This window comes from Thioalkalivibrio sp. AKL12 (genome assembly GCF_000377925.1).
Taxonomy (GTDB): Bacteria; Pseudomonadota; Gammaproteobacteria; order Ectothiorhodospirales; family Ectothiorhodospiraceae; genus Thioalkalivibrio; species Thioalkalivibrio versutus.
Map to the genome: position 1 here is coordinate 57441 of NZ_KB898897.1, position 57671 is coordinate 115111.

A 57671-nucleotide genomic window follows, 5' to 3' on the forward strand; every position below is an offset into this window, starting at 1 on the left:
CGGCACTCACCCGCTGCCGGAATCCCAGCTCGACCGGTTCCTGATGCGCATCCAGCTTGGCTACCCGGACGCCGGTGCCGAACGGGCCCTGCTGGAACGCAGCGGTCCCGCCCCCGCGGCCGCACCGGTGGCGGAAAGCCACCCCACCCCGCCCCGCCTGGTGGCCCCGCACCAGTTGCGGGAGTGGCAGGACCGGGTGGCCGAGGTCCATGCCGGGGCTGAGGTCCTCGACTATCTCCAGGGCCTGATCAGTGCCAGCCGCGACCGAGCGCGCTTCGCCCACGGCCTGTCACCGCGTGCCGGGCTGGGGCTACTGCGTGCGGCCCGGGCCCACGCCTTCCTGGAGGGCCGTGACTACACGACACCCGACGATATCGCCCACGTATTGCCAGCCGTTGCCGGGCATCGGGTGCGCGCACGCGAGCCGGAGGCCCCCGAACGCACGGTCGCGCGCCTGATGGAATGCGTCCCGACTCCATGACCGGCCCCGCTCGCTCGCGCGGCCGCATGGCCCGCCTGCGCGACGATGCCATCCGCTGGATCACCCGGCGCCACGCACACGATGGCGACCAGGCGCACCTCGGGCGCGACCGCATCTACATCCTGCCCACGCGTGCCGGGTACACCCTGTTCGGCATCATCCTGGTGATGCTCCTGGGATCGATCAACTACTCCAACAACATGGCGTTCCTGCTGACCTTCCTGCTGGTGGGCATCGGCCATAACGCCATGTGGTACACCCATCGCAACCTGCTGGGTCTGCAGGTCTCCACCCTGCCCGTCCCTGCGGTATTTGCCGGTCAACCGCTGACCCTCCCGCTACGCCTGAGCGAGACCGCTGGACGGGCCCGCGAGGCCCTGGTCCTGCGCATCGGGACGCACACCAGCGCCCCCTTCCCGGTCCCGGCACAGGGGACCCATACCGCACAGCTGGAGCTGCCCGGACTCGCACGCGGCGTCTACCGCCTGCCACGCCAGCGGCTGGACACACGCTACCCGCTGGGCATCCTGGAGGTCTGGAGCTGGCTGACCCTGGCGCCGGAGATCGTGGTCTACCCGGCGCCGATCGATCCGGGACACACCGCCGGGGACGATGGCGAAGAAGCCGCAGGGGCGCACGACCGGCGCGAGGGCGATGCGCCCGACCAGATCCGCCCCTACCGCACAGGCGATCCACCCGGTCGCATCGTCTGGAAGGCCTTCGCCCGCAGCGGCAAGCTGCATGTCCGTGAATTCGCCAGCGGCCAGGGTGATCGCCTGTGGCTGGAATGGGGGGCCATGCCCGCCTCCGATACCGAGACCCGCCTGTCCATGCTGTGCCATCAGGTACTCGCGGCCCACGCGGAGGGCCGCGTCTTCGGCCTGCGCCTGCCCGACCAGACCCTGGAGCCGGCCCAGGGGGTCATTCACCGCGATCACTGCCTGCATGCCCTTGCGCGGTTCCGCAGCACCCCGGTCGAAATGAACCCGGAGCCGGGCCCATGAGAGACAAGACCGCCAGGCCTGCAGACCACACGGATCTGCGCGGATTGGAGCTGGCCCTGGTCGCCCTGCCGGTCGCCGCCCTGCCACACGTCTGGCATCAGCCACCGTGGATCACCGCGCTGGTTGTGCTAGCGATCGCCGCGCGGGCGTGGCTGCTGGGCACGGGCCGCCCCGCCCCTTCGCTGGGCGTGATGAGCGTGCTGGCCGTGATCGCCGGTGGCCTGACCTTCGCGCAGTTTGGCACCGTATTCGGCCAGGAGGCCGGCACCGCGCTGCTGCTGGTGATGATCGCCTTCAAGTTGCTGGAGACCCGCAACCGCCGCGACATCGTGATCGCACTGTTCCTCGGCTACTTCGTGGTGGTCACCACCTATTTCTTCGACCAATCCATCCTGATCGCGGCTTATTCGCTCCTGGCCACCTGGCTGCTCACCGCCGCGCTGATCCAGGTGCATGCCGGACGCGTGATCCCCCGCCCGCGCCTCGCGCGGCAGGCGGGCGCCATGCTGCTGCATGCCCTGCCCTTCATGCTGATCCTGTTCTTCGTCTTTCCGCGCGTCGAGGGTCCGCTGTGGGGCGACCCACAACGCGAGCAGACCGCGCGCACCGGGTTGTCCGGCGAGCTCAATCCCGGCGATATCGCCAACCTTCTGCAGGACGAATCGACCGCGCTGCGGGTCGAATTCGACCGCCAAGTGCCGCCCCTGCGGGCGCAATACTGGCGCGCCCTGGTCATGACGGACTTCGATGGCCGGCGCTGGTCCGCGGACGAAAATCGCTCGGTGATCCAGCCCACGGCCGCCGACACCGACAACGTCATCCGCTACACCGCCACCCTGGAGCCCACGCGGGCGCGCTATCTGCCGATGCTGGATTACCCAAGCGCCCTGCCCGAGGATGCCGAGCTGCGCGCGAACTACCAGGTCCTGCGCGATCGCCCCGTGACCAGCCGCATCCAGTACAGCGCCGAGGCCGCCCTGACCACCCCACCCGGAGCGGGCGAACCCACACTGGACCCACAGGAGCGCACCCGCGCACTGCACCTGCCGCCTTCCGCCGCCCCCCGGTCGCGGGCCGAGGTCGCCCTGTGGCGCGCCACCCACGGAGACGACGATCGCGCCATCATCCAGGCGGCGCTGCAACGGTTCAGCGCCGAGCCATACCGCTACACCCTCCAGCCCCCACGACTCGAAGACGACACCACCGACACCTTCCTGTTCGAGACCCAGGCCGGTTACTGCGAGCACTATGCCTCCGCGTTTGCAGTGCTGATGCGCGCGGCCGATATCCCGACCCGCGTCGTCACCGGCTACCAGGGCGGAGCATGGCAGGCCCGTGGCGAATACCTGCGCCTGCGCAACGCCGATGCCCACGCCTGGAACGAGGTCTGGCTGGATGGCGAAGGCTGGATCCGGGTCGACCCCACCGCCGCCATCGCACCCGAACGCATCGAACAGGGGCTGCCCGGGCTGGCCAGCGACACCGGCGAGGAGATACCCGGCTTTCTTCGCCGCGGGGAGGGGCTCTCCTGGCTGCAGCGGGCGCGCTTCGGGATGGACGACTGGGGCGACTTCGTACGCTTTCGCTGGGAAAGCTGGGTGCTGGCCTTCGACCCCGAACGCCAGCGCGAGCTGTTCGCTCGCCTCGGGCTGGATTCGCAGGACTGGCGCTCGGTCCTGATCGCGCTGGGGGCTGGGTTCGGCAGCCTGGCACTGATCGCCCTGACCTGGGTAGGGCTGCGCCGGCCACGCCAGCGGCACGCGCCCGCCGATCGCGTACTGCAACAACTATCGCGCCGCATCGCGCGCCACGACCGCCGCCTGGCGCGCCAGGCGCACGAGCCTGTGGATGCCTGGTCCCGCCGCGTCGCACGGGCGCGCCCGGATCTGAGGGAATCCTTGAAGGCCTTCGCAGAGGCATACAACCGCCAGCGTTTCGCCCCGTTGACGCCCGAACAACGCCGGGAGGATTTGCGTCACCTGCGCAGCCTGCTGTATGCGGTACCGCGCGGGAAGCCACCCGCGCCCCGACCGGACCCTGCCCACGCGTAGTGCGCGCCCGTGTTTCCGGCGCCCCAAAACGACTCGGGGCCGCCCGGTCTGTCTGACCCGGACGGCCCCGTTTTCTGTCCACGATCCGCGTGAGCGAATCGCCCCGAATAACGCCTTATGCCGCGTCGTTACGGAAGATGAAGTGGTGCCGGGCACCACGCCGCTCGTCCTGACGCCGCGCGACCTTCTGCACCTCGGGACGGTTGGCAAACTGCGCCAGGGTAATCCCGTCGAGGAAGTCGTAGAGCTGCTGGCTCAGGTCGTCCCACAGCTCGTGGGTCAGGCAGCGATCGCCGTCCTGGCAGTCCTTGTGGCCCTTGCAGCGCGTCACGTCGACTGTTTCATCGACCGCCGTAATGATGTTGGCAATGCTGATCTGGTCCGCACGCTTGGCCAGGCGATAACCGCCACCCGGGCCCCGCACGCCTTCCACCAGATCGGCCTTGCGCAGCTTGGCAAACAGCTGCTCGAGGTAGGACAGCGAAATGCCCTGGCACTGCGAGATGTCGGCAAGCGTCACGGGCCCGATCCGGTCGTGAATCGCGAGATCCATCATGGCCGTCACTGCATAGCGGCCCTTGGTTGAGAGTTTCATGCTTGTTGCCTCCGAATAACCTTGAGTATGTGTCCTGCTCGACATCCGTTCGCAGGCTGGCATCCATTCTTAATTCCTGACAACGCCTGTCAAGAATAATTCCTTATTTACCTGACAATGGTAGTCGGGAATAATTCCCTCATTCTAGCAGGCGAATGAAGAAAGATCACGGAATGCTAACGTAGGTATTCAGAACCGTTCCATGCAACGGAGTTCCCCGGCACAAGAGCCAATCGGCAACGGGCCAGCCTTGGCAGAAGGCAGGGGGGAGGAAGGACGAAGAGACGATATGCCCGAGCGGAGACGCGCTTTTCCGATGGGTACCGGAGATGACGGACGTGCCCGTCCGGGCACTTGGCTTGTCAGCCGGGCGGCCGACTGAGCTCCGGCACGGCCGGACCCTCGAGGATCATCACCAGCGTCCCGACCGGCAGGCGCGGGAACAGCTCGATCACTTCATCGTTGCGCATGCGCACACAGCCCTCCGAGGCCGGTTCGCCAATGCGTCCCTCCTCGTCGGTCCCGTGAATGTAGATGTACCGGCGCAGCGAATCCACATTGCCGCCCCGATTGATGCCCGGCTCCAGCCCTTCCAGCCAGAGGATCCGCGAGGTGATGTTGTCGCGCGGGCTTTGCGCGCCCGGCTCGGTCAGGATTTCCGCGATCTGGCCGGTGTTGCCACGGGCACGGAAGATCGTGCCCCGCGGCGCGCTGTCACCGAAGCGCTCGGCAATCCGATGCAGGCCCAGCGGTGTCTTGAAGGTGCCCTCCTCGAAACCTACCCCGCGCGCCGAGGTCGATACATCGAAGATCTCCGTCACCCGCCCGGCCTCCCAGACGTACAGCCGCTGCTGGTCCACCCGGACCACCACCACCGGGACATCATCCGCATTGGGGGCTCGTTCGCGGGCATCCCTGACGACGGGTTCGATCCATTGGAGACTGGGCAAGAGCACCTCGCGTCTACTTCTTGTTGGCAAGATCCAGCACCTCGCCGGCGACCGGCGTGTTCACCAGCCCGTCGCCGCGCAGCGCCGCGAGGTGTTCCAGATAGTCCGGAGGCAGTCCAGTCACGTACTCCCCGGTGAAGACCGAGCAGTCGAACTCCTGAATGTTCCGGTTGCCGCGGCGCACGGCCTTTTGCAGGTCTTCAAGGTCCTGGTAGATCAAGCGGTCGGCGGCAATCGCCTCACACACCTGGGCCTCGTCCCGACCGTGGGCAATCAGCTCGTCGGCGGCCGGCATGTCGATCCCGTACACGTTGGGATAACGCACCGGCGGCGCGGCCGAGGCGAAATAGACCTTCTTCGCCCCGGCCTCGCGCGCCATCATCACGATCTCGCGCGAGGTCGTGCCGCGCACGATGGAGTCGTCCACCAGCATCACGTTCTTGCCGCGGAACTCCAGCGAGATCGCGTTGAGCTTCTGGCGCACGGATTTTCGCCGCTTGGTCTGGCCCGGCATGATGAACGTACGCCCGATGTAGCGGTTCTTGATGAACCCCTCGCGGTACTTGATGTTCAGCTCGTGCGCCATCTCCAGCGCTACGGTACGGCCGGTGTCGGGGATCGGCACGATCACGTCGATGTCGTGATCCGGCCAGATGCGCCGGATCTTTTCGCCCAGCGCGGTCCCCATGCGCATGCGGGCGCGGTGCACGAACACGTTGTCGATCACCGAGTCCGGGCGCGCGAAGTAGACGTGCTCGAAGATGCACGGGTTCAGGCGAGTCCCCTCGGCACACACGCGCGTGCTGACCTCGCCGTCCGGCGTGATAAACACCGCCTCGCCCGGCGCCAGGTCCCGCTCCAGATCAAAGCCCTGGGACTCCAGCGCGGCACTTTCGGAGGCGACCATCCATTCGCGCCCGCCCTCTTCGGCCTCGCGCGAGCCGTAAACAATGGGTCGAATGCCGTGTGGATCACGGAACGCCAGCAAACCGCCCCCGGCGATCATCGCGACCACCGCGTAGGCGCCTTCCGCCCGCTGATGCACGCGTTCCACCGCATCGAACACGGAATCCGGCGTCAGCCCGTTGTCGAGGAAGCGCAGCAGCTCCTGGGCGAAGACGTTCAGGAGGATCTCGGAGTCCGAGTCGGTATTGATGTGCCGGCGATCCGTGGCGTACAGCGCCTGCTTGAGCTCGCGCGCGTTGGTCAGGTTGCCGTTGTGCCCCAGCGTAATCCCGAATGGCGAGTTCACGTAGAACGGCTGCGCCTCGGCCGAGCTCGACGAACCGGCCGTCGGGTAGCGCACATGGCCGATACCCATATGGCCCGTCAGGCTCTGCATGTGCTGGTTGTTGAACACATCGCGCACCAGACCATTGTCCTTGCGCAGATGCAGCCGCCCGTCATCGTCACAGGTCACAATGCCTGCGGCATCCTGGCCCCGGTGCTGCAAGACCAGCAGGGCGTCATAAAGGGGCTGGTTCACCGGGCTGCGCCCGACGATTCCGACAACTCCACACATACGGTTTCAGGCTCCAGGGTTTTGCAAACGCTGACCAAAGCCGTTCACGGCCTGTCAGCACACGTTGCGCTGCAAATGCCGTTTGCAGCTCGCTTCTAGGGCGTCGCCGGCTCGTCGGCGTCGGGGATTACTTCTTCGACCGGCTCGTCACTCGCCAGCAGATCATGGATCTGTTCCTGCCAGCCTTCCGGCAATTGGGCAATCAGCCAATCCACCAGGCGCTCGAACTCCGGGATCAGGCGGCTGTTTTCCCACCAGGACTCGTCCGGCATCAAGGTCAGCGAGGCAAGGAAGATCAGTACCGCCACCAGCAGCACACCGCGCAGCAGCCCGAAGATCACGCCCAGCGAGCGGTCGGTACCGGTCAGCCCGGTCCCCTTCACCAGGCGGTTGGCCACTACTCCGAGAATGCCGCCCACAATCAGGACACCAATAAAGATCAGGGCGAAGCCAATGCCCAGGCGCAGGGTGGCATCCGAAACCGCCTGGGGGATTTGTTCCGCCACCTCGGCCGCATAGCGGATACCCAGCCACACGCCCACGATCCACGTGGCGAGCGAAAAGGACTCGCGCACGAAGCCACGGAAAAGGCTGATCAGCCCTGACACAACGATCAGGGCGATGATGATGAGGTCGATCCAGTTCACGGGGCCGGCATCGCGTGCTGAAAGGGCGCGTAGTTTACCCCAGCCATCGGTTCCTCGCAGGGGGCCCCGGTCGTCATGGCCATCAGGGGTGTGCCACCACGATACCGGACAACTCCACCTCGTCCTGCAGGCGTTCGCCCAGCTTCACGGCCTCCTCGCGCTGCGCCAGCGGACCGACCTTCACCCGGTAAATCGGGCGGCCATCGGCCATGGAGTCATCGATGAAGGCCGGCCAGCCCGTGTCGCGCAAGCGGGCCGCCTGCTCGCGCGCGTTGTCCTCGCCGCGGAAGCTCCCGACCTGCACCGCCCACCCGGCCTGCACCGGCTCGTCTGGCTCGACCGAGCGCACCGGCGCATCCTGGCGGGCCGCGGAACCTCCCTGCTCCCCAGCGGCCGCCCGCGCGCCCTCGCCATTCTCCAGGCTGTGCAACTCGGCAACCGGCCCGTCGCGTTCCGCCGCCGGCGCGGCGGGTGCCGTGTCCCGACGTGCAGCCGGGCGCTCCGATGGCAGGGCGATATCGGGCTCGGCAAAGGTGGGCGCCGCGGGCACCGGGTCATCGATCCCGCTCATGTACTCGTAACCTGCCCCGTCGAACAACCAGGGCAAAAAGATGACCGCCAGCACGATCAGGATGACCGCGCCAACCAGGCGAAAGCGGATGGGATTGTCGCTGCTGGTCATGCGTTCATCCGAGGGCGGCGCCAGGGCCAGTTAAGGAAACACTACACGCCTGTGACAGTACGCTCGCTCGCGCCGGCGTCGCAAGCCGTCGGGCATGACGCTCCTGACGCTCAAAGGGCATGCACAACCTCGCCCGCACCACCAAGCGCCTCGGCCTGCCCGGACAGTGCCAGCTCGGCCAGGTCCTGCGACTGCTCCAGTACCGCCGCCACGGTGTAGAACGAACCGAACACCACCACCCGGCCGCAAGGTCCGGCGCAACGCGTTGCTTCTGCGAGGGCCGCCGCGACGTCATCCACGCGGGACACCCGGCGTTGTCCGCTCGCCTCCAACTCGGTGGCCAGCGCCGCGGCGGGCAATGCCCGCGGCAGGTCCAGCGGGACCGGCACCCAGGCATCGACGAGGCCATCCAGACGACTCCACATGGCGGCCCGCTCCTTGTCCGCCATGACGGCGACCAGGGCCACCACCGCACCCGGGGCGGGATGCGCCTCCAGCCAGCGCGCGAGTTCGTTGACCGCATGCACGTTGTGGGCAACATCCAGCAGCCATTCCGGCTCGCCGTGCAGCCGCTGCAGACGCCCCGGCGCCGAGATCGCCAGGGCCCGACTGACGACACCATCGTCGAGCCCCCGGGCCAGTCCCAGTGATTCGACCACAGCGAGGGCCGTAGCCGTGTTCAGGAGCGCCGCACCATCAATCCGGGCGGCTGCGCCCTCGACCCCCCATTCGCGCGCCGTCCCCTGCCACTGCCATCGTAGCGTCGTCGCGTCGCGCGTCAGGGCGAAATCACGCCCACTGCGCAGGACCTGCGCCCCCAGTTGTGCGGCATGCTCCAGCACGCTGGCCGGCGGTTCGGGCTCGCCCAGCACTACCGGGCGATTGGGGCGCATGATACCGGCCTTCTCGCGGCCGATCGCCTCGCGACTGTCGCCCAGCCAGGTCTGATGATCGAGGTCCACCGCGGTGATCGCAGCGACGTCGGCATCCCAGATGTTGACGGCGTCCAGGCGCCCGCCCAGCCCTACCTCCAGCACCTGTACCGCGACTCCCTGCTCGCGGAACAGCCAGACCGCGGCCAGTGCACCGAATTCGAAATAGGTCAGGGAATCCTCGCCGCGAGCCTGGTCGATCGCCTCGAAGGCACGGCACAGGGCGGCATCGGAGACGGGCTCGCCGTCGATGCGGATGCGTTCGTTGTAGCGCAGCAGGTGCGGCGAGGTGAACAGCCCGACCTTCAGCCCCTGCGCCTGCAGCAGGGCCGCGGTGCGCGTCGCCACCGTCCCCTTGCCGTTGGTCCCGGCCACGATCACGGTGGGCGGTCTGCCGGCCCCACGCAGCCCCAGGCGATCGGCCACCAGGGCAATGCGCTCCAGGGTCAGATCCATTCCCACGGGATGCAGTTGCTCCTGGAAGGCGAGCCACTGCGCCAGGGTCGTGAAGCGCACCGGCTGCCTCAGGCGGGGCGCGGCGCGTCGACGCGCTCGCCGTCCGCCCCGTTTTCGGGACTGATAACCTCGACGGACCCCTCGCCCTCCGCCTCATCTGCGGCTGGGTCGGCGCCCGGCGCCGGGGCGTGGGTCAGCATGCCCAGCACCGCAGCCAGACGGCTGCGCATGTCACGGCGATCGACGATCATGTCGATCGCGCCATGCTCGAGCAGAAACTCCGAACGCTGGAAGCCCTCGGGAAGGGTCTCGCGCACCGTCTGCTGGATCACGCGCGGCCCGGCAAAGCCAATCAGGGCATTCGGCTCGGCCACGTTCAGATCACCCAGCATGGCCAGGCTCGCGGACACACCCCCCATGGTCGGATCGGTCATCACCGAGATGAACGGGATGCGTTCTTCCTGCATGCGCGCCAGCACCGCGCTGGTCTTGGCCATCTGCAACAGCGAAAACAACGCCTCCTGCATGCGCGCACCACCGGAGGCACTGAAGCACACCAGCGGGATGCCCTGTTCCAGCGAGCGGTTGGCCCCGCGCACGAAGCGCTCACCCACCGCGGAGCCCATGGAACCGCCCATGAAGCGGAAGTCGAAGGCAGACGCCACCAAGGGGCGCCCCAGAAGCTGGCCCTGCATCACGATCAGAGCATCGCGCTCGCCGGTGGCCCGCTGGGCCGCCACCAGGCGATCCTTGTACTTCTTGGAATCGCGGAATTTCAGGACATCGGAGGATTCGATATCCGCCGCGATCTCCTCGCGGCCCTCGGCATCCAGGAAGGTCTCCAGGCGCCGGCGTGCGCTCATGCGGCGGTGATGACTGCATTTCGGGCAGACATCGAGGTTGCGTTCCACCTCGGGGCGATAAAGCGTCGCGTCACAGCCCTCGCAACGGACCCACAGGCCCTCCGGGACCCCCCGCTTGGTCGCATTGTCGGTGCGGATGCGCGAAGGCATCAACTTCTCGAACCAGCTCATGCCGTCTCCCCGTAATTCGAATCGGCGCCGCGCATTCTACACCGTGGCTGCCGCGCCCAGGGAGCGCGCCGCATCCATGGCATGACGCATCTCACTGACCACCGCCGCCGCCGCACGGGCGAAGCCGTCGGCATCTCCGTCGTGCTCCTCGGCCAGGCGCACGATCGCGCTGCCCACCACCACGGCATCGGCCACCTGCGCCACCCTCCCCGCGGTCTCGGCATCGCGAATGCCGAAGCCCACGCCCAACGGCAGCCCGGTGTGGCGACGCAGACCTTCCAGGCGCGCGGCCAGTGCCGAGGTATCCAGGGTCTGCGAACCGGTCACGCCCTTCAGCGATACGTAGTAAACGAAGCCGCGCGCCGCCCGGGCCACATGATCGATACGCGCCTCCGAGGTCGTGGGCGCGATCAGGAAGATGGGATCGATGCCGGCTTGCTCCAGCAGCCCCACCACGTCCTCGCTCTCCTCCGGCGGCAGGTCCACCGTCAGCAACCCATCCAGCCCGGCCGCCTTCGCGGTCTGGGCAAAGGTCTCGTACCCCATGCGCTCGACCGGATTCAGGTAGCCCATCAGGACCACCGGCGTGGTGGTGTCCTGCTTGCGGAACTCCACCACCATCGCCAGCACGTCGCGCAACCCGGTGCCAAAACGCAGGGCCCGCTCGCAGGCCTTCTGGATCACCGGGCCATCGGCCATCGGGTCGGAAAACGGGACGCCCAGCTCGATCAGGTCGGCCCCGGCCTCCACCAGTGCGTGCATCAGGGGTACGGTGGCCCCCGGCTCCGGGTCGCCCGCCGTCACGTACGGGATCAACGCCGCGCGATTCTGTTCGCGCAGTTCGGAGAAACGCTGCTCGATGCGACTCATAGCGTAATCCCCTCGCGTTCGGCCACGGTGTTCAGGTCCTTGTCGCCGCGCCCGGACAGATTGATGATGATGCTTTGATCGGGACGCATCTGCGGGGCCAGGTCCAGCACATGGGCAATCGCATGACTGGTCTCCAGCGCCGGGATGATGCCCTCGGTGCGGGTCATGCGGTGGAAGCCGGCCAGCGCCTGGTCATCCGTTACCGACACGTAGTTCACCCGGCCGATGTCCTTCAGCCACGCATGCTCCGGCCCGACGCCCGGGTAGTCCAGGCCCGCCGAGACCGAGTGCGTGCCGATGATCTGGCCATTCTCGTCTTCCATCAGGTACGTCCGGTTGCCGTGCAGAACGCCCGGCTGCCCGGCGCACAGCGGCGCAGAGTGGCGCCCGGTCTCGACCCCGTCGCCCCCGGCCTCGACCCCGATCATTTCCACCGACTCGTCGCCAAGGAACGGATGGAACAGCCCGATGGCATTGGACCCGCCGCCAACACAAGCGACCAGGGTATCCGGCAGGCGGCCAGTCATCTCCAGGTGCTGCTCGCGCGCCTCGCGGCCGATCACCGCCTGGAAGTCCCGGACCATCGCCGGATACGGGTGCGGCCCTGCCACGGTCCCAATGATGTAGAAGGTGTCGTCGACGTTGGTCACCCAGTCGCGCATCGCCTCGTTCAACGCGTCCTTCAGGGTGCGGGTCCCGGATTTCACCGCCACCACCTCGGCGCCCAGAAGGCGCATGCGATAGACGTTCTGTGTCTGGCGCCGGGTGTCCTCTTCGCCCATGTAGACCACGCATTCCAGCCCCAGCCGCGCGGCCACGGTGGCCGTCGCGACGCCGTGCTGTCCGGCACCGGTCTCGGCGATGATTCGCTTCTTGCCCAGGCGCTTGGCCAGCAGGGCCTGGCCGATCGTGTTGTTTACCTTGTGCGCGCCGGTGTGATTCAGATCCTCGCGCTTGAGGTAGACCTGCGCCCCACCCAGTTCCCGCGACATGCGCTCGGCGTGGTAGAGCGGGTTCGGCCGCCCAACGAACTGCTTCAGGTCATGATCCAGCTCCGCCAAGAAGTCGGGATCCTGCATGTACTGCTCGTATACCGCCTGCAGCTCGTCCAGCGCCCCCATCAGGGTCTCGGACACGAAGCGCCCGCCATACGGCCCGAAATGCCCACGGGCATCCGGGAAAGCCGCCCAGTCAATCTTGTTCATCAGTCTCTACCTCGCATTGACGCACCGCCTGCACGAAGGCCCGCATGCGTCGTGCATCCTTGATTCCGGGCGCGGATTCCACCCCAGAACTCACATCGACCCCGTACGGACGCAGGTGTTCCAGCGCAGCGCGCACCGAGTCCGAATCCAGTCCCCCGGCCAGCAGCCAGGGCCGTTCCAGTGCGTCGGGGACCCGCTGCCAATCGAAGCGATGCCCCGATCCGCCGCTGCGCCCCCCGCCATGACTGTCCAGGAGAAACCCCTGGGCATCCGGGTGCTGCTCCATCACCGGGCGTGGATCCTGCCCTTCGCCCATGGCGATGGCCTTCAGATAAGGCCGCCCGAAGCGCGCGCAAAACGGCGCCGTCTCGTGCCCGTGAAACTGCAGGCAATCCAGCCCTACCGTCTGCAATACCGTTTCGACGCGTGACGGATCCGGGTCCACAAACAATCCCACCGTGGTCACGAACGGGGGCAGCGCGGCCGCGATGGCCGCGGCCTGCGCCGGCTCTACCGCCCGCCGACTCGCTGCATGAAACACCAGCCCGATGGCATCGGCCCCAGCCGCCGCCGCGGCACGTGCCTGTGCCGGGCTCGTCACTCCGCAGATCTTCACCCGATAACGCATGCGCCCGCCGGCCTCCTCTATCCGGTCGCAAAGCCTACCAGAACCCGGCACGCGATCCGGCTTTCCCGCAATCACCCCGGCGCATTCCCCGGGACGCCATCGAGGACCGGCCCCGCGGTGATCGGCAGCTCGAACTCCACCGGATAATCCACATGCACGAAATAGAGCCCGCCGGCCGGCGCGGTGATCCCCGACGCGCGCCGATCCCGCGCCGCCAGAACCTCCATCGGCCAGCCCACCTCGGCCCGACCATCCCCCACCGCCAGCAGAACGCCGGCGATGTTGCGCACCATGTGGTGCAGAAAGGCATTCGCGTGGATATCCAGAATGACGTAGGAGCCGCGCCGGCGCACCGACAGCGAATGCACCCGGCGCACGGGCGACTTGGCCTGGCACGCCGCCGCTCGCAGGCTGCTGAAATCGTGCTCCCCCACGAAGGCCTGACCGGCCCGATGCATGCGCCGGGCATCCAACGGCCGTCGCCACCACGATACCCGCCCGGCCTCCAGCGCCGGACGGATCTCGCGATTCGCGATCACATAGCGGTAGCGCCTCCCGAACGCGCCGAACCGGGCGTGGAAGGTATCGGGTACCGGCTGCGCCCAGGTCAGCGCAATCGCACCCGGCAGACGACTGTTGCTTCCCAGGATCCAGGCGCGTGGTTCACGTTGTGCCGGGGTGTCAAAGTGCACCACCTGGGCGGTGGCATGGACGCCCGCATCGGTACGCCCGGCACAGTTCAGCTCCACCGGGTGATTCGCCACGAAGCCCAGCGCCGCCTCCAGGTGGCCCTGGACGCTCGGACCATCCTTTTGCCGTTGCCAGCCCAGCAGCCCGCGGCCATCGTATTCGACACCCAGCGCCCAGCGCTGGCGCGTGGCCGGCCCCGTTCCACCCCCGGATGACACCGACATCTGGTCGCTATTCAAAACCCTGCCCCCAGCACCATCCACCAGACCGCCGCCACGCCCGCCCACAGCCAGGCCAGCGCAGCCTTGGGGATTCGCCAGCCCGAGATCATCGCGGATTCCGCCGGGAGCTCTGCCGCGACAGCTCCACCCCCTGCGAGTGCCTGATCCAGGCGCAGGACAAGCCATTCCCGGACCTGTGCCAAGCGCGCACGGCGCACTCCGCGCAAGCCCGCCCGGCGTTGCTCCAGTGCGACCCGTTCACCCTCGAACATGGCCAGTGCCAGAAACAGACGTCGCGCGAAGCGCTCGCCCCAGCCCCCCAGCACCTGGCGTGGGCCGCCCAGAATGCCCCCAAGGGCACGCACCAGGGCCGGCCGCGGGAAGCGTCCGGTCATCCAGACCACGAGCACCACCACGAGCATCAGTGCAGCAATACGCCATCCGGCCACCTGCAGTCCCGTGCCCCAGTCTCCGCCCCCGGTCGGCCACACCCCGTAGAACACCACGAGCGAGAGATAAAACCATTTCAAACGCAGCACCAGCCGGCCCGTACGGCCCCAGTCCAGACCGGTCAAGGCCAGCCCTCCGGCCACTACACCCGCGACGGCCACCACCAGCGGCTCGGCCGGCACTAGCGCCGCAGAAACGCCCAGCACACCCAGCAGCGCCGCTGCCGCGGCTCCGGCATCGCCCTCAGCGGGGGCCGACCTCATCGGCTCTTCCGCGCTCATCGCCACTCAGCGCCCATCCCCATCCTCGAAACCAAAAGGCCCCGCCCGAGAGATCCCCCCGGGCGGGGCCGCACGCTGCACATCGTAGCCATGATCGGTTCACGGCGCCGGCATCACCAGCCCGACACGACCCGGCTCCAGCAATCAGCTTCCCTGAATCTGATCCCGGATCGCCTCGGCCTCGCGCTTCTGTTCGTCGGTACCGGAGGCCAGAACCTCGTCGATGAGCTCCTGGGCACCCTCCGCATCGCCCATGTCCGCATAGGCCTGGGCCAGACTCAGCCGCGTCACGTTCTCGTCATCGCCGGCCCCATCCGTACCTTCCCCGGCATCGGCCGATTCCGGCGCGGCGAATGCCTCGCCCGAGGCTGGCAGATCCTCGTCCATTTCCAGCCCGGTCTCCTGGCCTTCACCACTGTCACCGCCACTGGCGGGCGCATCAAGGTCCGGAAGCTCGTTCTCCTCGAGGTCGAAGGACAGGTTGTTCAGGTCATCGTCTGTCTGGCCTTCTTCCGCAGTCTCTTCGGCCGCACTGGCGAGGTCCTGTTCCAGGTTGTCGTCGATATCAAACGAAAGCCCCTGATCCTCTGCCGTACCCGGCTCTTGCGCATCGGCACGCGGCTCCGCATCGTCGGAATCCGGCAGCTCCAGATCGGAGAAATCGATCTCGTTGCTGTCAGCGTCGCCCCCCGCGGCCCCGGGGTCCACCGAAGCCGGCTCGTCAAGGGAACCGGCGCTGGCCAGGCCGGCCGCCCCGGAGGCACCGCCCAACTTCGACTCCAGCTCCGAAAGGCGATCGCGCAGGGCATCGTCGTCCGCACCCAGGCGATCGCGCAGGGCCATCGCCGCCTCGCGTGCGCCCGCTTCGTCCTCAAGCGCCACATGGGCCTCGACCAGCTTGAGCCGGTACTGATTGTTGTCCGGGTTCTCCTTCAGGGCGGCGTTCAGCGTCTCGACCGCCTGGTCATTCATGCCATAGGCCAGGCAGACATCCACCTCGGCCAGCACGTCGTCCGTGCCCGCCGCACCCTCGCTGGTGCTGGAGACCACCACTTCGCCTACCTCTTCTTCGGGTTGGGCCGGTGGATGCGCGGATTCTTCCTGCGCGGTCTCTGCAGACTCGTCGGAGCGCGAAGCGGCCGTTCCCACAATGGTTCCGGCCGCAGCCGCGGTCGCGGCCCCGGACACCCCGGAACCCGCGCCTCGCTCGCCGCCCTGGACTTCACGCGCCTCGTACCCCGTGGCGCCCACGGTCGACGCCTGCACCCCGCTGTTGTCGGCCCGCGGCTTCAGGCCGGAACCGTGTTCGTCGACCATCACCTCGCGGCGGCCGCCGCGGGCAAAAGCCAGCAACACCAGTAGCAGCAGAATGACCAGCGCAATCGCCATCATCAGCAGCAACGGATCGTTCATAATGCGTTCGTGCAGCGGGGCATTGCGTTCGGCGTCCGCACGATCCAGACGGGTGCGCAGCTGTTCGCGCTCGGCGCGCAGCTGGCTCAGCTGTTCCTCGAGCCCAGCCATGTTCTCGCTGGAGATCTCGGCCAGACGTCCACGCTCGCCCAGCTCCTCGCGCAATTCGGAGAGCTCGTCGCGCATTCCGTCCATTTCGGCGCGCTGGGACAGCAGGGCTTCCTGCAGCAGCTCCTCGGAACCCCCCTGGGTTGCCCCGGCTTCGGCATCTTCCGGCAGCAGATCGGCGACGATCTCCAGACGATCCTCGGCCGCCACCTCCTCGGTCGCGACCTCGTCGCCCACCGCCGTTTCGTCCTCGGTCACAGCCGAGTCCGATTCGGCCAGCGCGGATTCGTCGTCCTCAACCGCCGCGGCAGCGTCCTCTGTAGCAGCCGCTTCTTCGTCCTCGGCCAGCGCCTCGCCCTCGACACCCTCCTCAGCCGCGGCCGGAGCCGGCTCTTCGCGGGCGACGCGAGTGGATTCCTGCCAGGCGCGCGTCTGGTCGGCAACCTCGGCCCGCGCCTCGGCGGTACTACGCGCGTCCAACTGTTCGCGGGACGGCGTACGCAATTCCGCGTCCGCGCGCAGCGAATTGATGTTGTTACCCATGAAGGCCTGCGGATTGGCGTCGAGGAACGCGAGCATGGCCTGCTCGTCGCTGTATCCCGAGACACCGCTGCGGCGCACGACCGCGTAGAGGGTGTCGCCACTACGCACCCGGATGGATTCGCCTTCGCGGGTCGCACGCGGCGCCGCGCCGGGGTCCCCGCTCACGGCCGGCGCAGAAGTTCCGGAAGGCATCGTGCCGGGCGGATCCAGCAACAACGAGACCTCGCGCATGGCGCGCCCGCCATCCCAGCGCGCCTCCAGCAGCAAGCCCACATAGGGCTCGCGCACCGGCCGGCGTGTGGTCAGGATGATGCGGTCACCCTCGACCTGGATGTTCAGGTCCCCCGGAACACCGCCACGGTTCAGACCGGCGCGGCGGTATGCCTCCTCGGAAGCCTGGCGAATTCGCAGGGAGTCGCCGGCAGCTGCCGCTCCCCGCAAGGGAATCTCCGCCCGCAAGGGCTGATTCAGGAAGGATTGAAGATTGATTTCGCCGAAGCCCACGGAACTCGAGGACGCCGGGGCCACCAGCAGCAAGAACAAAAACCCAACCAAAAACTTGCGCACGAATTCCCCCTGAAAATGCCACCTGGCCGTACTGCCTCGGCCGACACGGCCGATGACCCCCTGGCCACGGATGTACCGGGTAGTGTCCCCGGCGTTTTCCCGGATTAAATCACAGGTAATCGCGGATCAAAACCTCCGCGATCTGAATCGTGTTCAGCGCAGCCCCCTTGCGCACGTTGTCCGAGACCACCCAAAGGTCCAGTCCGCGGGGGTGGGAAATGTCCTCGCGGATGCGGCCGACGAACACCGCATCCTTGCCGGAACCCTCGGTCACCGCAGTCGGATAGCCCCCGTCCTCGTGCTTGTCCAGCACCGTGATCCCCGGTGCGCCGGAGAGAATTTCGCGCGCCTTCTCCGCAGTGATCTTCTCGCGCGTCTCGATATGCAGGGCCTCGGAATGCCCGTAGAACACCGGAATGCGCACCGCGGTCGGGTTCACCAGGATGGACTCGTCGCCCATGATCTTCCGGGTCTCCCAGACCATCTTCATCTCTTCCTTGGTGTAGCCATTGTCCTGGAAGACGTCGATGTGCGGCAGGGCGTTGAACGCGATCTGCTTGGGATACACGTTGCACTCCACCGGACGGCCATTCAGCAACGCCGCCGTCTGGTGCGCCAGCTCCTCGATCGCCTCCTTGCCGGTACCGGACACGGCCTGGTAGGTCGCCACGTTGATCCGTTCGATGCCTACCGCATCGTGCAACGGCTTCAGCGCCACCAGCATCTGAATGGTGGAGCAATTCGGATTCGCGATAATCCCGTGTTTCGTGTAATCGCCCACCGCATCCGGGTTCACCTCCGGAATCACGAGCGGGATTTCCGGGTCGTAGCGGAACTGGGAGGTATTGTCGATCACGACGCAGCCGGCCGCCGCCGCCTTGGGCGCATATTCCGCGGACACCGAGGCGCCCGGCGAGAACAGCCCGATCTGCACCGTGGAAAAATCAAAAGTCGCCAGGTCCTCGACCTCCAACTCGCGCCGGCCGTAGTCCACCGTCTTGCCCACCGACCGCGAGCTGGCCAGGGCATGCACGCGCCCGATCGGCAGGTCGCGCTCGGCCAGGATGGACAGCAGGGCCTCGCCAACGGCGCCCGTTGCCCCGACCACGGCCACGTCAAATTTGCGGTCACTCATCGTTAATTCCCGGTTTAATTTTGATCTTCAAGCTATTGATAGTTCTATTGAACCGTAGGATGCGACGAGCGCAGCGAATCGCATCAATCTCTTCCCCAGCGGAGGCAATGATGCGTTTCGCTGCGCTCAACGCATCCTACACTTGCGCGTGATACAAGCCCCGTTCGTGAGGCCGCCTCAATCGTCCAACGCAGCCACCAGGGCATCCCCCATGCCCTGCGTACCGACCAGCTTCATGCCTTCACCGAAGATGTCTGGGGTACGCAAGGCCTGATCCAGTACCCGACCCACAGCCGCCTCGATGCGTTCGGCCAGGTCATTGCGGTTCAGACTATGACGGAGCAGCATCGCGACCGACAGCACCGTCGCCATCGGGTTGGCCTTGCCCTGCCCCGCAATATCCGGTGCCGAACCGTGGATCGGCTCGTACAGGCCCACGCCCTCGCTGTTCAGCGAGGCGGACGGCAGCATGCCGATGGAGCCAGTCAGCATCGCCGCTGCATCGGACAGGATGTCGCCGAACATATTGCCGGTCACCATCACATCGAACTGCTTCGGGTCACGCACCAGCTGCATCGCGGCGTTGTCCACATACATGTGAGACAGCTCGACCTCGGGGAATTCCTTCCCGACACGCTCGACCACCTCGCGCCACAGCTCGGAGACCTCCAGCACGTTGGCCTTGTCCACCGAGCACAGGCGCTTGCCCCGTTTCATCGCCGCCTCGAAGCCGACCCGGGCGATCCGCTCAATCTCCGATTCGCTATAGACCAGCGTATTGAAGCCGACCCGCTCGCCATTGCGCTCCTCGATCCCGCGTGGCTGGCCGAAGTAGATCCCCCCGGTCAGCTCGCGCACGATCAGGATGTCCAGCCCGCTTACGACTTCTGGCTTCAGCGTGGAAGCCGAGGCCAGCTGCGGATACAGGATCGCCGGGCGCAGGTTCGCGAACAGGCCGAGATCCGAGCGGATGCCCAGCAGCCCACGCTCGGGGCGCAGGTCGCGCTCCAGCGACTCGTACTGCGGGCCACCCACCGCCCCCAACAGGATCGCGTCTGCACGACGCGCCGCCTCGCGGGTGGCCTCCGGATAGGGGTGCCCGGCCGCGTCATGCGCCGCGCCCCCGATCAGGCCCTGCTCGATCTCCAGATCCAGACCGCCGATCTCGCCCACGCGCTCCAGCACCTTCAGCGCCTCGGCCACGATCTCGGGCCCAATCCCGTCCCCGGGCAATACCAGAATTCGGCTCACAAACCTCTCCCAAGTAACTATTATTCTTTACCTATACATTCCCAGTGGCAACGTCATTGCGAGGAGCCGCAGGCGACGTGGCAACCTCCCAACGCCCCCCCCGACGCTCGCCGCGGCCGACGCCGGGGCCACCCACAGAGATCGCCACGTCGCTGCGCTCCTCGCGATGACGGTGCTTCCTGCCCCCCCCGTCATTGCGAGGCCCCGCCAGAGGCCGTGGCAATCCCCGGACGCCCCCCGACGTTTGCCGGGACCAGCGTCGGGCCACCCACGGAGATCGCCACGTCGCTTCGCTCCTCGCGATGACGGTGCTCCCTGCCCCCGTCATTGGGAGGCCCCGCCAGGGGCCGTGGCACAAAAGCGCGAAGCGCGTTGAACGGCCGCAGGCCGGCCCGAAGGGCGAGCGCAGCGAGTAACCTCCCAAAGCTGCCAGAGCGCCGGTACGGGGATCCGGTGGTTCCGGACGGAGGTTGCTTCGTCGCTTCGCTCCTCGCAATGACGGTGCCCGGATCCAGGCCGTGCCAGACGCACCGTCTACCGTTGTTGTTCCGCCATCCACGGCCATTCGCGGCGCTGGCGCTCCTCGAAGGCCCGAATATCGTCCGCAAACTGCAGCGTCAGGGCGATATCGTCCAGCCCGTTCAGCAGGCGATGGCGGCGGTCCTCGTCCAGTGTGAAGTCGAATACGGTACCGTCCGGCGCGGTCACGGTCAGCTCTTTCAGATTCACCTCGACCTGGGCACCCGGGTTCGCCTCCACCTGATCAAACAGGCGCTGCACCTCGTCCTCGGCCAGCACCACTGGCAGCAGCCCGTTCTTGCAGCTGTTGGAGAAGAAAATATCCGCGAACGACGGCGCGATCACCGCACGAAAACCGAAATCCGTCAGCGCCCAGACCGCGTGTTCCCTTGAGGAGCCGCAGCCGAAGTTCTTGCGCGCCAGCAGGATGGTCGCCTGGTCAAACGGCGCCTGGTTGAGCACAAAGTCCGGGTTCGGCCGGCGCTTCGAGCCATCCATGCCCGGCTCGCCGGGGTCCAGGTAGCGCCAGTCGTCGAAGGCATTGGGACCGAAGCCCGTACGCTTCACCGACTTCAGGTACTGCTTGGGGATGATCGCGTCGGTATCCACGTTGGAGCGGTCCAGCGGCGCGACGATCCCCTTGTGTACAGTAAAGGCCTGCATCGCTTACGCCTCCTTCAACGCGGACGGTTCAATGAAGTGCCCGGCGACGGCCGCCGCGGCGGCCAGCGACGGGCTGACCAAATGCGTGCGTCCACCCTGCCCCTGACGGCCCTCGAAGTTGCGGTTGGAGGTGGAGGCACAGCGTTCGCCCGGCTCCAGGCGGTCGGCGTTCATCGCCAGGCACATCGAACAGCCCGGCTCGCGCCACTCAAAGCCGGCATCCAGGAAGATGCGGTCCAGCCCCTCCTGCTCCGCCTGCTGCTTCACCAGCCCGGAGCCCGGCACCACCATCGCCAGCTTGATGTTGTCGGCCTTTTTCCGGCCCTTCACCACCTCGGCGGCGGCGCGCAGGTCCTCGATCCGGGAATTCGTGCAGGACCCGATGAACACCTTGTCCGGACGGATCTCCGTCATCGGGGTATTCGCCTTCAGGTCCATGTACTCCAACGCCCGCTGCATGCCCTCGGCGCGCACCGGATCAGATTCGGCCGCCGGGTCCGGCACCCGCCCGTCGATCGGCGCGACCATCTCCGGCGAGGTGCCCCAGCTGACCTGCGGGGCGATCTCGGCGGCGTCCATCTCCACCACCGCATCGAACTCGGCATCCGGGTCGGAGACCAGCGTGCGCCAGTACTCGGCCGCCCGCTCGAACATCTCGCCGGTCGGCGCCTGCGGCTTGCCGCGCACGTATTCGATGGTCTTCTCGTCCACCGCGACCATGCCCGCACGGGCCCCGGCCTCGATCGACATGTTGCAGACGCTCATGCGGCCTTCGATCGACAGGCTGCGGATCGCCGAACCGGCAAACTCGATCGCGTAGCCGGTACCCCCGGCGGTGCCAATGCGGCCGATGATCGCCAGCACCACGTCCTTGGCGGTGACGCCCGGGCGCAGCTCGCCTTCCACACGGATTTGCATGGCCTTGGTCTTCTTTTGCCACAGGCACTGGGTGGCTAGGACATGCTCCACCTCGGAGGTGCCGATGCCGAAGGCCAGCGCGCCCAGCGCGCCATGCGTGGAGGTATGCGAGTCGCCGCAGACCACGGTCATGCCCGGCAGGGTCGCGCCCTGCTCCGGGCCGATCACGTGCACGATGCCCTGGCGCACGTCGGCCATCGGGAAGAACTTCAGCCCCAGGCTCGTGACGTTGCTTTCCAGTGTTTCCACCTGGATGCGCGAGACCGGATCCGCAATCCCCTGGTCGCGATTCTCCGTGGGCACGTTGTGATCCGGCACCGCCAGCACGGAATCGCCGCGCCACGGCTTGCGCCCGGCCAGCCGCAGCCCCTCGAAGGCCTGCGGGCTGGTCACCTCGTGCACCAGGTGGCGATCAATGTAGAGCAGCGTCGAGCCATCCGGCTCCTCGCGCACCCCATGCGCCTCCCACAACTTGTCATACAGGGTCTTGCCAGCCATTACCTACTCCCGCGGCCGTGCCGCGTTCTGTCGTTCTTGCATTCCACCGGCGCTATACAGGCCCGCCCTTGCACGGCATTGCCAAATGCACCGTCATTGCGAGGCCCCGCAGGGGCCGTGGCAACCTCCGTCCGGAACCACCGGATCCCGGTACTGGCGCTCTGCCAGCTTCAGGAGGTTACTCGCTGCGCTCGCCCTTCGGGCCGGCCTGCGGCCGTTCAACGCGCTTAGCGCTTTTGTGCCGCGTCGCCTTCGGCTCCTCGCAATGACTTCATTTCAGGACGACCGTTTAAAGGAGTCTGCGGCCACCCCGGTATTCTTTCAAATCCGATTTCTTATCCGTATCATTCCAGACGGTTATGTAGGTGCCGGGGCATGCCGAGCCCGACCATCGAACGGACCATTATCTCACGCAGGGACTGGAGAGACACGGATGCGCCCAGAACAACTGAGTGTCGAATCCCTGCAAGCCTTCGTCGCGGTCGTCGACACCGGCGCCTTCTCCGCCGCGGCCGAACGGCTGCACCTAACCCAACCCGCGATCAGCAAGCGCATCCAGTCCCTGGAGGCCACGCTGGAGCGCCCGCTGTTCGAGCGCCAGGGCCGCCGCGTTCGGCCGACGGAGGTCGCGGAGCGCCTGCTGCCCGAGGCCCGCGAAATCCTCGCCCGCCTGCGCGCCATCGAGCAGCAGGTCGCCGACCTCGACCAGGTGGTGCGCGGCCGCATCCGCCTGGCCACCTCGCACCACATCGCCCTGCACCGCCTGCCCACGCCACTGTCGGCCCTGCGCGAGCGCTACCCGGAACTGGAACTGGAACTGGCATTCATGGATTCCGAGGCCGGCATCGAGGCCGTCATGCACGGCGACGCCGACCTGGCCCTGGCCACCCTGCCCGAGGATCTGCCGAAGGGCGCCGAGGCGCACACGGTATGGACCGACGACCTCGTCCCCATGGTCGCCCGCAACCGCGCTGACGATACCCCGCTGGATACCCTGCGGCGCCTGCACGACTGGCCGGCCATCCTGCCGCCCGCGGATTCCACCACCCGCCGCCAGATCGACCAGGCCCTGGCCGCACAGGGCCTGCACCCCACCGCCGCACAGGAAAGCCCCTACCTGGAAGTCATCCGCATGATGATCACGGCAGGCCTCGGCATCGGCTTCCTCCCCCGCACCATGGCCACCGACGACCTCGCCGTACTCGACTGGCCCGGCGCGCCCGTCGCCCGCCAGCTCGGCTGGGTCCGCCATGCCGTGCGCTACCGCTCCCGCACCCTGGAGGCCGTCATCGAGGCGTTACAGCGGCCGCAGTAACCCGATGGCCGCCCCCTTCCAGGCCGGCAGCCGCGCGGTCATGCGCGGGCGGCTTCGCGGGGGAGCAGGGACGAGATCATCCAGGTGGCGAAGATGAAGAAGGTGGAGGCAATCAGGGCGCCTTCCAGGCCCCAGACCATGAAGATGGCGCCGGAGGCGACGGTGCCGACCAGGCGGCCGCCGGCGTTCGCCATGTAGTAGAAGCCGACCTTCATCGCGACGCGGTCCGCCTCGGCGTAGTCGAGGATCAGGAAGGAGTGGACGGCCGAGTTGATTGCGAACACCACGCCGAACACGCCCAGCCCGACCATCAATACCCAGGCCGGGTCCAGGCCCACCTCCAGCCCGATCACGATGGCGATCGGCAGCAGCATCAGGATGAAGGCCCACAGCCGCGCGGTGAGCCCGGTCGGATGCACCCCGCCCTTACCCAAGAGGCGCGGCACGGAGGCCTGCACGATGCCGTAGCCGATCACCCACAGCGCGAGGAACGCGCCCACCTGCATATGGTTCCAGTCGAGCGTGGCGCTGAGGAACACCGGCAGCGCGACCACGAACCAGACATCACGCGCGCCGAACAGGAAGAAGCGTGCGGCCGAGAGCACGTTGATCGCGGCGGAGTTGGAAAACATCTGGGTGAACTTCGGCTTGCCGCCGACACGCCCCAGCCCGCGCGGCAGCCCGACCACCGAGAACAGCATCACCACGGCGAGCATCCCAGCCAGGATCACCAGCGCCACCTGGAAGCCCACGCTGTAGAGCAGCGCCCCGCCGACGAAGAAGCCGACCCCCTTCAGCGCATTCTTCGAGCCGGTGAGCACCGCCACCCAGCGAAACAGCCGCCCCTCCCCGTCGCCCGCGACCAGCTTCACGCCGGACTTCGCGCTCATCTTGTTCAGGTCCTTGGCGATCCCGGACAGGGCCTGCGCGAACATCACGTAGGCGACCCCCAGCCAGGCCTCCGGCACCGTGAGCATCAGCAGGGCGGCCACCTGCAACAGCGTCCCGCCGATCATGGTGGTGTTCACCCCCAGCCGCGCGGCCAGCCAGCCGCCGGTCAGGTTGGTAATCACCCCGAACAGCTCGTAGAACAGGAACAGGAAGGCGATCTCCAGCGGGCTGTAGCCCAGCTGGTGGAAGAACAGCACGACCAGCATGCGGATCGCGCCGTCGGTGACGGTGAACGCCCAGTAGTTCGCGGTGATCCGCGCGTAGGCGCCCAGCCCCAGGGCGGGTGGCCCGCCGGGCTCCGGCTGGTCGGCCGCGCCGCTCACGACGGCCTCAAACCCCGAGCTTGGCGACGCGGGCGACCAGCTCGACCAGCCGGTTCGCGTAGCCCCACTCGTTGTCGTACCAGGCCAGCACCTTCACCTGCGTGCCATCGACCACCATGGTCGACTGGGCATCCACGATGGACGAGCGCGGGTCGGTGCGGAAATCGCTGGAGACCAGCGGGCGCTCCTCGTAGCCGAGGATGCCGTTCAGATCACCGTTCGCCGCCTTGCGCAGCAGGCCGTTGACCTCCTCCACCTTGGTCTCGCGCGCGGCCTCGAAAGTGAAATCCGTCAGCGACGCGTTCATCAACGGCACGCGCACCGCATGGCCGTTCAGGCGGCCGTTCAACTCGGGGAAGATGTCGCCGATCGCCTTCGCCGAGCCGGTGGTGGTCGGGATCAGGTTCAGCCCGGCCGCACGGGCCCGGCGCAGGTTGTCGCTCGGCAGATCCACCGGCGACTGGGTGGCCGTCATGTCGTGGACGGTCAGGATGGTGCCGTGGCGGATCGACAGCGCTGGGTGCAGCACCTTGACCAGCGGCGCCAGGCAGTTGGTGGTGCAGGAGGCGGCGGTCACGACGTGGTGCTTCGCGGGATCGTAAGCGGCGTCGTTCACACCCATCACCACGTTCAGCGCGCGCTCGTCCTTCACCGGCGCCGCGACCACCACGCGCTTCGCGCCCCGGGTGAAATGCGGCTCCAGCGTGTCCATGGTGCGGAAGGCGCCAGTGGCGTCGATCACGATGTCCACGTCCGACTCGCCCCACGGCACCTGCCCCGGCTCGGCCAGGCTCGTGTGGCGCAGCTCGCGCCCGTCGATCCGGATCTGGTCCGCTTGGGCCTCGGGCTCGCGGCCCCAACGCCCGTGAACGGAATCAAACTCCAACAGATGCCCGGTAACGGTCCCGTCCGCGGCGACCTCGTTCAGATGCACGACCTCGATGTCGTCCCGGCCCCATGCCGCGCGCAGGGCCAACCGACCGATCCGCCCCATCCCGTTTATACCGACGCGCACCGCCATGGAGCCCCTCCCGCGAAAAATCGCGTCAGCATACCCCGCCCAAATGACAAACGCATGACGCCCGGGCGCCGAAAACCCGGCTCGTCAGTTGAGCCAGACGATCCCCGCGTTGAGGTAGATGGCGAAGGCGACCCACAGCAGGTACGGCACCAGCAGCGCGCCGGCGATACGATCAATGCGCCAGAAGGCGATCAGGGTGGCCAGGATCAGCGGCCACAGGATCAGGATCTCGGCGAGCGCCAGATCCGGGCGTTGCATGCCGAAGAACAGCACCGACCAGCCGAGATTTAGCGCGAGCTGGGCCAGGAACAACCCCAGCGCAATCGGGGCGCCGGTCAGGCCGACGCGCCGCCAGACATGCCAGGCGGCGAGACCCATCAGGCCGAACAGCACGGACCAGACCGGGCCGAATACCGCGTCCGGCGGGTTCAGCGGCGGGCGCGTCAGCGTCGGATACCAGTCGCCCACCGAGAGACTGGTCGCCCAGCCACCCAATCCCGCCACAGCGAAGACCAACACCATCCAGGCCAGCAGGCCCAGCATGTCCATGGCAAAGGAGCGCCGCCGCGGGCGCGGGGGACGGGCCGAATCGGATGTCGTCACGGAATTCTCCTTGTACTCGGGGGTCCTAGTCCGGGCTTCATCGAATCGGCGCCGGATTCCGAACGGAATTCATGCACGATTCAGTCAACCACGCGACACTCTAACCTGACCACCCCGCAAACAAGCGAGTTGCAATGCCCCGCCCCGCCACACTGATCACCGCGCTCCTGTTTCTCCTGGCCGCTGGCATCCTCGCCTGGATGCTGCTGGGCCCGGAAGACGACGCGGCCTCTTCCGGTCGTCCGGGCGGTGGCGAGACCCGCCCGGTCGCGGTCGCCATCGCCGGCATCGAGACCCGCGACCTGGTCGAACGGCGGCGCTTCACCGGCAGCATCGAGGGCGCCGACCGGATCGAGATCACCCCTCGCGTGGGCGGGCGGGTTGCCGAGGTATTCGTCAATCTGGGCGACCGCGTGGAGCCCGGTGATCCGCTGCTGCAACTGGATACCGAGGAATTCGAGCAGGATGTGGCACAAGCCGCGGCGGAGCTGGAAGTCGCCGAGGCCAGCCTGGCCGAGGCCCTGGCCAGCCGTGATGCGACCCGGCGCGAACTGCAGCGCACCCGCGAGCTGCGCGACCAGGGCATCGCCTCGCGCTCGGAGCTGGAGGCCGCGGAAACCGAACTCGCCCTGGCACAGACGCGCGTCACCCTGGCCGAATCGCAGATCCGCCAGCGGCGTTCCGCGCTACGCACCCGCGAGATCCAGTTGAGCTACACCCGCATCGAGGCGGGTACGGCCGACAGTACCCGCTGGGTCGCCGAACGCCACGTGGATCCCGGCACGGTCATCAGCGCCAACGACACCGCACTGGCACTGGTCCGGCTGCAGCCGGTGCGCGCCATCCTGGCCGTGACCGAGGCCGACTACGGCCGGCTGTCGCCGAGCCAGGGGGCACAGGTCTACACCGCCGCCTATCCGGACGCCGGCTTTGCCGGCACCATCGCCCGCATCGCCCCGGAATTCCGGCCCGGGTCGCGTCAGGCGCGGGTCGAGGTGGAGATCCCCAACGAACGCGACCAGCTGCGCCCGGGCATGTTCGTGGAGGCCGCCATTACCCTCGGGGAACGCAACGCCGTCCTGGCGATCCCACGCGACGCGATCATCCAGCGCGAGGTCGGGCCGACCCTGTTCAGCGTGGACCGCAGCGGCGAGCGCCCGCTGGCCCGCCGCCATCAGGCGGTTACCGGCGTGCGTGACGGCGACTGGGTCGAACTGCTGGAACCCGAGCTGCCGGAAGGCACCGAGGTCGTCGTGCTCGGCCAGCACCTGCTCGCGGACGGCACCCCGCTGCGCCTGACCGACCCGCGCAACGTGCCGGGTGGAAACGACACACCCGAGTCGGACACCCCGTGAATCCGGCCCGCGTAACGGTCCACCGCCCCGTGCTGACGAGCATGGTGGCCCTGATCGTGGTGATCCTCGGCCTGACCGCGCTGACCCGCCTGCCGGTGGATCTGCTGCCGAATATCACCTACCCGGTGGTCACGGTGATGACGTCCTACCCCAATGCCGGGGCCGAGGAAGTCGAACAACTCGTCACGCGCCAGGTGGAGCAGGCCGCGGCCGCCATTACCGGTGCCCAGGAGATCCGCTCGACCTCCGCCGAGGGCAACAGCAACGTCCGCATCAACTTTGCCTGGGGCACGGACATCCGCCAGGCGGTGGACGACCTGCGCGATCGCCTGGCGCGCATCGAGGACCGCCTGCCCGATGACGCCGATCGCCCGCTGGTACGCCAGTTCGACACCCAGGACTCGCCCATCATGCGTCTGGGCATCGGCTCGCAACTGGACGCCATCCACCTGCGCACCCTGATCGACAACCGTATCGCCCCGCGTCTGGAACGCATCCCCGGCGTGGCAGCTGTGGATACCTTCGGCGGCCTGGAGCGCGAGGTCCGCGTGGAGGTGGACCCGGAACGCATCGAGGCCATCGACCTCGGCCTGGACGACCTGCGTGATCGCATTCGAAACGCCAACGTGATCACCCCCGGCGGCCCGATCATGGACGGGCGCCGCGAATACCGCCTGCGCACGCCGGCCGAGTTCCGCTCGGTGGACGAGGTCCGCGACACCATCGTGCAGCGCAGCGAGGACGGTGTGACCTACCTGCACCAGGTGGCCGACGTGCGCGACACCCACCAGCGCGTTACCCGCCGGTTTCGGGTCAACCAGGAGGAAGGCGTGCAGCTCGCCGTGCGCAAGCTGGCCGACGCCAACACCGTAGAGGTCTCCGAGGCGGTCCACGCCGAACTGGTGCGCCTGAACCGCGACTTTCCCCAGATCGACATCCGCGCCGTCACCGACGAGGCCGGTTTTATCCGCAACTCCATCACCAACGTCGGTCGTTCGATCCTCTACGGCAGTGCACTGGCCGTGCTGGTGCTGCTCGTGTTCCTGCGCAACATCCGCTACACGCTGGTGGCGGCCACCGCGATCCCGCTGGCGGTGATCGCCACCTTCGGCCTGGTCTACTTCGGCGGCTACTCGCTGAACCTGATGACACTCGGCGGGATCGCGCTGGGCGTGGGGCTGATGGTGGACAACGCCATCGTGGTGATCGAGAGCATCGCCCGACGGCGCGAGGAACATGCCGAGCAGACCGCCGCCGAGGCCGCCATCAGCGGCACCGGGCGCGTCGCGCCCGCCATCGTCGCCAGCACCCTGACCACCGTGGCGATCTTCCTGCCGCTGTTCTTCGCCGAGGAACTGGCCGGCCAGCTGTTCAAGCCGCTGGCGGCGGTGGTCGCCTTTGCCCTGGCAGGCTCGCTGATCGTCGCGCTGACCCTGGTCCCGATGCTGATGGCCCGCGCCCCGATGCCGAAGCGTGACACCAGTGCCCTCGCGCGCATGGAGCAACGCTACCAGGGGGTGCTGCGGCGCACCCTGACCCAGCCATGGATGGTCATCGGCATCAGCCTCCTGCTGCTGATGATCGCCCTGGCGGGGCTGCGCGGCGTGGGCACGGAATTCCTGCCCGCCACCGACGAAGGCGAGTTGCGCGTGCATGTCGCCATGGAGCCCGGCACGCCCCTGGAAGAGCTCTACGCCACCATGTCCGGCCTCGAGGCGATCATCCACGACGAGGTCCCGGAACTGCAAAACCTGGTCTCCAGCTCCGGCGCCTCGGCGTTCCGGGCCTCCTCGCCCGCCTCCGGCAACATGCGCGTGATGGTCGGCTCGCGCGACAGCCGCAGCCGCTCCTCCGAAGAGATCGCCGCGGCCCTGCGCGACGCGCTGGGCAGCCCGCCGGGGGTCGAGATCCGCGTGCGCGCCTCCAGCGGGATCTTCTTCCGCGGCTTCGGGCGCGGCGCCGACGAGGAAAGCCTCTCCATCGAGGTCCGCGGCTTCGAACTGCCCACGATGAACGCCGTCATCGAGCGCTTCGAGACCGCGCTGGCGGACGTCCCCGGCGTCACCGACACCCGCGTCGGCTCCGACGGCGGGCAGCCGGAATTCGCCACCCGCATCCACCGCGACCGCGCCGCCGACCTCGGCGTGGACGTGCGCACCATCGCCCAGACCCTGGAAACCGCCCTGGGCGGCTCCGGCGCCGGCCAGCTGCGCGCGGGCGGCGACGAGACGCGCATCTGGGTCCAACTACGCGACGCCGACCGGAGCTCGCTGGACGACCTCCTCAACCTGACCGTGCGCAGCGAGGACGGCGAACGCGTGGCATTGCGCAGCCTGGTCACGTTCGATACGGCGATCGGCCCGGACAGCATCCAGCGCCGCGAACAGGCGCGCATCAGCACCTTGTTCGTGAACATCGGCGACCGCTCGCTGGGCGAGGTCGCCGCCGACGTGCGTGCGGCGCTGGCCGATATCCCGCTGCCGGAGGAGATCGACTTCTCGGTCACCGGCGACATCGAGGAGCAGGAAGCGGCGTTCTCCGAACTGCTGCTGGGCACCCTGCTCGCGACGTTGCTGGTCTACATGGTCATGGCCAGCCTGTACGAGTCCCTGCGCGATCCGCTGATCGTGATGTTCTCCATCCCGCTGGCGCTCATTGGTGTAACCGGCGCGCTGCTGATCACCGACACCACGCTCAACGTGCAGTCGCTGATCGGGATCCTGCTGCTGGTCGGGATCGTGGTGAACAACGCGATCCTGCTGGTGGACCGCATGGCGCGGCGCCACCGCGAAGACGGCATGGAACTGCAAGCGGCCATCGTGGCCGCTGCCGGCGAGCGCCTGCGCCCGATCCTGATGACCACGCTGACCACCATCCTGGCGCTGTCGCCGCTGGCCATCGGCATGGGCGACGGCGGCGAGGCCCAGGCCCCAATGGCCCGGGTCGTGATCGGCGGGCTGCTCTCGTCTACCCTGATCACCCTGGTGCTGATCCCGACGCTGTACCTGCTGTTTCATCGTCGAAGCCAACAGCACGGCCATGAACCCGTCTACCGGATGCCCGTCGACCATGCGTAGCCTTACCCCTGCCCTTCCGCTCTTCATCCTGGCACTGACCGCAACGGCCAACGGAGAGGACTCGACCGATGACGGCCTGCGTCTGACGCTGTCCGCCGAAGAATTGCTGGAACAACGCCCGTTCGCCCGCAACGAAGTGGCAGAAGAGAGCCTATCTCTTGAAGAAGCGGTAGCGCGCGCCCTGGAAGGCAACCGAGGCCTGCGGGCCGAGCGACTGCAAACTGCAATCGCCGGTACCTTTGAGGTTCAGGAACGTGCGGTTTTCGACCCTGCGCTATTTGCCGACATCGATATCTATCGCGACCGCGAGACTGATGAATCCGAGGGCTTTACACGGGATTCCTTCTTTAGCGAAAGACGGGGCCAAGTCGGATTGCAACAGTCCCTGCCGACTGGCACTAACCTAACCTTGTCCGTTCGCAGCTCTCGTGCCAACAGCTCTTTTCAAGACCAGAGCGAATACACCACCCGCGCCGGCCTGAGCCTGACTCAGGCATTACTGCGCGGGGGGCGGATCGAGTCCAACCTGGTACGCCTGCGGCAGGCCAGCCTGGACGCGGAGGCCTCGGAATACGAGGTGCGCGGGTTCGTCGAACAACTGATCACCGATGTGGAAAGCCGCTACTGGGACCTCGTACTGGCCGACGAACAGATAGCGATCTTCGAAGAGGCCCTGGCCGTCGCGAGCCAGCAGCTTGACGAGACAGAACGCCGTATCCGTGCCGGGGACCGCCCGGAGACCGAGGCCGTCTCGGCCCGCGCCGAGGTGGCACTGCGTCGCCAGGGCCTGATCGATGCCCGTAGCGAACGGGCCCTCGCACAGGATGCGCTGGCGCGCCTGATACAGGGGGACGGCGATCTGTGGGATACCCGCCTGGAGGCCCGCTCTGAGCCGGATCTGCAGCGCTACCACCTCGAGCCGCTGGATACCTATGTCGCTCTCGCCCGCGATCACCGCGCCGACCTCAACGAGACCCGGCTGCGCGTGCAACGCGACGAGCTGGAGGTCATCCGCACCCGTAACGGACTACTGCCACGCCTGGACTTCTTTGTGACCGTTGGTCAGTCCGGCTATGCCGAAACCTTCGGCCAGACCTTCCGCGCCAGCCAGGGCGACGGTTATGACCTGGCCGCCGGCCTGCGCTTCGACATGCCGATCGGCAACCGCGCGGCCGAGGCGCAACACACCCGCGCCCGTCTGACGCGCCTGCAGATCCAGGAGACCCTCGCCAATATTGAACAGCTGGCAATCGAGGACGTCCGTGCGCGCTGGTTCGACGCGGCCCGCATCCGCGAACAAATTCAGGCACAGAAGGAAACCGTCGAGTTGCAGGAAGAACTCCTGCGGGTCGAACAGACGCGGTTTCGCGTCGGTGCCGGGACCGCGCTGGCCGTCTCCCAGGCCCAGCGCGACCTGCTGGAGAGCCGCCTGAACCTGACCGAGACGGTCGTGCGCTTCCGTCAGCTCACCACCGAACTGCTGAACGCCAGCGGCACCCTGCTGCTCCATCGCGGCATCGACGCCCCCGGCGCCGAACGCGTGGATATCCGTCTGTAAGCCGGTTTGCGCACGACCCGGCGCCTTCGGTTCGCGCGGCTATTGATCCACCGGCCGGGCATTGCCCTGCGCGTCGATCTCGACGACCAGCATTGCCCCGGCGCCAAGGCTGCGGCCGCTCAGCTCCATGATATTGGCCCGGTGGGTCACGTAGACCGCCGGCCCCGCCGTCTGCCGGTATTCGTCCGCCAGGTGTTCGCGCCACGCGCGCATGCGCCGCTCGCGATGCGGGGCATTGCTGCGAAACACCGAGCCCATTGCCTCCAGCACCACGGGCTCACCAAAGCCCAGGAGCGCCGCGGTATCGACATTGCGGCACCACGGGCCCGCGAATACCCGGATCGACTCCAGGCCCGCCGCGCGCAGCCGCTCCCCACTGACGCGCGCCTGCGCGCGTCCTTCAGCCGACAGGTTGCGCTGCGTGGCGCAGTCATCGACATCGAAGCCCGACGGGTCACCGATGCCGGGCGCCAGGGCATGGCGCATCAGCAGGATGCGGTGGGGCTCCTGTAATTGCGCGACGATCGCACGTTCAGCCGCCAGGTCGCCCGCCACCAGGGGCAGAGGCACCGCCAGCACGGCGATCCCGAACACCAGAACGACAAAGCGCTTCGTCACGCGATCTTCCCCGAACGGCGACGCCGGCAGGCGTCCGAACAGTAGCGAACCTCATCCCAGCACCGGGCCCATTTGCGCCGCCAGGCGAACGGGCGGCCGCATACCGCACAGGTCTTCTCCGGTAGATGCGGCTTGGCGTGGGCCACCTTAAGGAGACGCTGATTTAATCGCGCGTCCGCGCTCGAGTCGCTTTTGCGTGCGCACAAGGCGCGGTGACTGCCGTGCAGTCATTCTGCACAAGGGAACCGCAACGCCGTGCGCGCGCAAAAGCGGCCGAGCCCGCCCTTTCTATGATTTGTCGGGTTGGTGCCCCCTGTTCCCCGATCCTGCGTTGCGCCGCTTGCCGGTAGAACCACTACCCGCTGCACGACGCGCCTTGTCTCGGAAAACAGGGGGCACCAACGCGGACGTGCGATTAAATCAGCGTCTCCTTAACGGTCCGGGTGACAGACCCCATCGTCGCAGCGCGAGCGCCAGCGATAACGCGCAATCACGTTGTAGACGCGATCCATCAGCCAGACGATCGGCGGCAGGCGGTGCAGCACACCGCCAAGCCAGCGGTAATATGGCAGGTGCCGCCAGACCAGCACGAAGGCCCAGGCGCCGCTGCGAATGCGCCCGTCGGCGCTTACGGCATGCATGCGCTGCATCGCACGATCCCAGGTAATCCCCCAGGCGTCGAGCGGTGTGGCATCAGCATGGATATCACGCCAATCGATCGCACCCGCAGTGTCGAGCCGCTGGTAGTGGCCGATCTCGCGCCGGCAAAGCGGACAACCGCCGTCGAAGAACACCACCGGTCGTCCCGGGGCCTCGGAATATTGGTCCTGGTGGTTTTCAGGCATGCCCCACCGGCCCGGTCTGCTGGTGCCGGGCACCATCGAGGGATCTGAGCGCCCGCTCGACCACATCACGCGCCAGATCCTGGGTCATCTCGGGGTTGGCCGGGATCATCTCCGTGCGCACGGCCAGGGCCATTGCCAGCGCTTGCAGCACGTCGCCATTGCAGGTATCGCCCAGCACGCCGATCTCGCTGTCCAGCGTGTCGGTCAGGCGATCCAGCAACTGTTGCACCCGCACCGCGGAACCGGTCTCGGGATGCAGACGGAAGTCGAAGGACACGGCCTCGCCGCTCGGGGTGACATAGCGATAGGGCAATACGTCCATGGCTCTCTCCTTCGCGAACGGTTGGCTTGTTAAGGCGAATTCCGGGGTCGTCCTCCTCACCCCTTCGCCGTTGGGCCACGAAACGGCAAAACAGTTCGCCGCGCATGCTTCCAGAAGAGAAGAAAGGGCACGCCCCATCCCGCCCGGCGAGCGCAGGGGTTATCCTTTCAGCCCATGAATCCCCGTCTCCGGACAGTCATCCATCCGCACGCCCACCGCCCAGAGGCGAGACCGTAGTGGCCACGCGCCGCAAGCGCCGTCCGCTCCGCCGGTTGCTCTACTGGACGGGCGGACTGGCCGCATTCGTCCTGGCGCTGGGAATCGGGGCAATGCTCGCCCTGGTGGTGCTCTTCGCCCGGGTCGACCCGCCCTACGGCATGGCCATGGTGGTGGCAACCGACTGGCAAACCGCCTCCAACCGGCGCCCGGACTGGCAACGCCTGGACGATCTGCCCCGCCATCTGATGCTGGCGGTAATCGCGGCCGAGGACCAGCACTTCCCCAACCACCGCGGCTTCGACTGGGGCTCGGTGCGCCAGGCGCTCAGCGATCACGCACGCGGCGGGCGCCTGCGCGGCGCCAGCACCATCAGCCAGCAAACCGCGAAAAACCTCTTCCTGTGGCACGGCCGCTCCTGGGCACGCAAGACGCTGGAGGCCGGGTTCACCTTCGGCATGGAGACCCTCTGGCCGAAGCGGCGCATCCTCGAGATCTACCTCAATCTGGCCGAATGGGGTCCCGGCATTTACGGCATCGAGAACGCCGCCCAACACTACTTCGGGATCTCCGCCACCGAGCTCGATCGCCACCAGTCCGCACGCCTGGCCGCCATCCTGCCCAGCCCCGGGCGCATGAACCCGGTCCGCCCGGGGCCCAACCTTGACCGACGGATCGTCTGGGTCGAGCAGCAGATGGCCCAATTGGGCATCGCATGGCTGGATCCGATGCTGCTGGAATAAAGCCTGTGCGCAGGCCACCGAAATTGTGGCACGGAACTTCCAGCCTTTAGACTGCCTCGGACTGACTGACCGTACCGGGGGCTCGCAAGGATGTCCCTCCCAGACATGGAGGTTTGCCGTGACCCATCTGCGCGCGCCGCGTATCGACTTCTCCCGCCTGCTGGTGCTTGTCGCCCTCCTACTGATCCTGCCCCTCGGGGCCGCGTCCGCACAGGACACCGGTCAGCATGATTCCGGCAGTGATCTGCGTCAGATGCTCATCGACGCGCTGGAGAACGAGGAGGCCCGCGAGGACTTGCTCGAGGCCCTGCGCTCCGGCGACGGCTCCAGCGCGGAGGACGCCGCCACGGATGACCTCCCGGTCGAAACCGGCGACAGCGAATCCGTGGCGCGCCAGATTGCCCAGCTCACCCAGTCGCTGGCCGAGGGCACCGTGGCCGAGGTCCGCGCCCTGAGCGATATCGCCACGGACATCGCCGAGCGCGTCCGCGCGATCGAGCCAACCGTGTTCGGGGTGGCCGTGCTCGATCTCGCCATCATCATCGTGTTCACCGTGGCCGTGTTCCTGGTGCTACGCCGGATGGGTGCGCCGCTGTTCACGGCGCTCGACCGCTGGGCGCTGAATGCCGCGGAGCACATGCGCCTGATGCGGGCGCTGCCGGCCGTGTTCCTGGCGGCCGCCATCGACTTTCTTGTCGTCATCCTCGCCTGGCTGGCCGGCTATGCCCTGGCGCTGTTCGTGCTGGGCGATACCGGCGAGATGAACACGCGTCATTCGCTGTTCCTGAACGCATTCCTGCTGATCGAGGTGACCAAGGCGGCCCTGCGCCTGATCTTCGCCACGCGCTACCACGGCCTGCGCCTGCTGCCGATGGCCGGGGACGAAGCGGCCTACTGGAACGCCTGGCTGGCCCGCATCGTGGGGTATATCGGCTACGGCCTGTTGCTACTGGTGCCGATCGCCAACAACCAGATCTCGTCCGAGGCCGGGCGCTCCCTGGGCCTGATCGTGATGCTGACGGCGTTCCTCTACGCCGCCGTGATCATCCTGCAAAATCGGACGCGGGTGCATGACCGCCTGATGGCGTTGGCGAACAGGACCCAGTTCACCTTCACCCGCATCCTAGTCTCGATGCTGGCGAATTTCTGGCACTGGATCGCCCTGATCTACTTCCTGGCCCTGGCCGTGGTCAGCATCACCCGGCCGGAAGATGCGCTCCCCTTCATGGCCAAGGCGACCGGACAGACGCTGCTCGCCATCTTCGTGGGCATCTTCGTCGCGAACCTCCTGACCCAGTTGATCGGCCGCCGGATTCGGGTCCCCGAAGAGACACGGGAGAAGTTTCCGTCGCTGGAGCTGCGCCTGAACTCCTACATCCCCAACGCGCTCAAGGTGATGCGCCTGGTGATCCTGCTGATCGTACTGGCCGTGGTCGCGGATGCCTGGGGTGCATTCAGCCTGACCACATGGCTGGCCTCGGATATGGGCATGGCGGTACTGGGTACCGCGATCTCTGTAGCATTGATCCTGCTCGGCGTTCTGGCCATCTGGCTGGTCTTCGCCAGCTGGATCGAGCACCGCATGAATCCGAATACCGGGGGTGGTCAGCCGACCGCCCGCGAGGCCACGCTGCTGACGATCTTCCGCAATGCGATGGCCATCGTTCTGATCGTGATGACCACCATGATCGTGCTCGCCGAAATCGGCGTGAACATCGGCCCGCTACTGGCCGGTGCCGGTGTCCTCGGCCTGGCGGTCGGCTTCGGCGCACAGAAACTGGTGCAGGATGTAATCACCGGCGTATTCATTCAGCTGGAGAACGCAATCAACGTCGGCGATGTGGTCACCGTGGCCGGCACCACCGGTACGGTCGAGCGCCTGACCATCCGCTCGCTGGGCGTCCGCGACCTCTCCGGAACCTATCACCTGATCCCATTCTCGTCGGTGGATGCGGTGGCTAATTACATGCGCGAATACGGCTATCACGTCGGCGAATACGGCGTCGCCTATCGCGAGGACATCGACGAGGTCATCGTGCGCCTGCGCGAGGCCTTCGAGGAACTCAAGGCCGATCCGGTTCAGGGGCCGAACATCCTCGACGAGATGGAGGTGCACGGTGTCACCGCGCTGGCGGACAGCTCGGTCAACGTGCGCATCCGCATCAAGGCCCTGCCCGGCACCCAGTTCGGCCTGGGCCGCGCGTTCAACCGCCTGGTCAAGCGTCACTTCGACGCCGCCGGCATCGAGATCCCGTTCCCGCACCAGACCATCTACTTCGGTCAGGAGAAGGACGGCGGCGCCCCGGCAGCCAATCTGCGGCTTCTGCAGGACAAACCGGCCAACGAGCAGGATGGCGACGACTACTCGGATGACCGGCGGGCGCGCCCGAATCCGAAGCACAAGGGCGACTACGACGAGGCCGACGACTGAAGCCCTTGCCCGTGAGCGGGGCTCGCACTCGAATCCCCCCTGCCGCGGCAGCTCCCGGGCAGGGGCTTCGCGGGCGACCCCGCTCCCAAGGCCCCAGGGAGACGCTGGCTCTTTCCGACGGCTCGGGCTTCGGGAGATCATGAGCGTATGCGCCTACTGATCCTGCTTGTGCCTCTGCTCCTGCTCGTTGCCTGGGCACCGGGCTGGTGGGTCCGCCACACCATGAAGAAATACCACCGCCCGGCGGACCGCTACGATGGCACCGGTGCAGAGCTGGCGCGCGAGCTGCTGGACCGCCACGGACTGCACAAGGTCCAGGTGGAAACCACAAAGGACGGCGATCACTACGACCCGGCCTCGCGCACCGTGCGCCTGTCACCGGAGAACCACGACGGCCACTCGCTGACGGCGATTACCGTGGCCGCCCACGAGGTCGGCCACGCCGTACAGCACGCCCAGGGGTATGCTCCACTGCGCATGCGCAGCACGCTGGTCGGAATGACGCGCTACGGCCAGCAAATCGGCGCCTGGCTGCTGATCGCCATTCCGTTCATAACGCTGCTGGCGCGGCACCCGGCGCCGGGGATCCTGTTCTTCCTGGCCGGGGTGCTGTCCATGGGCCTGGCCGCCCTGGTCCACTTCATCACCCTGCCCACCGAGTTCGACGCCAGCTTCCGCCGTGCCATGCCGATGCTGCGCGACGGCAACTACCTGCACCCGCCTGACTACCCGCATGCCGAACGCATCCTGAGGGCCGCAGCCTATACCTACCTGTCACAGTCGCTGATGAGCCTGCTGAACATCGCCTCGTGGTTCCGGTACCTGCGCCGATGATCGTTCCCGCCCCGGACGCCTGTCCGTTGTGCGGGCAGTCCACCCGGCCGTTTCACCACCGCGGCATCGGCGACGCCTCGCCCGGAGACTATCGCCGCTGTCAGCATTGCGGCGTGATCGCGCTGGAACGCAACGCCTGGCCCCGCCGCGAGGTGGAGAGGGCGTACTACCAGACCCACGAGAACCGGCCGGATGATCCCGGCTACCGCGCCCACCTGCAGCGACTGATCGAACCATTGGTCAAGGCGCGGCCACCCCCGGCCCACGGACTCGACTGGGGTTGCGGTCCGCAACCCGTGCTCGCCGGGTTGCTCCAAGACCGGGGCTACACGATGGCGTTCTGGGACCCGGCCTTTGCCCCCGCACAACCCGATCCGCCCGACGACGGCTGGGACATCCTTACCTGCACCGAGGTCCTGGAACACCTGCACGCGCCCCTGAACACGCTGGGAACCATGGTCGCGGGACTGCGCCCCGGCGGGGTCCTGGCCGTGATGACCGAATGGCCACCTGCGGCGGCCGGCTTTCGTCGCTGGCACTATCGCCGCGACCCCACCCATGTCGCCTTCTACGGCCCGGCCACACTCCAGTGGATTGCCACCCGCCTGGGATGCACACTGGACCTGCCTGCCCCCGATATCGCCCTGTTCAGCCGCACAGGAGACCTCCCGCAATGATCCACCGACTGCGTGCCTGGCGCCCGGAGTGGTTCGGTCTGCCCGTCGCGCACCTGCAGGCAATCCACGTCTGTGCCGCGGCGGGCGACCCAATGGATTCGGTCGAGTCCATCGAAGCCATCGCCGGCAGTGGACTCCGGGGCGATCGCTACGCCACCCATCGCGGGCACTGGCATGCGGTCGAGAGCTGCCCGGTCACACTGATCACGGCCCCGGAACTGCAACGGGCGTCACAGCGCCGCGGCCGCCCGATCGCCCCCGGGGAACACCGCCGCAACCTCGTGGTCTCCGACTGGTACCGCATACCCCGCCAGAGTGGCTTTCTTCGGATCGGAGAGGCGGTCCTGAAGATCGGACGGCCACGCCCGCCCTGTGGGTATCTCAACCAGTTAGTGGGCGACAACCTCGCACGAGCCCTCGGTCTCGACAGCGGGATTTGCCTTGAAGTCGCGCATTCCGGGATCCTGCGCGTCGGCGACCGGGTGAGCTGGCACCCGGGCGGGCCCGCATGATCCGGCCACGCTTGTTAAGCTGGGGTTAAGTGCCATTGACTACGATGTACGTGTATTCACGAGGAGAAACTTTATGAAGATTCGTTCCCAGTCCCTCGCCGGACTGATTGCCGCCGCCGCGCTCGCGCTGGCCAGCCCACTCGCCATCGCCCAGGGCATGGGCCAGGGGCAAGGTCAGGGCGGCATGGGCATGCAGGGTGGCCAGGGCGGCAACCCGCAGATGGAGATGCAGCAGCTCCAGCAGACCCTCGCCGAGACCCAGCAGCAGGCCATCGAGAACAACCCCCAGCTGGAACAGAAGGGTGAAGAACTGGAGAACCTGGTGCTGGACAAGATGGAGGCCGCCGGCTACCAGCCGCGCCGGGATCTGGAGACCCTCGAATCCGCCGAAGAGCAGCTGCGCGACCCCGATCTGAGCGCGGAGCAACGTCAGGAAGTCATTCAGTCCGAAGACGTGCAGCAGGCGCAGATGAACCTGCAGGAAGCACAGCAGGCCGTCGCGGAAGACCAGGAAATTCGTCAGGCGCAGGAATCCCTGCGTGAAGACCTGATGGCCGCCATGCGCCAGGAAAACGCCGATATCGACGACGTGATCGAGCGCATGCAGCAAATGCAGCAACAGATGCAGCAGCAACAGGGTGGTCAGGGCGGCATGATGCGCTAATCGCGCAACCAGCCCGCTAACAAAGAAAGCCCGGCCCCTGCAAAGGGACCGGGCTTTTTTCATGTCCGGGCCGGACCGTCAGTCGAGGCGACCCGTCTCCTGCGCCAGCGCACGCAGCGCCTCGGTCTGTCCATCGGGCAGCTGGTTCCAGCCAAAGCGCCAGCTCCAGTTGCCGTTACCGACTGTGCCGGGGGTGTTCATGCGCGCCTCCGATCCCAGGTGCAGGGCGTCCTGCATCGGCAGGATCGCAAGCTGGGCCGGTGAACGACAGGCCGCACGAATCAGCGGCCAGGGCATCTCCTCGGCCGGGCCCTCATCCAGTGTCCCGATCACATGCTCCTGCATGGCCGGCTCCAGGGAACGAAACCAGCCCAGCGTGGTGTCGTTGTCATGGGTCCCGGTATACACCGCACTCAGTTCATCGTGATTCGCCGGCAGGTAGGGGTTGTCCTCCCCTCCTTCGAAGGCGAACTGCAGGATGCGCATGCCCGGCAGATCGAAGCGCAGGCGCAGTTCGGTGACCTCCGGCGTGATCACGCCCAGGTCCTCCGCCAGCAGCGGCAACGCGCCCAGGCGGGCCTGCAATTGCTCGAAGAAGTCGGCACCCGGCCCCGGGACCCAGTGGCCCTGAGTCGCATCCGGCTCGCTCGCCGGCACCGCCCAGCTCGCCTCGAAGCCGCGGAAGTGGTCGATGCGCACGGCATCCACTGTCTCCAGCGTCCAGCGCATGCGCTCCACCCACCAGTCGTATCCGCGCTCGGCAAGACGATCCCAGCGGTAATGCGGATTGCCCCAGCGCTGCCCGGTCTCGGAGAAGTAATCCGGCGGCACGCCGGCCACGGTCTGCGGATGCCCCGTGGCGTCGAGGTCGAACAGGTCGCGGTGGGCCCAGACCTCGGCCGAGTCGTGGGCCACGAAGATCGGCATGTCGCCGAGGATCAGAATGTCCTGCTTGCGTGCATGCTCGCGTACATCCTGCCACTGGTCGAACAGGACGAACTGGGCGAAGCGCACGGCCTCCAGGGCCTGGCCCGCTTCGGCCTCCAGGGCCGCCAGGGTGGCCGGATCGCGATCGCGCAGTGGGGTCGGCCATTCCCACCAGGGGCGGCCGTCCTCGCGGCCGCAGATGACTACGAAACGGGCAAAATCATCCAGCCAGACCGGACCCTGGGCATCAAGGAAGGCCTGGTAGGCCTGCGCCCAGCCCTCGCCCGCCTGGTCCAGCCGCTGCCGCGCTTGTTCCAACAGGGTTACGACCGGCTCGTCGCCTGCGTCCAGGCCCGCCCGTTCAGCCAACCGTTGCGGGTCAATCAGGCGCACATCTCCGGCGAAGGCCGAGATACTGGCGTAGGGCGAACCGTCCTCCTGCGGCGGATGCAACGGCAGGATCTGCCACAGGCTGAATCCGGCATCCCGTGCCCAGTCCAGAAACCGGAAGGCCTCCTGCCCGAGCGTCCCCACCGGACCCGGGCCCGGCAGTGAGACCGGATGCAGCAAAATGCCGGCCCGGCGGCGCTGCATCAGCGGATTACAGTGCTCTTCACCCGCCTCCATGGACTACTGTCCCTTGCGCATGGTGCCGCCAGCGGCGGGATCACCACCCCCGACCGACAGCACCTCGCCCAGTGACTCGGGCACTTCAAGGTCCGCCAGCTGGTACAGCCGTGCCAGGTGACGGCGGTAGAGCTGTTCGAAGTCGCTGACCGACCCGGCCGGGTTGTATTCCCCGAACCACCAGCACCAGTCCGAGCCCTCGCACACCGCCAACTGCTTGCGCAACTGCGGCGTATCCAGCGCAGGGCGCCGCGCGATCGCCTGATCCACCGCCGTCCAGGCCTCGATCAGGCGGTCCCAGCCGAGGTTCTTGTCGGGATCACCGATCCAGGTGGAGAAGGTCCCGTAGACCCAGGACCCGGCCACCATGCCCGGCAGCTCGCCGCGATCCGCGCGCGGCCCGCTGCGCTGGCACACGTCGGAGAAGGTGCACAGGTTCAGTCGCGGGTTTTCCGCCAGGCGCTCATACAACGCCCGCAGGAAATGGAAGCCGTTGTCCGGGTAGTATTCCCAGGCGTTCTCGCCATCCAGGATCACCGCCACCACGCCACCCTCGGGCGAGACCGCGGCAATGTTCTCCAGGTGATGGACGAAATCGCCGACTGCGTCGTCGGCATGCCAGTCGGCATAACGAAAACCGATGGCATCGGACAGCCCGTCATCACGGAAAAACAGCTCGGTTTTGGCGTCCGCCAACCGATACGGGCGGTGCAGCCAGCCCTCCTGTTCCGCCGATCCGGTGTTGGATTCGGCCGTCTGACCGGCTGCGGCCAGGCTGTTACCCAGCACGGTCTGCCCACTGGCCGTCCAGCAGATATCGTAGTCATCCAGCAGGCGCACGGTCGCCTCGCTGATGCCCCCCTCCGACGGCCAGCAGCCACGCGGGCGAAAACCGAAATACTGCTCGAACACCTCCAGCCCACGTTCGATGTGCCAGCGCACGCGGGCCTCGCCATCCGGGTAGACCGGGGCCTGCGGCAGGGCGATATCCGGCATCGCATCGCGAGCGGAATCCAGATCCAGCAGCAACGGCATGATCGGGTGGGCATACGGGGTAAACGACAGCTCCACCCGCCCCTGCTGCGCCAGCTCACGATAGCGTGGCAGGATCGCCTTCACCTCGTCACGGATCAGCTTCAGCAGCCGGCCCCGGACATCACGATTAAATGCGGTCGTGACTTTCAGCCAGCCCTGCACCTCGGGATAGGCCCGGCGCACGGTTTCGCCCAGCCAGGCCAGGTGGTAGCACGTCGCCAGATCCTGGAAATAGCGGTTATCCAGGTGCGCCAACAGCACCGGATCCTCCAGCGCCTGGCGCGCCAGGGCCGCCAGGCGCTCGAACAGCGGAAACGGCTCGATCATGCGCGGGGCATGCGCCCGCAGGCACACCCGCAGGATCTCGCGGCGCTGCACCGGGTCCACCGGCACGATGTCCATCTGCAACAGGTCCAGCACCGGATCGCCAAAGCTCGAGCGGTCGCCAATACCGGCCTCCAGCCGCTCGCCGTAATCGGCGATCTGCTCCAGCAGGATCGGGGCGAAGTTCACCACCGCGCGCGCCTGGGGGCAGGCCTCCAGGTGCGCGGCCATGTCGGTGTAGTCCTTCAATGCGTGCAGGTAGGTCCACGGCAACACGTACTCACCCGCGCCCGAGTCGTAGTATTGCGGCTGATGCATGTGCCAGCACAACACCACATCGAGCTGCGGCGGCTGGGTGGCGAGCGCGGTGGTACTGCCGGATTCAGCGGACATGATGAGTGGCCTGGCCCAGCATTTCGGGCGTGACCACGCGCACTCCGCCCGGAGAGACGAAGTAGTCGCGGGCATCGGCCTCGTCATCCACCCCGATCTCGGTCCCGTCCGGGACCTTGCACCCCTTGTCGATCACCGCATTGCGGATCACGCAGTTTTCGCCAATGGTCACGCTCGGCAGAATCACCGAGTCCTCGACCGTGGCGCAGGCGTTCACCTGCACGTTGGAGAACAGCAGCGAGTGGCGCACGGTACTGCCGGAAATGATGCAGCCGCCGGAGACCATGGAGTCGATCGCCATGCCGCGCCGGTCCTCGTCGTCGAACACGAACTTGGCCGGCGGCAGCTGTTCCTGGTAGGTCCAGATCGGCCATTCCGAATCGTACAGGTTGAGTTCCGGGGTCACGCCGATCAGCTCCAGGTTGGCCTGCCAGTACGAGTCGATGGTCCCCACATCACGCCAGTAGCCCTGGCGTACGCCCTGCTCGTCGCGGAACGGGTAGGCCATCACCTGGTTTCGCTCGATGATGCCGGGAATGATGTCCTTGCCGAAGTCGTGGCTGGAAAAGGTGTCGTCCGCATCCTTGATCAGCTGCTCGAACAGGAATTCGGTATTGATCACGTAGATCCCCATGGAGGCCAGCGAGTGGGTCTTGCTACCGGGGATCAGCGCCGGGTCCTCCGGCTTCTCGGCAAACGAGGTAATCCGGCTGGCGGCATCCACGCCCATCACCCCGAAGGCCTTGGCGCGCTCTTGCTCGACCTCCAGGCAGCCCACGGTCATGTCCGCGCCGCTCTCCACATGGAAGGCGATCATCTGGCCGTAGTCCATCTTGTAGATGTGGTCCCCGGCCAGGATCAGTACGTAGCTCGGATTGTGCTGCCGGATAATGTCGATGTTCTGGTAGACCGCATCGGCCGTTCCCGCATACCAGGAGGTCTCGATGCGCTGTTGTGCCGGCAGCAGCTCGATGAACTCGCCGAATTCCCCGCGCAGGAAGCTCCAGCCGCGCTGCATGTGCTGGATCAGCGAGTGCGCCTTGTACTGGGTCACCACCGCCACCTGACGGATGCCCGAGTTGATGCAGTTGGACAGGGGGAAATCGATAATTCGGAACTTGCCGCCAAAGGGCACGGCCGGCTTGGCCCGCCACAGCGTCAGTTGTTTCAGTCGCGAGCCGCGCCCGCCGGCCAGGATCAGGGCCAGGGTCTCCCGGGTCAGGCGGCTAACGTAGCGTTGCGGTTGCGGAGTCATGCACCCTTCCTTGCTTAGTCGTGTTGTACTAGGGGAAACACTGAACCCGAACCCCGTCGTTCCACATCCCACATCTGAAACGCGAGTTGGATCCGAGTATGGCAACAGCCCCCGACAAATGCACCCGTTCCGTCGATGACCCGTTAGCACGCCTGACCGAGGCTCGGCTCCATGATCCCCATAGCGTCCTGGGACACCATGCGCTGGATCAACAAACGGTCTGCTACCGTGCCTGGCTGCCGCACGCAAATGAGGCCTCCATCACGCTTTCTGACGACCGGGTACAACCTCTGATGGCGGCACCCGGCTTTCCGGGCTTGTTTCTGTGGCAGGGCGCGGGTGACGAGCTCCCCGAGCACCCGACACTGCACTGGACCCCCGAGGGTGGCACGGAGACATTACACCACGTTGACCCTTGGTCTTTCGCCCCCGACCTTCCGGACTTCGACCGCCACCTGTTCGCCGAGGGGCGCCACTGGCATGCCCACCGCATGCTGGGTGCCCATCCGCTCACGCGTAACGGCGTCGAGGGCGTGCGTTTCGCTGTCTGGGCCCCCAGCGCCGAGCGCGTCGCAGTGGTCGGCGACTTCAACCGCTGGGACGGCCGCTGCCACCCGATGACCGTCCACCCCGGCAGCGGCATATGGGAGCTCTTTATCCCAGGCCTGGCTACCGAGACGCTGTACAAGTTCGAGATCCGCAACCGCGAGCATGGCAGCCTCCACCTGAAGACCGACCCGTACGCCCGCGCCTACCAGATGCGGCCCGAGACCGCCGCGCGCATCCAGCCGGCCAGCGACTACACCTGGCACGACGACCAGTGGATGCGCAATCGCGACCCCGAGGCCTGGAAGCACCGGCCCATGAGCATCTACGAGGTGCACCTGGGCTCCTGGCAGCGCAGCCCCGAGGGCGAATGGCCCAACTACCGCGAACTGGCCGAGCGCCTGGTGCCCTATGCGCGCGACATGGGCTTCACCCACCTCGAGCTGCTGCCGATCACCGAACACCCGTTCGACGGCTCCTGGGGTTACCAGAGCACGGGCTTTTTCGCCCCCACCTCGCGCTTCGGCACCGCCGACGACTTTCGCTACCTGGTTGACCAGGCCCACCAGGCCGGGCTGGGCGTACTGCTCGACTGGGTCCCCGGCCACTTCCCGCGCGACGAGTTCGCGCTGGCGCGCTTCGACGGCACCGCGCTGTACGAACACGCCGATCCGCGCATTGGCGAACACCGGGGTTGGGGCACGCTAATCTTCAACTACTCGCGCCCCGAGGTCCGCAACTTCCTGCTCTCCAGCGCCCTGTGCTGGGTCGAGGACTTCCACCTCGACGGCCTGCGCGTGGACGCCGTCGCCTCCATGCTCTACCGCGACTACGACCGCGAAGGCGAGGACTGGCTGCCCAACATCCACGGCGGCAACGAGAACCTCGAGGCGATCGACTTCCTGCGCCACCTGAACGAGACCGTCCAGACCAGCCACCCCGGCGTCGCCATGATCGCCGAGGAATCGACCGCCTGGCCGGGTGTCAGCCGCCCACCGTCCATGGGCGGGCTGGGCTTCACCATGAAGTGGAACATGGGCTGGATGCACGACACCCTGACCTATTTCGGCATGGACCCGATCTACCGCACCCACCACCATGGCCAGCTCACCTTCGGCCAGCTCTACGCCTACAGCGAGAACTTCGTCCTGCCGTTCTCGCACGACGAGGTGGTGCACGGAAAACGCAGCCTGCGCGGGCGCATGCCCGGCAACGAGTGGGAGCAGCACGCCAACCTGCGCCTACTCTACAGCTGGCAGTGGCTCTACCCCGGCAAGAAGCTGCTGTTCATGGGCCAGGAGTTCGGCCAGGGCCCCGAATGGTCCGAGGATCGCGAGCTGGACTGGTACGTGCTGCAGTACCCCCTGCACCAGGGCCTGCAGAATCTGGTGCGCGACCTGAACCGGGTGTACCGCGAAGACCCGGCCCTGCACGCCCGCGAATTCGAGCCGGACGGCTTCGACTGGCTGGACTGCGACGACGCCGCGCACTCCACGATCAGCTTTGTCCGCCGTGACCATCAGGGACGCCAGGTGGTCGTGGTGCTGAACCTGACGCCCATGGAACGCGCGGCTTATCCGGTACCCGCACCGCATGCCGGGCGCTGGCGGGTCACCCTGAACACGGATGCGGAGGTCTACGGCGGAGGCTCACGCGGCCCGGCAGAAGCCTACGCCGAGCCGATCGAACGTCACGGCCATCCCGCCACGCTCTATCTGCACCTCCCGCCGCTCGCGGCACTGCTGCTGGAACCGGTCGGAGACTGACTTCAAGGTGCCTCGTCTACATCGATACCCAAAAGAGATCGAGTGGACGAGGGTGCCCCTCGCTTTGAATTGGAAGGCTGGAACGCCAACGAGCTCGAGAACGAGACTTCGCGGGACGCGGAAATCGAGATCAAACTGAGTATCGAGGGCTTCCCAATCCTGAAACTCAAGCGCGATCGAACCCAGGGAGACGCTGATGAATGTGCATTTTCCCTGACGCGCGCTGGCTGCCTTGCATTCGTAGAACTAAACTCGCCTGTATCGGCCCCAACGCCCTATCAGGTCTCGAACTCATGAATCTTCGCCTTCTCTCGCTTGCCGCTGCCCCGGCCCTCCTTCTTCTTGCCGCGTGTAGCCCGGGTCAGTCCGACACCATCCCGCTCGAGTCGATAGAGGCCATCGTCGACATCGGCCAGGAACACGGTTTCGAGACCTTCGAGGAACTGGAGGCAGAAAGTGACCGGGAATTCGTCCTCAAGGGCTGGGACGACGCACAACTGCGCATGGAGACCCGGTTTAATCTGGATGGTGATCTGCTTCGCGAAGAACGCGTACGCGACCCCGATCACGCGGCGGGCATGACCGCCCAGATGATTCTCCGCTCAGCGGCCGTCGCGCGGGATCACGGCATGCTCCGCTTCAAGGAGATCGAGTTCGAAGACGACGGCGTCATCGAGATCGAGGGCATCACCGAAGACGGCGACGAGCTGAACATCCGACTCGATGGCGAAGATTTTACGCTGCTGTCACTCGAACGCGACTGACGAAACGCTGCCCCCTTCGCCGCCCTCGAACCGAGCCCGGTCGGCATGACCGACGTGCGAGGGTTCAGGCCTCCGGGCGCAGGTGCGGAAACAGCAGCACGTCGCGAATCGACGCGCTGTCGGTCAGCAGCATCACCAGGCGGTCGATGCCAATGCCCTCCCCGGCGGTCGGCGGCAGGCCGTACTCCAGCGCGCGGATGTAGTCGGCGTCAAAGTGCATCGCCTCGTCGTCACCGGCGTCCTTCTCCGCGACCTGGGCGCGGAAGCGCTCGGCCTGGTCTTCCGGATCGTTCAGCTCGGAGAAGCCGTTCGCGATCTCGCGCCCGCCGACAAACAACTCGAAGCGATCGGTGACGAACGGGTCATCGTCGTTGCGCCGCGCCAGTGGCGAGACCTCGGTCGGATAGGCGGTAATAAAGGTCGGGTGACGCAGCTGGTTCTCGGCGGTGTACTCGAAGATCTCGGTCCACAGCTTGCCCAGACCGAAGCTCGGCTTGATCGGGATCTCCAGGCGCTCGCAGTGCGCGCGCACCTTCTCGATATCGTCCAGGTCGGCGTCCGCGATCTCGGCATTGTGGGCCAGGATCGCCTCGCGCACGCTCATGCGGGTGAACGGCTTGCCAAAATCGTAGCTCTCGCCCTGGTACTCAATGGTGGTCGTGCCCAGCACGTCCTCGCACAGCCCGCGCAACAGGGTCTCGGTGCGATCCATCAGCACGCGGTAGTCCACGAACGCCTCGTAGAACTCGAGCATGGTGAACTCGGGGTTGTGCCGCGTGGACAACCCCTCGTTGCGGAAATTGCGGTTGATCTCGAAGACCTTCTCGAAGCCGCCGACCACCAGGCGCTTGAGATACAGCTCCGGCGCGACGCGCAGGTACAGCGGCATATCCAGCGCGTTGTGGTGGGTGGTGAACGGCCGCGCGGTCGCCCCGCCCGGGATCACCTGCATCATCGGGGTCTCCACCTCGATGAAATCCTGATCCTCGAAGTACTCGCGGATGTAGCGCACGATCCGGGTACGGGTGCGGAACAGCTCGCGGCTGTCCAGGCTGGTGATCAGGTCCACGTAGCGCTGGCGATACCGCTGTTCCTGATCGGTCAGGCCGTGGAACTTCTCCGGCAGCGGACGCAGGCTCTTGGTCAGCAGACGCAGCTCGTCGAGTTGGACCGTCAATTCCCCAGTTTTGGTCTTGAACAGCGTGCCCTGGCCACCGACGATATCGCCCAGATCCCACTGCTTGAACGCCGGGTACACGCCCTCCGGCAGGCTGTCGCGCTGCGCGAACAACTGGATGTCGCCCGACTGATCACGCAGGCGGATGAAGCTTGCCTTGCCCATCACGCGCTTGCCGACCATGCGCCCGGCAACCGTCACGCGAATCCCCCGGGCCTCCAGCGCCTCGCCTTCGGTTTCGTCGTGCGCGGCGTGCAGCGCACCCGCCAGCGCATCGCGACGGAAATCGTTGGGGAACGCCGGACCGGCCGCGCGCAGCTCGTTCAGCTTGCTGCGGCGCTGCGCGATCAGCTTGTTCTCGTCAGTGGTTTCGGTCATCAGAAATCCATGCAATAGATAGACTTACAAGCCACTCTTGAGACTGGCTTCAATAAAGGGGTCGAGGTCGCCGTCGAGCACACCCTGGGTGTTCCCGACCTCCACGCCGGTGCGCAGATCCTTGATCCGCGACTGATCCAGCACGTAGGAGCGGATCTGGCTGCCCCAGCCGATGTCGGACTTGGTGTCCTCCACCGCCTGCTTCTCGGCATTGCGCTCCTGCAACTCGCGCTCGTACAGCTTGGCGCGCAGCTGGTTCATCGCCATCTCGCGGTTCTTGTGCTGCGAACGCCCGGCCTGACACGCCGCCACCACTCCGGTCGGGACGTGGGTAATGCGCACCGCCGAGTCGGTGGTGTTCACGTGCTGACCACCGGCGCCGGAGGAGCGATAGGTATCGACCCGCAGATCGGCCGGATTGATCTCGATCTCGAAGTTCTCGTCGATCTCCGGGGAGGCGAACACCGACGCGAACGAGGTATGCCGGCGGTTGCCGGAATCAAACGGCGACTTGCGCACCAGCCGGTGCACGCCGGTCTCGGTGCGCAGCCAGCCGAAGGCGTACTCGCCCTGGATGTGCACGGTCGCACTCTTGATCCCGGCGGTCTCGCCCTCGGAGAGCTCGGTGACCTCCGCCTTGAAACCCTTGTGCTCGGCCCAGCGCAGGTACATGCGCAGCAGGATGTTGGCCCAGTCCTGGGCCTCTGTGCCCCCGGAACCGGCCTGGATATCGAGATAGGCGTTGGCCTCGTCCATATCGCCGGAGAACATGCGGCGAAACTCCAGGCCCTCGATACGCGCGGTCAGCGCCTCCACATCGGCCTCGACTGACGCCGCCGTCTCCTCGTCGCCATCCGCCTCGGCCATCTCCAGCAGGTCCCGGCTTTCATCCAGCTGGGTGCCGATCTCGCGGATGTTGACCACCACGCCCTCAAGCTGGGCCCGCTCCTTGTTCAGCGCCTGGGCCTGCTCCGGGTCGTTCCAGATATCCGGGTTCTGCTCCAGCTCGCGCTGGACTTCCTCTAGCCGTTCTTCCTTGGCAGGGTAGTCAAAGATACCCCCTAAGGCCTTCCAGGCGGCCTTTCAGGTCATCGATCAGGGAATACAGCGCGTTCAGTTCCATGGCAGTTTCCGTCGGGTGCCGTGGCGCGCACGGCAGGTTCGATCACGTGGCGAGAAAAGCCGGGCAGTATAACACCCGACAGCGGCTTCAGGGCCGGCGGGGACGGCGCCAGAACGCCAGCGCGTCGCGGCGTTCCAGCACCAGGGCGCCGGCGCCCGACCCGGCCGTGGATTGCGGATCAACAAATTCCAGCGCGCCCAGGCCGCCACGGAGCAGAGCCCGCAGCTTCGGTGCCACCACGTCGTCGGCAACCGACTCCAGAAGCTCGAGCCGGCGCTCGAGCGACGGGGCCGCCTCCAGTGCCTCGACGACGACCACGGTATCGCCGGATTCCGCCGGGTCGGCCGCCGGGTCGGCTGCCCAGTCGATGCCGGCACCCCGCGCCAGCCAGTGCGCGACCACACCGCCGCCACACACACGGCCCACACTCGTTGGGCCACCGGGATGCCCGGGCGACCAGGGCCAGAGGCCATGCACGGCCCCACGCCCCTCCCGCTCGCGCGCCAGATTCACCGGGTGCTGGAACCAGGCCATCTGCAAGGCGTTGGCCAGTACCTGCAGGCGCCGAGCTACATCGCCCTGCATCGACGGCGCCACCATGGCGCGCCCCATGCCGATCGACGGTGGCGAGCCCGACGCATCGCCCTCGGCGTCCATCCGCATCTCCCACAAACCGTCTTCACTCAGCGCCAAGGTCGCCCCGGCCGCCTCCAGTTCCGGCTGTGCAGCCGACCACAAGGCCTCGCGCTCGGCCTCCGACACCGGCTCCACCGGATAGGCCACCAGGTCCTTCATCCCCGCAGTCAGCTGCACCGGCTGGACCAGCCAGGTTCGCCAGCCGGAATCGGTTGGCCGGTATCCGAGCCGCTCGGCCAACGCGGCCTCCCACCCTGGTGCTTCCGTGCCGCTGACCCCGCTCCGCGCCCGTCCGAGCCAGCGCGCCAGACGTCGCACAGAGAGCGGAGGGGCAACGGCCACCGCGCCCTCGGGCGCTCCCCACAGGCCGGGCAACAGGTGAATCACCCGCCGGCTTGCACCCGGCCGTGTCATCGATCGGACCCGTAGCGCCCCTTCGGCACGTCGCGCTCCTTCGCCGGATCGTCCTCGATCCCCGGCGTCATGCGACCTTCGTCGTCATACGGGAGCCGGACATGCCCGTAGCGAAGCACCAACACTGCGCCCGCCAGAATCAGGACCCCGGCCGTCACCGCGATCAGCTCCCATACGTCCATGTCCTTCATGTCGATGATCACGTAACGCGCCAGCGCGACGATCGCGATGTAGATCGGCAGGCGTACCGGGAGACGCCCGGAACGCAAGTAGATCCCGACCATCGCCAGCACCTCAAGAAAGATGAACAGCAACAGCAGGTCGGCCAACCCCACCCACATCGCCGAGACCATGGTGGCGATCTCCTGCAGGATCGCGATCACGGTGGCGACGGCGATCACCACCAGCACGGCCACTTCGACATGATGCAGGGCGCGGCGCCCGGCGCGTTCGACGTTCATGCATTCACCAGAATTGCCCCAATAAGTCCGGCCATCCTACCACCCGCCCCGGGCACGAACGCTCAATTCTCCCATTGGTCTATACCAATAGACACAACGATCTGAAGCACCCGCCATGACTCGATCCGTCGACATCAAGAAGCTGCCCGCCATACGCCGCATCCAGTGGTCCGCCGCATGCGGACTCGGCGCGGGACTCGTCCTGCTGTTGCTCGCGCTGCCGGCCGCCGCGGAGGACTACCCCGCCGATTCCGCGATCTCTTGGCAGGACTGGGACAGCCAGCTTTTCGAGGAATCCGAGGCACGCGAGCGGCCCATCTTCTTTTATTTTCACGGCCAGTGGTGCACCTGGTGCCGCGACTTCCAGGACGAGTCCCTGGAGAACCCCGACGTGGTGGACACCATCGACCAGCACTACATCCCGGTCCTGGTCGATCTGGACGAACGTGCGGATCTGTTCCGGCGCTACGGTGGCCGCGGCCTGCCCTTCGTGGTCATCGTGAATCACGAGGACGAGATGCTGACCCGCTTTACCGGTCACGTGAATGCCCGCGACCTGCAGAGCATCCTGGTGGCCCAGCGGGACATGTTCTCGGTCACCGGTCGCGAGATCACGCCGGACGATGCCGCGATCGACGATCTTGAAGCCTTCATGGAGATGCTCGACGAGGTCTACGATGCCCGCGCCGACCGCCTGAGCGGCAGCGCCACCTTCGGCACCCTCAGCAAGCGCCCGCAGCCCTGGACCTATCGCTTCCTGCTCACCGCCGAAGGGTGGCGGGATCGCATGCCCGGGCTCCTCGACCAGATCGCGGAGGACCTCTACGACGAGGTCGAAGGCGGCTTCTTCTTCTTTCACGATCCGGACCAGCGCGACCCCGTCCTGGCACTTGAGACCTCCAAGCGCCTGGACCAGAACGCGGCGTTCCTGTGGCTGTTCTCCGAGGCCCATGACACCACCGGCGACGAGCGTTACGCCGAGATCGCCCGCGGCATCCGCGACTACCTGCAAGACCACCTGTGGGACAGCCGCCAGCTGCGCTTCGGCAACAGCCAGTACGCCGACCGCGACTACTACCAGCTGGACCCGGAGACGCGCACGCAAACCGACCCGCCGCAGATCGACCGCAACACCTACGCCGACACCTCGGGCCAGGCGATCGCCGCCCTCGCCAACATGGCGCGAGTGCTGGAAGACAGGGACACACTGGAGTGGGCACACGAGGCCCTTCGGGCGCTGGATCGCTACCTGCAGACCGAACAGGGCTACCTGCACGGCATCACCGCGGCGGGTCGCCCGGCGATGGAGGGCTACCTGCCCTCGCAGATCTGGCCGGAGATCGCCCGCCAGGAGCTGGCGCGCGCCACGGAGGCACTGGACGGCGAGCGACCGGAGATGCCCGACCCGCTCGCGGCACTGGACCGGCTGGAACCGTTCTTCAACGAGGAGCTGGGCGCCCACGCCGAGCGGATCGGCACCGATCTGGAACCCTGGTCGGAGACCCGCACCCAGGCGGCGCTGGCCTGGTGGCTCTACCGCCTGCCGGACGCCGCCATCGAGGAATCCCACATCGATCGCAACATGGTGCGCGAACGCCTGCGCATCGAGCCCGGTGCCGACCCCGACGACCTCGCTCTGGGCTTCGACGCCCTGCGCCGGGGCTTCTGAAGCCCCGTTGCAAGGCCTTGCGGTCGCTTATCCGGCGTCACACCACACCACCCCCGGTTTCCCAGGATGGCGAGCCGAACCTGCGCGGTGCCTGCCTCGGCCGTTACGCCTGTTGACGGAACCCCGCAACCTCGCCCTGTAGCTGCTGCGCCAGGGCCTCCAGCGCCTCCACCGCCTGCTGCATCTCGTTCGCCCCGTCGGCATTGCGCACGGCAATATCGTTGATGTGGTGGATATTGCGGTTGATCTCTTCCGCCACCTGGCTTTGCTCCTCGGTCGCGCTGGCCACCTGGCGGGTCATGTCGTCGATGGCGGTCACCGAGTCGTGGATGTACTCCAGGGTCTCGCCGGCCTCGCCCGCCTTCGCCACGGAGGTCTCCGCATGCTGCTGGCTGACCTCCATCGCCTGCACCGCACGGGTAGCCCCGCCCTGCAGGCGCTGAATGATCTCGCGGATCTCCCCGGTCGAGTCGTTCGTGCGCTGCGCCAGGTGGCGCACTTCGTCCGCCACCACCGCGAAGCCCCGCCCGGCCTCGCCGGCCCGCGCCGCCTCGATGGCCGCGTTGAGCGCCAGCAGGTTGGTCTTCTCGGCGATCTCCTCGATCACCTGCAGGATCGTGCCGATGTTGTCGCTGTCCCCTTTCAGCTCCACGATCACATTGTTCGCCTGACGAATCTCGCCGGCCAGCGTGTTGATCGCACCCTGGGTCGCCTGCACCACGGTGCGCCCGCCTTCCGCCGCACGCGTCGCCTGCCCCGCGCTCTCGGCCGTGCTCTGCGTGTTGTTGGCGACCTCCTGCACCGTGGCAGACATCTGGTTCATCGCCGTGACCACCTGCTCCACATCACCGCGCTGTTCGTGGGTGGCACGCGTCAGTTCATTGCTGCGCCCATCCAGCTGGCGCGCCGAGGCGGCAATCCCGTCCGCCGCGTCGGCAACCTGGCGAATGAGCCCGGAAAGCCGGCCCATCACCGTGTTGAAGGCCGCGCCGGTGCGCCCGATCTCGTCGTCGGTCGTCACCTCCACTCGGTGCCCGAGATCCGCTCGGCCCTCGCCGATCGCCTCCAGCCCCTCGGCCAGGCGCTCCATGGGGCGCGTCAGCACATTGGCGTAGAACCAGCCAATACCCAGCGCCACCACGAACGCGACGATCCACAGCACCCACAGCAGCCACCACAACTGGGTCACCAGCGCCGCGTCCACACCCGCGGCCAGATCACCCTTCATGGTGTGGAAGGTCACGCCGCCCATGATGGACAACGGCACGGTGCTCACCACGATCACCAGGATAATCAGCTTCAGTCGCAGCCCACCCAACGGTCCAATCTTCATCGACGCCCTCCTTTCCGTCCCTTAACGACCAGCCGGTCCCGGTCTTGAGCCCGACACAGTATCCATCCGCCCCGCCCCTATCGTCTTGATCCGGGTCAACCCCAGGTCCCACCACAAGCCAAAAATCGCTCCTGATTAGCAACAATCATCAGCCAGGCCCAATGACCGTGCCGGCCCGGGTTTCCAGCCGCCCCCAGCCTGGTCATCCCGGAAACCGCGTAGCGGTTATCCGGGATCTCTGCGGTTGGGGGTTGCCCCGACGGGGGAGATCCCGGCTCTTCGCTTCGCTCCGGCCGGGATGACCAGGCAGGGGTAAGGCGCTCCGCGATGGTGACATCCCCAACAAGGCCTGGATCCAAGTGCCCCGGGGCGGGCCATGCACGCCCCCCCAAAGGCCCCCCGGCACTGGCTGACTCTTATCGCTAATCAGGAAATCGTCTCACCACGAAGCGCATGAAGACACGAAGAAGATCAAGGGCGATTGCGCCACAGAGGACACGGAGTTCACGGAGAGGATGGAAAGGCTTTCAACTTGAAGCAGGGGGCTCGCTTGGTTTCAGCGGTCGGGCCAGCGGCAACAGAATTCGTCCTTTCTCTGTGTCCTCTGCGTTGATAGGCCTTTGGCCTTGACCTTCTTCGTGCGCTTCGTGGTGAATAAAGCCCTTGAGCAGGCACTCGCCTCACCCCCGATACCCATACACAAAAAACCCGCGGGCCCGAGACTCGGGACCGCGGGTTCGCGGTACTGCGTTAGCGGGTCCGCTTACCGGCTGCGAGCCGCGCGGTTGCCGTTGGCGGACGGGCGACCGTTGCCGCCGCGACCCCCACCGGGCTTGCCACCGCGACCGTTGCGCGGGGCGCCACTACGGGCGCCTCCGCCCGGCTTGCCACCCGGACCACCACGGCGATTGCCGTTGCCGTCATTGGCAGCCGGCTTCGGCGTGGCGAAGCCCTCGGTTTCGATACGGTCGATCGGGCGCTGAATCAGGCGTTCGATGCCCTTCAGCAGCTTGATCTCCTCACCGTCCACCAGCGACAGCGCGGCGCCGTCGGAGCCGGCACGCCCGGTGCGACCGATGCGATGCACGTAGTCCTCCGGCACGTTCGGCAGCTCAAAATTGACGACCTGCGGCAGCTGGTCGATGTCGAGCCCGCGCGCAGCGATATCCGTGGCTACCAGGACCGGCACCTGGCCGGACTTGAACTGCTTCAGCGCCTTGGTACGCGCCGCCTGGCTCTTGTTGCCGTGGATCGCCTCGGAGCGCACGCCATCCTTCGACAGCTTCTCGGCCAGGCGATTGGCGCCATGCTTGGTGCGGGTAAACACCAGCACCTGTTCCCATTTGTTGGTGCGGATCAGGTGGCTCAGCAGCTCGCGCTTCTGGCTGGTCTCGACCAGGTGCACGCTTTGCTTCACGCCCTCGGCGGTCGTGTTGCGCGGCGCGATGTCGATCTCCGCCGGGTTGTTCAGCAGGCCGTTGGCCAGCTTGCGGATCTCGTCGGAGAAGGTCGCCGAGAACATCAGGTTCTGGCGGTTCTTCGGCATCATCGCAATCAGCTTCTTGATGTCACGGATGAAGCCCATGTCGAGCATGCGATCGGCCTCGTCGAGTACCAGGATCTCGACACCGGACAGGTCGATGGTCTTCTGATTGGCGTGATCTAGCAGACGCCCCGGCGTCGCCACCACGATGTCCATGCGATCACGCAGGGCCTTGATCTGCGGGTTCATGTTCACACCGCCAAAGATCGTCATCGAACGCATCTTGAGATTGCGTCCGTAGGTCTTCACGGATTCGTGAACCTGCGCAGCCAGCTCGCGGGTCGGGGTCAGCACCAGGCAACGCGGGCGGCCATTGCCGGCCTGCGGCGCATCCGAGGTGGAAAGGCGCTGCAGGATCGGCAGGGTGAAGCCGGCCGTCTTGCCGGTGCCGGTCTGGGCGGCGGCCAGCAGGTCGCCTCCCTTCAGGACTTCCGGGATGGCCTGGGCCTGGATCGGGGTCGGGTGCTGGTACCCGGAGGTTTCCAGCGCACGCAAAAGGGTATCGGCCAACCCGAGGTCGGCAAAGGTCGTATCAGTCATGGAATGCTCCAACGCCACCCGCCACTCGTTCAACACAGAGCACCCATCGGGGGAAACGAAATCAGGGGGATCACTGCGAGCCGGAAGGCTCTGGATCAAATGAACGGACGCTGACGGGCGGGGCGTTCGATCCGGGCACTATACGCCTTTTGTCAATGAAAAGACACCGCTCCATACCCCATCGGATATATATTTGTTTTGTGCGGGAATATCCGCTAGCTTCATTTTCAAAGAAACCGATGCCCACGCAGCAACGGTCAGGCCGACGCGACCCGCCCATAAGGATGCGTCCAGGGGAGTTGTCCAACAATGTGTGCACTTAGAGCCCGATGATTTCGGGTTCCGATCGGTACCTGCGGCAACATATTGCCCTCGCCTCCG

50 protein-coding genes (2 of these 50 cut by a window edge) are annotated in these 57671 nt (G+C 66.8%); 17 read left to right on the forward strand and 33 right to left on the reverse strand.

The features are described 5' to 3' along the window. The 3 genes in view from D579_RS0108720 to D579_RS0108730 are tightly spaced (at most 44 nt apart) and all read left to right on the forward strand, a layout consistent with a single transcriptional unit that may run on beyond the window. Positions 1-481: the 3' portion of a MoxR family ATPase gene (locus D579_RS0108720; protein WP_018951743.1), read on the forward strand. The gene continues 458 nt to the left of window position 1, outside the view; only the last 481 of its 939 coding nucleotides appear in the window; its start codon lies beyond the left edge, outside the window; its stop codon occupies positions 479-481. Continuing rightward, positions 463-1485, forward strand: coding sequence for a DUF58 domain-containing protein (locus tag D579_RS0108725; RefSeq protein WP_018951744.1), 1023 nt, complete (start codon positions 463-465; stop codon positions 1483-1485). The genes D579_RS0108720 and D579_RS0108725 overlap by 19 nt, the downstream gene beginning before the upstream one ends. 44 nt (positions 1486-1529) lie before the next feature. Next, positions 1530-3536 carry a transglutaminaseTgpA domain-containing protein gene (locus tag D579_RS0108730; RefSeq protein WP_018951745.1) on the forward strand — a complete coding sequence of 669 codons (2007 nt, stop codon included), beginning with the start codon at positions 1530-1532 and terminating at the stop codon, positions 3534-3536. A gap of 115 nt (positions 3537-3651) precedes the next feature. Here the strand turns inward: D579_RS0108730 and iscR are convergent, their stop codons facing one another. From iscR to leuC, 17 genes are all read right to left on the reverse strand, one after another. After that, entirely contained in the window at positions 3652-4131 is a 480-nt protein-coding gene (gene iscR / locus D579_RS0108735) for a Fe-S cluster assembly transcriptional regulator IscR (protein WP_018951746.1), read from the reverse strand. A 362-nt stretch (positions 4132-4493) separates the two neighbouring features. Continuing rightward, the gene (locus D579_RS0108740) at positions 4494-5081 is read right to left on the reverse strand and encodes a L,D-transpeptidase (RefSeq protein ID WP_026289485.1); all 588 of its coding nucleotides are present in this window, start codon (positions 5079-5081) and stop codon (positions 4494-4496) included. A 13-nt stretch (positions 5082-5094) separates the two neighbouring features. Continuing rightward, the gene (gene purF / locus D579_RS0108745) at positions 5095-6603 is read right to left on the reverse strand and encodes an amidophosphoribosyltransferase (RefSeq protein WP_018169616.1); all 1509 of its coding nucleotides are present in this window, start codon (positions 6601-6603) and stop codon (positions 5095-5097) included. A 95-nt stretch (positions 6604-6698) separates the two neighbouring features. Beyond that, entirely contained in the window at positions 6699-7250 is a 552-nt protein-coding gene (locus D579_RS0108750; RefSeq protein WP_018169615.1) for a CvpA family protein, read from the reverse strand. 82 nt (positions 7251-7332) lie between these two features. Further along, entirely contained in the window at positions 7333-7932 is a 600-nt protein-coding gene (locus D579_RS0108755; RefSeq protein WP_018951748.1) for an SPOR domain-containing protein, read from the reverse strand. Positions 7933-8042: 110 nt separating this feature from the next. Beyond that, positions 8043-9380 (reverse strand): bifunctional tetrahydrofolate synthase/dihydrofolate synthase, encoded by a 1338-nt coding sequence (gene folC, locus D579_RS0108760; RefSeq protein WP_018951749.1) that lies wholly within the window; start codon positions 9378-9380, stop codon positions 8043-8045. A gap of 8 nt (positions 9381-9388) precedes the next feature. Then, the gene (gene accD, locus D579_RS0108765) at positions 9389-10354 is read right to left on the reverse strand and encodes an acetyl-CoA carboxylase, carboxyltransferase subunit beta (RefSeq protein WP_018169612.1); all 966 of its coding nucleotides are present in this window, start codon (positions 10352-10354) and stop codon (positions 9389-9391) included. A gap of 36 nt (positions 10355-10390) precedes the next feature. Further along, positions 10391-11224 (reverse strand): tryptophan synthase subunit alpha, encoded by an 834-nt coding sequence (gene trpA, locus D579_RS0108770; protein WP_018951750.1) that lies wholly within the window; start codon positions 11222-11224, stop codon positions 10391-10393. Next, on the reverse strand, positions 11221-12429 hold the full coding sequence (trpB, locus tag D579_RS0108775) for a tryptophan synthase subunit beta (protein ID WP_018951751.1): 1209 nt from the start codon (positions 12427-12429) through the stop codon (positions 11221-11223). Before trpB ends, trpA begins: the two co-directional genes overlap by 4 nt. Further along, the gene (locus tag D579_RS0108780; RefSeq protein ID WP_018951752.1) at positions 12416-13057 is read right to left on the reverse strand and encodes a phosphoribosylanthranilate isomerase; all 642 of its coding nucleotides are present in this window, start codon (positions 13055-13057) and stop codon (positions 12416-12418) included. Before D579_RS0108780 ends, trpB begins: the two co-directional genes overlap by 14 nt. A gap of 71 nt (positions 13058-13128) precedes the next feature. Then, positions 13129-13971 (reverse strand): tRNA pseudouridine(38-40) synthase TruA, encoded by an 843-nt coding sequence (gene truA, locus D579_RS0108785; protein WP_018937750.1) that lies wholly within the window; start codon positions 13969-13971, stop codon positions 13129-13131. A gap of 11 nt (positions 13972-13982) precedes the next feature. Beyond that, positions 13983-14699, reverse strand: coding sequence for a hypothetical protein (locus tag D579_RS0108790; protein ID WP_018951753.1), 717 nt, complete (start codon positions 14697-14699; stop codon positions 13983-13985). 144 nt (positions 14700-14843) lie between these two features. Continuing rightward, the gene (locus D579_RS0108795; RefSeq protein WP_018951754.1) at positions 14844-17330 is read right to left on the reverse strand and encodes a FimV/HubP family polar landmark protein; all 2487 of its coding nucleotides are present in this window, start codon (positions 17328-17330) and stop codon (positions 14844-14846) included. 109 nt (positions 17331-17439) lie between these two features. Next, positions 17440-18465 carry an aspartate-semialdehyde dehydrogenase gene (locus D579_RS0108800; RefSeq protein ID WP_018951755.1) on the reverse strand — a complete coding sequence of 342 codons (1026 nt, stop codon included), beginning with the start codon at positions 18463-18465 and terminating at the stop codon, positions 17440-17442. Between the two features lie 177 nt (positions 18466-18642). Then, entirely contained in the window at positions 18643-19716 is a 1074-nt protein-coding gene (leuB, locus tag D579_RS0108805; protein ID WP_018937754.1) for a 3-isopropylmalate dehydrogenase, read from the reverse strand. A 534-nt stretch (positions 19717-20250) separates the two neighbouring features. Beyond that, positions 20251-20898 carry a 3-isopropylmalate dehydratase small subunit gene (gene leuD, locus D579_RS0108815; protein ID WP_018951756.1) on the reverse strand — a complete coding sequence of 216 codons (648 nt, stop codon included), beginning with the start codon at positions 20896-20898 and terminating at the stop codon, positions 20251-20253. Positions 20899-20901: 3 nt separating this feature from the next. Continuing rightward, positions 20902-22314, reverse strand: a complete 1413-nt coding sequence (leuC, locus tag D579_RS0108820; protein WP_018951757.1) for a 3-isopropylmalate dehydratase large subunit — start codon at positions 22312-22314, stop codon at positions 20902-20904. Between the two features lie 433 nt (positions 22315-22747). Between leuC and D579_RS0108825 the strand changes: the two genes are divergently transcribed. Then, positions 22748-23629: a LysR family transcriptional regulator gene (locus D579_RS0108825; RefSeq protein WP_018951758.1), complete on the forward strand. Its 882-nt coding sequence runs from the start codon at positions 22748-22750 to the stop codon at positions 23627-23629. A gap of 38 nt (positions 23630-23667) precedes the next feature. On the opposite strand, the gene arsJ is transcribed toward D579_RS0108825, so the two are convergent. The 3 genes from arsJ to D579_RS0108840 all read right to left on the reverse strand — a co-directional run bounded on the left by arsJ (position 23668) and on the right by D579_RS0108840 (position 26467). Next, positions 23668-24903, reverse strand: a complete 1236-nt coding sequence (gene arsJ / locus D579_RS0108830; protein WP_018951759.1) for an organoarsenical effux MFS transporter ArsJ — start codon at positions 24901-24903, stop codon at positions 23668-23670. A gap of 7 nt (positions 24904-24910) precedes the next feature. After that, entirely contained in the window at positions 24911-25924 is a 1014-nt protein-coding gene (locus D579_RS0108835) for an ArsJ-associated glyceraldehyde-3-phosphate dehydrogenase (protein ID WP_018951760.1), read from the reverse strand. 84 nt (positions 25925-26008) lie between these two features. Further along, entirely contained in the window at positions 26009-26467 is a 459-nt protein-coding gene (locus tag D579_RS0108840) for a TspO/MBR family protein (RefSeq protein WP_038050317.1), read from the reverse strand. 194 nt (positions 26468-26661) lie between these two features. Here D579_RS0108840 and D579_RS0108845 point away from each other — a divergent pair, with 194 nt between their 5' ends. Genes D579_RS0108845 through D579_RS0108855 form a run of 3 tightly spaced genes read left to right on the forward strand, consistent with a single transcriptional unit; the run spans position 26662 to position 32517 of the window. Further along, positions 26662-27882, forward strand: a complete 1221-nt coding sequence (locus D579_RS0108845) for an efflux RND transporter periplasmic adaptor subunit (RefSeq protein WP_018951762.1) — start codon at positions 26662-26664, stop codon at positions 27880-27882. Next, on the forward strand, positions 27879-30959 hold the full coding sequence (locus D579_RS0108850) for an efflux RND transporter permease subunit (protein WP_018951763.1): 3081 nt from the start codon (positions 27879-27881) through the stop codon (positions 30957-30959). The genes D579_RS0108845 and D579_RS0108850 overlap by 4 nt, the downstream gene beginning before the upstream one ends. Beyond that, positions 30952-32517, forward strand: a complete 1566-nt coding sequence (locus tag D579_RS0108855) for a TolC family protein (RefSeq protein WP_018951764.1) — start codon at positions 30952-30954, stop codon at positions 32515-32517. The genes D579_RS0108850 and D579_RS0108855 overlap by 8 nt, the downstream gene beginning before the upstream one ends. A 39-nt stretch (positions 32518-32556) precedes the next feature. Here the strand turns inward: D579_RS0108855 and D579_RS0108860 are convergent, their stop codons facing one another. From D579_RS0108860 to D579_RS0108870, 4 genes are all read right to left on the reverse strand, one after another. Further along, on the reverse strand, positions 32557-33135 hold the full coding sequence (locus D579_RS0108860; protein WP_018951765.1) for a histidine phosphatase family protein: 579 nt from the start codon (positions 33133-33135) through the stop codon (positions 32557-32559). Then, positions 33132-33281 (reverse strand): DUF2256 domain-containing protein, encoded by a 150-nt coding sequence (locus D579_RS15465; RefSeq protein ID WP_081620877.1) that lies wholly within the window; start codon positions 33279-33281, stop codon positions 33132-33134. The genes D579_RS0108860 and D579_RS15465 overlap by 4 nt, the downstream gene beginning before the upstream one ends. 285 nt (positions 33282-33566) lie before the next feature. Further along, on the reverse strand, positions 33567-33980 hold the full coding sequence (locus D579_RS0108865) for a thiol-disulfide oxidoreductase DCC family protein (protein WP_018169593.1): 414 nt from the start codon (positions 33978-33980) through the stop codon (positions 33567-33569). After that, on the reverse strand, positions 33973-34302 hold the full coding sequence (locus D579_RS0108870; RefSeq protein WP_018650250.1) for a hypothetical protein: 330 nt from the start codon (positions 34300-34302) through the stop codon (positions 33973-33975). The genes D579_RS0108865 and D579_RS0108870 overlap by 8 nt, the downstream gene beginning before the upstream one ends. A gap of 236 nt (positions 34303-34538) precedes the next feature. On the opposite strand from D579_RS0108870, the gene mtgA reads away from it, so the two are divergent. The 6 genes from mtgA (at position 34539) to D579_RS0108900 (ending at position 40379) form a co-directional block, all read left to right on the forward strand. After that, positions 34539-35261: a monofunctional biosynthetic peptidoglycan transglycosylase gene (mtgA, locus tag D579_RS0108875; protein ID WP_018951766.1), complete on the forward strand. Its 723-nt coding sequence runs from the start codon at positions 34539-34541 to the stop codon at positions 35259-35261. A 118-nt stretch (positions 35262-35379) separates the two neighbouring features. Beyond that, positions 35380-37692: a mechanosensitive ion channel domain-containing protein gene (locus tag D579_RS0108880; RefSeq protein WP_018951767.1), complete on the forward strand. Its 2313-nt coding sequence runs from the start codon at positions 35380-35382 to the stop codon at positions 37690-37692. A 147-nt stretch (positions 37693-37839) separates the two neighbouring features. Further along, positions 37840-38526: a zinc metallopeptidase gene (locus tag D579_RS0108885; protein ID WP_018951768.1), complete on the forward strand. Its 687-nt coding sequence runs from the start codon at positions 37840-37842 to the stop codon at positions 38524-38526. A 26-nt stretch (positions 38527-38552) separates the two neighbouring features. Beyond that, entirely contained in the window at positions 38553-39203 is a 651-nt protein-coding gene (locus D579_RS0108890) for a class I SAM-dependent methyltransferase (protein WP_026289486.1), read from the forward strand. Beyond that, positions 39200-39715, forward strand: a complete 516-nt coding sequence (locus tag D579_RS0108895) for an MOSC domain-containing protein (protein ID WP_018951770.1) — start codon at positions 39200-39202, stop codon at positions 39713-39715. The genes D579_RS0108890 and D579_RS0108895 overlap by 4 nt, the downstream gene beginning before the upstream one ends. Before the next feature lie 73 nt (positions 39716-39788). After that, positions 39789-40379, forward strand: a complete 591-nt coding sequence (locus tag D579_RS0108900) for a hypothetical protein (RefSeq protein WP_018169586.1) — start codon at positions 39789-39791, stop codon at positions 40377-40379. Between the two features lie 78 nt (positions 40380-40457). Here the strand turns inward: D579_RS0108900 and malQ are convergent, their stop codons facing one another. From malQ to glgC, 3 genes are read right to left on the reverse strand one after another with little or no spacing between them, the layout of a single operon-like run. After that, a complete protein-coding gene (gene malQ, locus D579_RS0108905; RefSeq protein WP_018951771.1) occupies positions 40458-41933 on the reverse strand; it encodes a 4-alpha-glucanotransferase in 1476 nt (491 codons plus the stop codon). Between the two features lie 3 nt (positions 41934-41936). Then, the gene (locus D579_RS0108910) at positions 41937-43685 is read right to left on the reverse strand and encodes a glycoside hydrolase family 57 protein (RefSeq protein ID WP_018951772.1); all 1749 of its coding nucleotides are present in this window, start codon (positions 43683-43685) and stop codon (positions 41937-41939) included. After that, positions 43675-44940 (reverse strand): glucose-1-phosphate adenylyltransferase, encoded by a 1266-nt coding sequence (gene glgC, locus D579_RS0108915; protein ID WP_018951773.1) that lies wholly within the window; start codon positions 44938-44940, stop codon positions 43675-43677. The genes D579_RS0108910 and glgC overlap by 11 nt, the downstream gene beginning before the upstream one ends. A 98-nt stretch (positions 44941-45038) precedes the next feature. On the opposite strand from glgC, the gene glgB reads away from it, so the two are divergent. After that, positions 45039-47252: a 1,4-alpha-glucan branching protein GlgB gene (glgB, locus tag D579_RS0108925; RefSeq protein WP_081621407.1), complete on the forward strand. Its 2214-nt coding sequence runs from the start codon at positions 45039-45041 to the stop codon at positions 47250-47252. 293 nt (positions 47253-47545) lie between these two features. Beyond that, a complete protein-coding gene (locus D579_RS0108930; RefSeq protein WP_018951776.1) occupies positions 47546-48016 on the forward strand; it encodes a PepSY domain-containing protein in 471 nt (156 codons plus the stop codon). A 64-nt stretch (positions 48017-48080) separates the two neighbouring features. Here D579_RS0108930 and lysS read toward each other — a convergent pair whose 3' ends face one another. From lysS to D579_RS0108950, 4 genes are all read right to left on the reverse strand, one after another. Next, positions 48081-49571: a lysine--tRNA ligase gene (lysS, locus tag D579_RS0108935; RefSeq protein WP_018951777.1), complete on the reverse strand. Its 1491-nt coding sequence runs from the start codon at positions 49569-49571 to the stop codon at positions 48081-48083. A gap of 24 nt (positions 49572-49595) precedes the next feature. Further along, a protein-coding gene (prfB, locus tag D579_RS0108940; protein ID WP_155984856.1) for a peptide chain release factor 2 occupies positions 49596-50694 on the reverse strand; the annotation gives its coding sequence in 2 pieces (ribosomal slippage) (positions 49596-50621 and positions 50623-50694; 1098 coding nt in all). 87 nt (positions 50695-50781) lie between these two features. Then, positions 50782-51570, reverse strand: a complete 789-nt coding sequence (locus D579_RS0108945; RefSeq protein ID WP_018951778.1) for a hypothetical protein — start codon at positions 51568-51570, stop codon at positions 50782-50784. A 170-nt stretch (positions 51571-51740) separates the two neighbouring features. Next, on the reverse strand, positions 51741-52205 hold the full coding sequence (locus D579_RS0108950; protein WP_018937777.1) for a phosphate-starvation-inducible protein PsiE: 465 nt from the start codon (positions 52203-52205) through the stop codon (positions 51741-51743). Between the two features lie 115 nt (positions 52206-52320). Between D579_RS0108950 and D579_RS0108955 the strand changes: the two genes are divergently transcribed. After that, on the forward strand, positions 52321-53874 hold the full coding sequence (locus D579_RS0108955; RefSeq protein ID WP_018951779.1) for a DUF255 domain-containing protein: 1554 nt from the start codon (positions 52321-52323) through the stop codon (positions 53872-53874). A 103-nt stretch (positions 53875-53977) separates the two neighbouring features. Here the strand turns inward: D579_RS0108955 and D579_RS0108960 are convergent, their stop codons facing one another. Beyond that, complete coding sequence (locus D579_RS0108960; protein WP_018145889.1) at positions 53978-55207, reverse strand: methyl-accepting chemotaxis protein; 1230 nt, start codon at positions 55205-55207, stop codon at positions 53978-53980. Between the two features lie 763 nt (positions 55208-55970). Then, positions 55971-57290, reverse strand: coding sequence for a DEAD/DEAH box helicase (locus D579_RS0108965; protein ID WP_018951780.1), 1320 nt, complete (start codon positions 57288-57290; stop codon positions 55971-55973). A gap of 329 nt (positions 57291-57619) precedes the next feature. Between D579_RS0108965 and D579_RS0108970 the strand changes: the two genes are divergently transcribed. After that, positions 57620-57671 carry the 5' portion of an EAL domain-containing protein gene (locus D579_RS0108970; protein WP_018951781.1) on the forward strand. 2474 nt of this gene lie beyond the right edge of the window, so 52 of the gene's 2526 nt are visible here — the first part of the coding sequence; it begins with the start codon at positions 57620-57622; its stop codon lies off the right edge, out of view.

Bases quoted from the DNA above. Each gene is read 5' to 3' on its own strand.
- D579_RS0108855 (WP_018951764.1), top strand. From the start codon at position 30,952: ATGCGTAGCCTTACCCCTGCCCTTCCGCTCTTCATCCTGGCACTGACC.
- iscR (WP_018951746.1), bottom strand. From the start codon at position 4,131: ATGAAACTCTCAACCAAGGGCCGCTATGCAGTGACGGCCATGATGGAT.
- D579_RS0108790 (WP_018951753.1), bottom strand. From the start codon at position 14,699: ATGAGCGCGGAAGAGCCGATGAGGTCGGCCCCCGCTGAGGGCGATGCC.
- malQ (WP_018951771.1), bottom strand. From the start codon at position 41,933: ATGGAGGCGGGTGAAGAGCACTGTAATCCGCTGATGCAGCGCCGCCGG.
- D579_RS0108950 (WP_018937777.1), bottom strand. From the start codon at position 52,205: ATGAACGTCGAACGCGCCGGGCGCCGCGCCCTGCATCATGTCGAAGTG.
- D579_RS0108755 (WP_018951748.1), bottom strand. From the start codon at position 7,932: ATGACCAGCAGCGACAATCCCATCCGCTTTCGCCTGGTTGGCGCGGTC.
- leuC (WP_018951757.1), bottom strand. From the start codon at position 22,314: ATGGCTGGCAAGACCCTGTATGACAAGTTGTGGGAGGCGCATGGGGTG.
- D579_RS0108895 (WP_018951770.1), top strand. From the start codon at position 39,200: ATGATCCACCGACTGCGTGCCTGGCGCCCGGAGTGGTTCGGTCTGCCC.
- trpA (WP_018951750.1), bottom strand. From the start codon at position 11,224: ATGAGTCGCATCGAGCAGCGTTTCTCCGAACTGCGCGAACAGAATCGC.
- D579_RS0108960 (WP_018145889.1), bottom strand. From the start codon at position 55,207: ATGAAGATTGGACCGTTGGGTGGGCTGCGACTGAAGCTGATTATCCTG.
- D579_RS0108865 (WP_018169593.1), bottom strand. From the start codon at position 33,980: ATGCCTGAAAACCACCAGGACCAATATTCCGAGGCCCCGGGACGACCG.
- accD (WP_018169612.1), bottom strand. From the start codon at position 10,354: ATGAGCTGGTTCGAGAAGTTGATGCCTTCGCGCATCCGCACCGACAAT.
- lysS (WP_018951777.1), bottom strand. From the start codon at position 49,571: ATGACCGAAACCACTGACGAGAACAAGCTGATCGCGCAGCGCCGCAGC.
- D579_RS0108840 (WP_038050317.1), bottom strand. From the start codon at position 26,467: ATGCTGGGCCTGCTGGCCTGGATGGTGTTGGTCTTCGCTGTGGCGGGA.
- leuD (WP_018951756.1), bottom strand. From the start codon at position 20,898: ATGCAGGCCTTTACTGTACACAAGGGGATCGTCGCGCCGCTGGACCGC.
- D579_RS0108725 (WP_018951744.1), top strand. From the start codon at position 463: ATGCGTCCCGACTCCATGACCGGCCCCGCTCGCTCGCGCGGCCGCATG.
- glgB (WP_081621407.1), top strand. From the start codon at position 45,039: ATGGCAACAGCCCCCGACAAATGCACCCGTTCCGTCGATGACCCGTTA.
- D579_RS0108955 (WP_018951779.1), top strand. From the start codon at position 52,321: ATGACTCGATCCGTCGACATCAAGAAGCTGCCCGCCATACGCCGCATC.
- purF (WP_018169616.1), bottom strand. From the start codon at position 6,603: ATGTGTGGAGTTGTCGGAATCGTCGGGCGCAGCCCGGTGAACCAGCCC.
- D579_RS0108910 (WP_018951772.1), bottom strand. From the start codon at position 43,685: ATGTCCGCTGAATCCGGCAGTACCACCGCGCTCGCCACCCAGCCGCCG.
- glgC (WP_018951773.1), bottom strand. From the start codon at position 44,940: ATGACTCCGCAACCGCAACGCTACGTTAGCCGCCTGACCCGGGAGACC.
- D579_RS0108825 (WP_018951758.1), top strand. From the start codon at position 22,748: ATGCGCCCAGAACAACTGAGTGTCGAATCCCTGCAAGCCTTCGTCGCG.
- truA (WP_018937750.1), bottom strand. From the start codon at position 13,971: ATGTCGGTGTCATCCGGGGGTGGAACGGGGCCGGCCACGCGCCAGCGC.
- D579_RS0108965 (WP_018951780.1), bottom strand. From the start codon at position 57,290: ATGACTGATACGACCTTTGCCGACCTCGGGTTGGCCGATACCCTTTTG.
- D579_RS0108835 (WP_018951760.1), bottom strand. From the start codon at position 25,924: ATGGCGGTGCGCGTCGGTATAAACGGGATGGGGCGGATCGGTCGGTTG.
- D579_RS0108845 (WP_018951762.1), top strand. From the start codon at position 26,662: ATGCCCCGCCCCGCCACACTGATCACCGCGCTCCTGTTTCTCCTGGCC.
- D579_RS0108900 (WP_018169586.1), top strand. From the start codon at position 39,789: ATGAAGATTCGTTCCCAGTCCCTCGCCGGACTGATTGCCGCCGCCGCG.
- D579_RS0108885 (WP_018951768.1), top strand. From the start codon at position 37,840: ATGCGCCTACTGATCCTGCTTGTGCCTCTGCTCCTGCTCGTTGCCTGG.
- D579_RS0108800 (WP_018951755.1), bottom strand. From the start codon at position 18,465: ATGAGTGACCGCAAATTTGACGTGGCCGTGGTCGGGGCAACGGGCGCC.
- D579_RS0108930 (WP_018951776.1), top strand. From the start codon at position 47,546: ATGAATCTTCGCCTTCTCTCGCTTGCCGCTGCCCCGGCCCTCCTTCTT.
- trpB (WP_018951751.1), bottom strand. From the start codon at position 12,429: ATGAACAAGATTGACTGGGCGGCTTTCCCGGATGCCCGTGGGCATTTC.
- D579_RS0108780 (WP_018951752.1), bottom strand. From the start codon at position 13,057: ATGCGTTATCGGGTGAAGATCTGCGGAGTGACGAGCCCGGCACAGGCA.
- D579_RS0108870 (WP_018650250.1), bottom strand. From the start codon at position 34,302: ATGGACGTATTGCCCTATCGCTATGTCACCCCGAGCGGCGAGGCCGTG.